Below are 57,023 nucleotides of genomic sequence, written 5' to 3'. Positions count from 1 at the left end.
ATTGAGCGCCAGCAGGTTGGTCTGCTGCGACACGGACTTGATCACATCCAGCACGCTGCCGATCTTCTGGCTTTCCCGTTGCAGCGCAATCATGGCCTGGCTTGAGCGGGCCATCTCATGGGCCAGGTGTTCGATCTGCGCCACGGCATCCATCACCACCTGATCGCCCAGTTCGGTCTGTTGATTGGCCTCGCCGGCGGCAATCGACGCCTGCTCGGCATGGCGCGCCACTTCCTGGGCGGTGGCCAGCATCTGGTTCATGGCGGTCGCCACCTGCTCGGTTTCGTCGCGCTGATGATTGACCCCGGCGCGGGTTTGTACGGTGACGGCGGAAAGCTCCTCGGCGGCGCTGGCGATCTGCCTTGCGTTGTCGCTGATGCTGCCGATCAGCTCGCGCAGGTTCAGGGTCATTTGGGTCATGCTGCGTTGCAATTGGCCCAACTCGTCTTTGCGCCGCGTCTGCACATCGTGGCTCAGGTCGCCCTCGGCAATGCGATTGGCCACACTCAGCGCCTTGCGCAGCGGTTTCACGATTTGCCCGGCAATCACCCAGGCGGCGAGGATGCCGAGGAGCAAGGCGGCGGCGGTAATGCCCAGGGTTTGGGTGCGGGCTTGCTCGGCTTCGCGGTCGCGTCGTTGGGTCTGGTCCTGGCTCAGCAGGTCACTTTGCCCGAGCAATTGATCCAACTGCTGCTCCAACTGGTTTTGCGCGTTTTCGGTGTTGAGCTGGGTGTCCTTGAGGCGTGCCAGGTGGGTGCGGATGTCGAGTATGGCGGTTTTCAGCGCGCCACTGTCGACGGGCAGTTTCGCCACGGCCGCCTGGGCCAGCTCAAGGTTGCGTTCGGCATCGCTGACTGCCTTAGCGTAGGCGTCCAGTGAACTGGCAGCCCAGGCCGGGCTCTGGGCGCTGTCCTCGGCCTGTTCGATGGCCTGACGCAGATTTTCCACGGCATCCAGGGCTTTCTCATCCTCTTGATCGGGCAGGTCGCTGGCCAATTGCGCGAGGACGTCGCCGGTGTGCACGGAACTCTTTTTCAGTTGTTCGCGGGCACTCTCGCGTTTTTCAACCCGTGCGGGCACGTCCTTGAGCGTGGTTTTGAACATCGCACTGATACGTGCCATTTCGTGCAGGTACTCCATGGCTTTCGGCGCTGTGAGTCGGTTGGAAAGCTGCGTCAGGCTGCTGTCGATTTTCTCCGCGCTCGTGCTCAATCGGCTGAAGCTGTTGGCATCGTCCAGGGTGCGGTACACGATTCTGTCGGCGCGCAGCTCTTCGCCGGCCACGGCCAGTTGCGCGAGTACCGTCAGGGTTTGCGAGCGGTAAAGCGACGCCGCCAGGGCCTGCCAGCCGGTTGCAGCAATCACGAGGCTCAGGGCCAGTACCAGGGAAAAGCCCAGGGCCAGTTTGAGGGTGACACTGGCGTCACCTAACAGCTGAGAGATTCGGCGAAGCATGATTAACCCTCCAGCAAGTGAACAACGGACGTTCTTGACGGTACGCAAGCACCTTGAACTGAGTTGAACGCTAGTTGCCTTGAGGGTGAGCTGGGGCTGATAAGTGCGTAGGAAATTTCACAGATTGCTGGCGGCGACCCAGGACAGGCCGCCGCGCAGGCGCAAGTCAGACCTGGAAGCGGCCGACCAGTGTTTGCAGATGGATGCCCAGGCGCGCCAGTTCGGTACTCGAGGTGGCGGTCTCTTCACTGGCTGCCGCGGTCTGCTCCGAGATATCGCGCACGTTCAGCACGCTGCGGTTGACCTCTTCGGCCACCGCGCTTTGCTGCTCGGCGGCGGTGGCGATCTGGGCGTTCATCGCCTGGATGGTCGAGACGGTGCGGGTGATGTTCGCCAGGGCGCTGCCGGCGCTGCGGGTCAACTCGACGCTGCTGTCGGTGAGGCCGCGGCTGTTGTCCATGATGGTCGCCACCTGCTGGGTGCCGCTTTGCAGGCTGACGATCAGCTCTTCGATCTCTTCGGTGGATTTCTGGGTGCGCTGGGCCAGGCTGCGCACTTCATCGGCCACTACCGCGAAACCACGCCCGGCTTCACCGGCGCGTGCGGCTTCGATCGCGGCGTTGAGGGCCAGCAAGTTGGTTTGTTGGGCCACGGACTTGATCACGTCGAGCACGCTGCCGATCTTGTCGCTTTCACGCTTGAGGTGGCCCATGGCCTCGGTGGAGTGGCCCACTTCGGTGGCCAGGCGTTCGATCTGGGCGATGGCTTGCCCCACTACCTTATCGCCCTCGCGCGCCTGTTGGTCGGCAGCCACGGCTGCTTCGGAGGCTTCCTCGGCGTTGCGCGCCACTTCCAGCACGGTGGCCGCCATTTCATTCATGGCGGTGGCCACCTGGTCGGTTTCGATCTTCTGGCTGTTGACCCCGGCGCTGGTCTGTTCGGTCACGGCCGACAGTTGCTCGGCGGCGCGGGCGATCTGGGTCACGCCGTCGCTGATGCCGCCGATCAACTCGCGCAGGCCGACGCTCATGCTTTGCATGGCTCGTTGCAACTGGCCGAGTTCGTCCTGGCGTGCGGAGTTCAGGTTGTGGCTCAAGTCGCCCGAGGCCACGCGCTCGGCGACCTGCAAGGTCTGGTTCAGCGGAATGATGATCTGACGGGTGATGGCCCAGGCCGCGACCAGGCCGAAGATCAGCGCCAGTGCGGTTGCCAGCAGCAGGAAGTACTTGGCCTGCGCGGCATCGGTGTCACGCACCACGGTCTGGGAGACGGTGAGTTTATCGCTATGACTGAGCAGCAGATCGCCCTGTGCACTCATGGTCTTGAGCGCCACTGCGGTGGCAACCTGGGAGTCACGGTACTGGCTGACCGCCGCACGGTAGGCTTGCAGCGAGACGCTGGCCTGTTGCAGGTTGGCCTGGTACTCGGCAGGCAGTTGGCCTTCCAGTTCGGTGATTTTCTTGAGGGCGTTGTCGATGGCATCGAGGGCCGGTTGCTCGGCGTCGACCTTGCCGCTGTAGGTGTAGCCGCGCACTTGGAAGCGCGCCTGCTGGATCAGCTTGCTCAGTTCGACCACGCGATTGAACGGGCTCACGCTGTCGCCTTGCAGCAGCGACTTCTCGACTTCGCTGACCTTGAGCACGGCATTGTCGGCGGTATTGCCCAGTTTGCTACGGGCGTTTTCGCGATTGTCGCCGGCTTGCGCCATGTCCTTGAAGGCGCGCTTGTATTGCTCCACGGCGGCCAGTTGCTCATCAATCAGGACGATGTCGGCAGGTTGTTCGATCAGGGTGCGGGCGGTCTTCATGCCGCTGTCCAGGCGGTTCAGCAGGTCGCTGACGGCCGCCGTGCCTTGTTCGCCGTGGCGCATCTCATAGTCCAGGCGGGCCAGGCGCAGGTCCTTGGTCAAGACATTGAGGCTGGAGATATACCCCAGTTTGTCACCGCGGCTGGCCACATCGCTCAGGCCGGTCCAGCCGGTGACGGTGATCATCAGTGTCAACAGCAATACCAGACCAAAGCCGACGCCCAGCTTGGTTCTGACGCTGACATTCCCCAGCTTTTCGGCTAACCAACGATACATGCTGCGAACTCCTTGGACTTATTCGAAGAGTATCGGCAGCGCCCGCGCATTCTGTAGGCGCGAGCTCGCTCGCGAAAATCGTCAACGATAACGCCGCGCCATCAGGCAACCCACGTTGCCGATGGTTTTTTCGCGAGCACAGGAATTTAAAAGAGGCGGGAGAGCAGGGCGGTGACGGCAGTTTCCACCCGCAGGATCCGTGCGCCGAGCTGCACCGGCTGCAAGCCGGCCTTGGTCAGCAGGTCGACTTCGTAGGGAATCCAGCCGCCTTCCGGGCCGATGGCCAGGGTCACCGGCTCATCCAGCCCGCGCGGGCACGCCGGGTAATCGCCTGGATGGCCGATCAGGCCAAGGGTGCCGTCGGTCATCGCCGGCAGGCGGTCTTCGACGAAGGGCTTAAAGCGCTTTTCGATCACGATCTCGGGCAGCACCGTGTCCCGCGCCTGTTCCAGGCCGAGGATCAGTTGTTCGCGAATCGCCTCGGGTTCCAGGAACGGGGTTTGCCAGAAGCTCTTCTCGACCCGGTAACTGTTGAGCAGCACCACCTTCGGCACACCCATGGCGGCCACGGTTTGCAGGACCCGGCGCAGCATCTTCGGACGCGGCAGGGCCAGCAGCAGGGTCAGGGGCAGTTTGGCCGGGGGCGGCAGGTCGAAGCTGACGTGCAGCTCGGCTTCGCTCGGTTCAAGGCGCAGCAGTTGCGCATTGCCCATCAGCCCGCCGAGGCGACCGACCCGCAGGTTGTCGCCCACCGCCGCGCGGTGGACGTCCTGCATATGCACCAGACGCCGATCCCGCAGGATCACCCGGTCGGCCGCGATAAAGTCGGCGTCTTCCAGCAACAGCAGGTTCACGGCTGGGTCGCTGGCGGCTGGTCGTCGTCGACGGGCTGGTCATCCGGGTGTTCGCCCCGTTTGGTGATCAGGCTGCTGAACAGGATGCCGATCTCGAACAGCATCCACATCGGCACGGCCAGCAGGGTCTGGGAGAAGATGTCCGGCGGGGTGAGGATCATGCCGACCACGAAGCAGCCGATGATCACGTAGGGGCGGATCTTCTTCAGGTATTTGACGTTGACCACGCCGATCCACACCAGCAGCACCACGGCCACCGGGATTTCGAAGGCCACGCCGAAGGCGAAGAACAGCGTCATCACGAAGTCGAGGTAGCTGGTGATGTCAGTCATCATCTCCACGCCGGCCGGGGTGGCGGCGGCGAAGAACTTGAAGATCAGCGGGAACACCAGGAAGTAGGCGAACGCCATGCCGGTGTAGAACAGCAGGATGCTCGACACCAAAAGCGGCACTGCGATGCGCTTCTCATGCTTGTACAGGCCCGGCGCGATAAAGCCCCAGATCTGATGCAGGATCACCGGGATCGCCAGGAACAGCGAAACCATCATCGTCAGCTTCAGCGGCGTGAGGAACGGCGATGACACGTCGGTGGCGATCATCGTCGCGCCGGCCGGCAGGTACTGGCGCAGCGGCGTGGAAACGAAGGTGTAGATCTGCTGGGTAAAGGCGAACAGCCCGGCGAAGATCACGAAGATCGCCGCTACACAACGCAGCAGGCGGGTACGCAGCTCGGTGAGGTGCGAGACCAGCGGCATATGCTGGTCGTTTTCCGGTTTATCAGCGCTCATGGGGCTCGCGGCGGCAATGTAGGGTCATGGGGCGCGGGCGGCGTGACGGGTGCCGGCGCGGGCTCGGTTGGCGCGGTGTGGATCGGCTCGGCAGGCGTGGCGTCCACCGCCGGCGCGATGCTGTGTTCGGCCACAGGCTCCACCGGTTTGGCGGGTTCCTGCACCGGCGACAGGATCTTGCGTGCCTCTTGCTCCAACGACAGGATGTGTTCGTTGTGCAATTGGCGGCGGATTTCGTCAGCGCCGATTTCCCGTTCAACTTCCTGTTTGATGGCGTTGAAACTGCGTTTCAGGCGCCCGATCCACAAGCCGGCCGTGCGCGCGGCACCGGGCAGGCGTTCCGGCCCCAATACCAGCAGGGCCACAAGGCCGACGAGCAGCAGTTCAGAGAAGCTGATACCAAACATTAGTCAGTGCTCACGAGTCTTTGCGGGTCGGCTCTTCGACTTTTTCAGCCTGCACGTCGAAGGTACGACGCTCGGTGATCGGCTGGGTGGCCTGCGGGTGCACAGGCTGGGCCGGCGGCACTGGGTTGACGACAGGGTCGGCGGGTTTTTCATCGTCGTTCATGGCCTTGCGAAAGCCCTTGATCGACTCGCCAACGTCGGTGCCGAGGTTTTTCAGTTTCTTGGTGCCGAACACCAGAACAACCACCACCAGAATGACGATCCAGTGTTTCCAGTCAAAAATGCCCATGCTGCAATTCCTCTGTAAAAGTTATTCAGGCGGACGGGCGCGAGGCCTTTTCGACGTGCCCGGACAAGCCGAAGCGACGGTCCAGTTCATCCAGCACGGCCTGCGGATGCTGCCCCAGGTGGGCGAGCATGACCAGGCTGTGGAACCACAGGTCGGCGGTTTCATAGATCACATCGCTGCAGTTGCCGCTGACTTCGGCATCCTTGGCGGCAATGATGGTCTCGATGGATTCTTCGCCGAGTTTTTCCAGGATCTTGTTCAGGCCCTTGTGGTACAGGCTGGCGACGTAGGAGCTTTCGGCATCTGCGCCTTTGCGCTCTTCCAGCACCTGGGCCACACGGTTGAGGGTATCGCTCATGTCTAGTGTCCTGCCGAGTAAATGGCGTGTGGGTCTTTGAGCACGGGTTCGACAACTTTCCATTCGCCGTTCTCGAACACGCGATAGAAGCAGCTGTGACGCCCGGTGTGGCAGGCGATGCCGCCGATCTGCTCGACCATGAGGATCACCACGTCGGCGTCGCAGTCCAGGCGCATCTCGTGCAGGGTTTGCACGTGCCCGGACTCTTCGCCCTTGCGCCACAGTTTGCCACGCGAGCGTGACCAGTAAATGGCGCGCTGCTCAGCGGCAGTCAGGCTCAGGGCCTCGCGGTTCATCCAGGCCATCATCAGCACGCGCCCGGTCTTGTAGTCCTGGGCAATGGCCGGCACCAGGCCGTCACTGTCCCACTTGATTTCGTCCAGCCAGTCTTTCATGTTCGGCTCCGGCAATTTGCGACAGTGTATAACCGGATTGGCTACCGACGCACGATCAGATAAACACCCACGGCGACCATGATCCCGGCCGGCCAGTGGCCCAGTTGATTCAGCGGCCCGCCGATGGCGAGCATCACCCCGCCGACCAGATGCGCGGCGCCCAGCAGGCGCAGGAACCAGTCGTCCTTGCGCGTGTGCCACGGCGGCGCCGGGTCCTTGGCGTGGGGCTGGGACATGCGCTCCAGCAGGTCGCGGGTCATGTTGGCCAGGTGCGGCAGTTGCTCCACCTGGCTCTGCAGGTTGCCCAGCAGGGTTTTCGGGCTGACCCGCTCGCGCATCCAGCGTTCCAGGAACGGCTGCGCGGTGTTCCACAGGTCGAGGTCCGGGTACAACTGGCGGCCCAGGCCTTCAATGTTCAGCAGGGTTTTCTGCAGCAGCACCAATTGCGGCTGCACTTCCATATTGAAGCGCCGCGCGGTCTGGAACAGGCGCATCAGCACCTGGCCGAATGAAATATCTTTTAATGGCTTTTCGAAGATCGGCTCGCACACGGTGCGGATCGCCGCCTCGAATTCGTTGAGCTTGGTTTCCGCCGGCACCCAGCCCGAATCAATGTGCAACTGCGCCACGCGGCGGTAGTCACGCTTGAAGAAGGCGAACAGGTTGCGTGCCAGGTAGTCCTGGTCTTCCGGGGTCAGGCTGCCGACGATGCCGCAGTCGATCGCGATGTACTGCGGGCTCCACGGGTTGATGGTGCTGACGAAGATATTGCCGGGGTGCATGTCGGCGTGGAAAAAACTGTCGCGGAACACCTGGGTGAAGAAGATCTCCACGCCGCGCTCGGCGAGCATCTTCATGTCGGTGCGCTGGTCGGCCAGGGTCGCGAGGTCGGTGACCTGCACGCCGTAGATGCGCTCCATCACCAGCACTTTTGGCCGGCACCAGTCCCAATACACTTGGGGTACATATAACAGCGGCGAGCCTTCGAAATTGCGCTTGAGCTGGCTGGCGTTGGCCGCTTCGCGCAGCAGGTCAAGTTCGTCGTAGATGGTTTTTTCGTAGTCGGCGACCACGTCCACCGGGTGCAGCAGGCGCGCATCGGCGGAGAAACGCTCGGCGGCGCGGGCCAGGATGAACAGCCACGCCAGGTCCTGGCCGATGATCGGCTTGAGGCCCGGGCGGATCACCTTGACCACCACTTCTTCGCCGGTCTTGAGCTGCGCCGCGTGCACTTGCGCCACCGAGGCCGAGGCCAGGGGCTCGACGTCGAAGCGGCTGAACACCTCGCTGATCTTCTTGCCCAGCTGTTCTTCGATCAGCCGCATCGACTGCTGCGAATCGAACGGCTGCACGCGGTCCTGCAGCAGCATCAACTCGTCGGCGATGTCTTCGGGCAACAGGTCGCGGCGGGTCGAGAGGATCTGCCCGAACTTGATGAAGATCGGTCCCAGGTCCTGCAACGCCAGGCGCAGGCGCGCGCCACGGCTCAGGTCCAGCGGCTTGCGCGGGAACCAGCGCCACGGCAGCACATAGCGCACGGCGAGCAGGAACCACGGCAAGGGCAGGGCGAACAGCAGGTCATCGAGACGGTAGCGGATTACGACGCGCTGGATACGGAACAGACGGCGGACGGCGAGCAGCTTCATGCGTTATCGCTTGGATCAAGGGAACGGCTCAGGCGCTCGAAGCGGGCCTCGAGGCGTTCCAGGTCGATTTTGGCCTTGTCGAGTTCACGAAAGCGCGCTTGCGCTTCCCGTTGTCCGACCAGGGTGCGCGATTCTTCGCTCAGGTATTCGGCGAGGTTCTGGTTGAGGCTGGCGAATCCCTGCTGGTACCAGCGCGTGCGACTGCGCAGGTGCCCGCTGATCAACTGGGTGGCCACGGGGCCGATCCAGCGCGACAGTTCGTATTCCCAGTCCAGTTCCAGGTCCTGCAGCACGGCGGCCAGGTCCATCAGCACCGCGCTGTCGCCTTCCAGTTCGACGTCGGGGCCGTGGAGGATGGCGGTCTTGTTACGGCTCAGCGCCAGGTGCAACAGGCTTGAGGCCGGCGCACGCAAGGTGCAGTCGGCCTCGGCGGCCCATTGGCTCGCGAGCAACAGGCCTTCATCGCTGGGCAGGATAAACAGCTGCAGGGCCGGGCTGGTGCAGTCGACGGCAATTACCTTGCCGTTCAAGTGCGCCAGCCGCGCCAGGGCGGTGCTGTCCAGGCGCAGCACACGGTTGAGGCCGTGTTCGACGCTGGCGAGAAGGCCTTGGAACAGCATCAGGGTTTGATGCCGCGGTGCAGGGCGACGATGCCCGAGGTCATGTTGTGATAGGTCACGCGGTCGAAACCGGCTTCCACCATCATCGACTTCAGGGTTTCCTGGTCGGGGTGCATGCGGATCGATTCGGCCAGGTAGCGGTAGCTCTCGGCGTCGTTGGTGATCAGCTTGCCCATCAGCGGCATGAAGGCGAACGAGTAGGTGTCGTAGACCTTGGACATCAGCGCGTTGGTGGGCTTGGAGAACTCCAGCACCAACAGGCGGCCGCCGGGCTTGAGCACGCGCAGCATGGAACGCAGCGCGTCTTCCTTGTGGGTCACGTTGCGCAGGCCGAAGGCGATGGTCACGCAGTCGAAATGGTTGTCCGGGAACGGCAGTTTTTCCGCATCGGCCTGGACGAACTCGATATTGCCGGCCACGCCTTTGTCGAGCAGGCGATCGCGACCGACCTTGAGCATCGAACCGTTGATGTCTGCCAGCACCACCTGGCCGGTCGGGCCGACCAACTTGGAGAACTTGGCCGCCAGGTCGCCCGTGCCGCCGGCGATGTCCAGCACGCGGTTGCCGGTCCGCACGCCCGACAGCTCGATGGTGAACCGCTTCCACAGGCGGTGCATGCCGCCGGAGAGCACGTCGTTCATCAGGTCGTACTTGGCGGCTACGGAGTGGAACACCTCAGCGACTTTTTCCGCTTTCTGGCTTTCCGGAACGTTCTTGAAGCCGAAGTGAGTGGTGGGTTCGGCATCGCTGCCTTTGCGCTGATCAGTCATATCGCTGTCACCAAAAGAGAATGCGGCACATGATAATCCCCAAGGCTTGCTTTGTCTTGGCAAGGCTGCAGGTAAGATAGGGGGGCACCGAGACCTTTTGCCGCATGGCAGGTATTCACGTCTCTATTCTTCAAGTCTTTAAAGAGGAGCCATTGCAATGGCCCGTATAACCGTTGAGCGCGCTCATTCCCTGGGTAAAGAACAAGCACGGGCAAAGACCGATAAGTTGGCGCAAAAACTCCAGGCGCAATATGGCCTGGAGCCGTCGTGGTCCGGCGATACCCTGAACCTCAAGCGTTCCGGGGTCAAAGGCACGGTGCAGGTGGCCGATGATTCGCTGCGTATTGATGTGGAACTGGGCCTGTTGATGTCGGCCATGAGTGGCACCATCAAGTCGGAAATCGAGAAAGCCCTGGATAAAGCCTTGTCCTGATCGGCCTGTTCTTAGGGTGCCGATTCTAATTTTTCCTCCTACTTTGTGCCCAAGCCCTCAACTCCTGCGGGCCGTTCCTCCACCCTTTTCTGCGTGAGGTGCACCATGGCCAAAGTTATCCTGAAGAAAAAAATCGACGCCCAGACCACCGCCCTGAGTGACGTTAAAACCTACGCCCGCAAGATCTGGCTGGCGGGCCTGGGTGCTTATGCCAAGGTCGGAAGTGAGGGCAGCGAGTACTTCAAAGAGCTGGTTAAGGCCGGCCAACATGTTGAAAGTAAAGGTAAAAAAGTTGCAGTTGAACAACTTGACGCGGCCAACAGTCAGATTGACCAAGTCAAGAGTAATGTCTCCGCTGTCAAAGGTCGTGTAGACGTTCAACTGGATAAAGTTGAAAAAGCTTTTGATACTCGCATTGCCAGTGCCTTGAATCGAATGGGCATTGCGTCTAAACATGACGTGGAGACACTCTCTGCTAAGCTCGAAGAGCTGACGGCATTGCTCGAACGTGTCGCGCGTAAACACTAAGGAGACATCGGGATGGCTGTTAAAAAGACTACTCAGAAAGAAAGCAGCTCGTGGGTCGGGAAAGTTGAAGAATATTCCCGCAAGATCTGGCTGGCTGGTTTAGGCGTTTACTCGAAGATCGACAGTGACGGCAGCAAACTCTTCGAGACTTTGGTTAAAGATGGCGAGAAGGCTGAGAAAGTTGCCAATAGCGCTGTCGGAAAAAAAGTGACCGCCGCCAAAGCGACTGCTGGTTCGCGCATCAGTGATGCAAAGAAACAGGTCCTGGGCACGTGGAGCGAGCTTGAAGGTGCGCTGGACAAGCGCCTCAACAGTGCCATTTCGCGACTGGGCGTACCAAGCCGGACTGAAGTGAAAGCGCTTCACACCAAGGTCGATACCCTGACCAAGCAAATCGAAAAACTCACTGGCGCCAAAGTGACTCCGGTAAAAACCGCAGCCGCCAAGCCTGCTGCGAAAACCGCAGCCGCTAAACCCGCTGCGAAAGCGCCCGCCAAGGCGCTGGCGAAGGCCGCCGCCAAACCGGCTGCAAAACCGGCTGCAAAACCAGCTGCAAAACCAGCGGCCAAGGCACCCTCCAAGGTCGCCGCTGCCAAACCAGCAGCCAAGCCTGCCGCCAAACCTGTGGCTGCTAAAGCCGCCGCCAAGCCTGCCGCTAAAGCCGCTGCAAAACCTGCAGCCAAGGCCGCCGCCAAACCGGCCGCCAAGCCAGCGGCTAAACCCGTAGCTGCCAAGCCTGCCGCTAAAGCCGCTGCAAAACCTGCCGCGGCGAAAAAGCCAGCCGCAGCGAAAAAACCAGCAGCGCCCAAGCCCGCCGTAGCGGCCAAGCCTGCCACTGCGCCGGCGCCAGCCGTGTCCTCAGCCAACTCGGTCGCCGCGCCGACCCCAGCTGTTGTCACCCCGACTGCAACGCCGGCCACCCCGACGCCATCCAGTCAGTCCTGATTGTTGCGGGACACCCGAATGCCCGGCCTGTGAAGGTCGGGCTTTTTTGTGTGTGCGCACAACGCTGCGACACCTCAGTTGTAAGTGATCGAAACGGTCACGGCGCTGGCCAGGGTTCCGTGGCTGAGCTTCGCGCCGGTTTTGTGGTAGGCCGCCGTCAGTGGCAGCACGGCTTTGCCTTTGCTCGCCGTCGCCTTGCGGCTGCGTTGCGCAGGGGTGCCATTGGCGGGGATCGCGTAAACGGGCGACGCGCGGTGAGCCAGCCACAGCCCCGTGCCTTTTGAGGTGCCGGTATTGGCAAACAGTGCGGGGTTCCCGGCGGAGGGTGTGCCGGTGAACAGGAAGATCACGTTGCGAATATCCGACTCACAATCGGCCGTAATCTCGAAGTCGAAGGTGCCCGCGCTGGGCGTCGCATCGAAGTCCGATAGCTTGATGGTCGGCAAGGTGACGGTGCGGTTCACATCGCCGCCTACCAGGTTGCACGTCCCCGCGTTGATCTGACCGGTAAAGCGCAAGGTGCCGGTGGCGGCTGCCTGCGCGGTATTGGTCGCGAGGGCGGCGGTTGTTGTCAGCAGCAGCGCCAGCATGCGGATGGTCATCGGGTAATCCTCCGAGGTTCAGTCATAGGTGATGTTGACGGTGGCGGTGCTGACGAGGGTGCCTTGGCTGACCACGCCGTTCCTGTGATAAGCCGCGCCCAGCGGCAGGACGGCCCGGTTGCCGGAAACAGGCACCGTGCGGGTATTTTCGGCGCCATTGGGCGTTATGTTCTGGACGCTCCCGTTGAGGCGCGAGTAGAGCCACAGCGCGACGCCGCCGGCAGTGCCCGTATTGGCGAAAAGTCGGTCGTTGCCTGGCGCGGGGGCACCGGAAAAGACAAAGCTGACATTGGCCGCGCCGGTGCAGTTCGCCGTGAGGTCGAAGCTGTGTTCGCCGGCGAAGGTGCTCTGCTGAAGGGTGCTGACGTTGATCGGCGGCAGTGAGATCGCGCGGTTGACGTCGCCAGTCGCCAGGTCGCAGGTGGCTGCGGGTCTGACAAAACGGATGGGGTTGCCGATCAGCAGGGTAAGCGTCTGATGGGTCGTGTCCATGTGGTGCACCCGGATAGTCCCGGCAGGCACGGCCCCGTCGGTGACCGGCCCGGTTTTGTAGAAGGTCAACTGCGCGCCGGTAACGCTGGGGGTCGGTCCTACGAATCGGGTCTGTTGATTGTGCATGCCATAGCCGACGTTGACGCCATTGGCGTCTGTGAGGCGCAGGCGTACGCCCACACCGGCCACCTCGGTGCGATAGGCGGGGAAGTAGCCGGGATCTTTTGTCTGGTATCGCCCGGTGATGGTCAACAGCGTCCAGGTAGGGCAGTTCATGATGAAACTCTGCGCGGTACCGCTGAAGGCACCGCTGATGATTTCCCCGCCCACCGGGAGGCTGTCGGGTACGGTGATCGTGGCGGGCAGGTTGAGGGTCAACGTGTCGTTCTGATACCGCTCGCACGCCGCTTGCGCCGCGATGGGCAGGCCGAAAACCAGCAGTGTCGAAATGAGTGTGATGGCGCGTTTCATCGTCAGTCCCGCGATAAGAAATAGGGCGTTGTACTGGCTGGATCGACCGCGCAGGTGCCGACGTTCAGATGCAGCAACCGCTGGGCGCCGGCCGCACTCGATGGCGCGCCCACGTTGTAATGCAACCGGCAGGCGGCCCCGGCATCCGCCCCCCACCTGACCGTCAACTGCCCCTGTGCGCGTGCCACGCGGACAAAGGCTTTGCCGCCTTGGCCGATGACCCCGACACTGGCGCCGTCCGCATCGAACACATCCGCGCCGAATGGCAATGGGCTGCCGTCCTGACGCTGTGCGGTCATCAAGACCGCCTGGCCGCTGACAGTCTCGAAGTGCAGCTTCACCACGGCGCCGGCACGGGGCGCGACGTTTTGCGCGGCGGTCTTGAGTTCGACGTTGACGGACAGATCCTTCGGGTCCAGTTCGACGACGTTCTGGCGATAGGGGGTGAGGTAGGGCACCACCGCAAAACCGCGGTTGCCGACCTGGGCACTGTGGTTGCCGTTGATGCACGCGCCCTGGGCATCGGGCGCCTGCACGAGGCCGACGGTATCGCCCAGTTCCGGGGCGAAGGTCAGCCCGCCGGCATGGACGACGATGCCGCCGGTCATGCCCAGCGAGGTCGAGCGGTACGCGTTGCTCTGGCCGTGACCGGCGGACAGCACACCATGGGGTGTCTGGTACTTCACGTCGACACTGCTGGCATTGCCGCTGCCCTCGGCCCGGCTGCCGCTCACCCCGTAGCTGAACGCGCTGCGCTCGCCAAGGCTGCCACCCAGGCTGATGCGCTCGCCGCCGCTCCGATCGCCGCGGTAGGCCGTCGTGGTCAAGGTGGGCGAGTGCGCGCCGCTGCCCAGGGGCAGGCTCAGGGTGAGGTCCACTTGCTTATCGATGCTGTCGCTCAGCACATCGCGGCTGCGTTGCGCGCTGAGGGTGTAGTGCAGGCCTTTCCACGTGCCGCTGTACCCGGCGGTGAAAGTCAGGTTGCCGTTGGCACGGTTCCAATAGGTTTGCGAAGAGGCGGTCAGGTACACCGAACCGCTGTCCAGGCTCTGGTTGAGGCTGACGTCCATGCGGTCGCGCAGGCGTGAGACGTTGTCCAGGCGCAGCCCGTCGATGGCCAGGTCGCGCACGCGCGCGGCATCGCCCACGTTCAGGAAGCCGGCCGTGGAGTAACGGTACGCACCGAGGGCGAAGTGGGTGCCGGTGGCCGTGAAGTTCTTGCTGTAGCGCAGTTGCACGCTTTGCCCTGCACGCGGGCCGTGGCCCGGCAGATGGGCGTTCGAATGGGTCAGGTCGAACGACAGCGCGCCCAATGATGTGTTGAACGCCGCCCCCAGCAACTGCGACTGGTAGTCGTCACCGATCACGGCGCCGGTGTACCCGGTCAGCAGGTTGCTCAGGCCGCGCTCATAAGTGGCCTGCAGCAGCCTGGGCGGATGATGCAGGCCGATTTCATCCAGTTGGCCTGCGCTAAGGGCGTAGCGGCTGTAGCCGGGGCGCAGCAGGTTGGCGTTGGCGGCGAACGGCACGATGAACGTGCGCTGGCGGCCATCGGCCTCGGTGACGGTGACGCTCAGGTCGCCCCCATAGCCGGTGGGAAACAGGTCGTTGAGGACAAAGGGGCCGGGCGCGACGGACACCTCGTCCAACAACACGCCGCGCTGGCGCACGCTGACCCGCGCGTTGGTCTCGGCGACGCCGCGCACTACCGGGGCAAAGCCGGTCAGCGAGTCAGGCAGCATCCGATCGTCGCTGAACAGGCTGGCACCGCGCAGGCGCACGCTGTCGAACAGTTCGCCCGGCGTATAGATCTCGCCCACCATCAGTTGCGATTGCAAGCGGCTCCATTCGCGCTGCACATAGGTGGCGCTGCGTTGATAACCCGAGGCGAGTGCCGAACGGCTGTAGCTGCCCGTGTGGCGCCAGTGCCAATCGCCGAGGTTAAGCCCGCTGGACAGGCCCAGGTAGCTGGAACCGGCGGCGCGTCCATTGGCCTGGGTGGCGAATGTATTGGCGTTGTAGCGCACAAAGGCCGCATCAATTCCGCTGTCCCAGTGTTGCGGGTCCACGTAGCCGCGCGCCTGGTGTGCCAGGTACACCTGCGGGACCTGCAGATCCAGGCGGCTTTCGCCGGTGTCGAATTGGCTGCTGGCGCCCGGCAGGTAGGTGCCGATCTCGGCGCAGCGGGCAAACCGGCCGCTGGAGGGTTCATCGACGCTGTGCAGGTCGATGCCCAACCGTTGCAGGGCTTCGCGCTCCAGGCACAGTTGCGCGGTCTTCTGGCCGTCGAGGGCGACGAAGGTCAAGGTTTCGCGTCCGATCCACCGGCCGTTGAGGTGAACGTCGGTGCGGTAGCTGCCGGGCAGCACGACATTGCCATGGTTGAATTTGGCAATGTCCACGTGCATACCGGCCGCTCCGCCGGCAAAGAAGGCCGGGTTGAACTCGACCTGTTCTGCACTGTAGGCGCCGATTCCATGGGCACCGCCCACCAGCAGCAGGCCGCACAGCATAGGTTTCAAACGGGACCGGCTTATGGCGCGGGCTGGCCTGTACACACTCATTTTTACGTTTTCCAAAACAGAGGCTGGCCGAAAGACGGCAAGGAGAGCCCCTGCCCCATTGAATGGGCATTGACCGGAGGGGTTCGAGACAGCGAAGGCGGGACGCTAAGGCGCGCGGCTCAGCCTGGGCAGACGTTGGCGCGGTGGCGGTTCTTCATGCCCACGTCGTCGAGGGTCTGGAACTCGACGGTGGCCGCAGCGCCCAGGGGGGTGTTCGCGCTGGGTAACGCGAAGCGGTTGCGCCCGCCGGGAATCACCATGTTCCCGGCACCGGAGGCCGCGGGTTCGCGCACATGGCGTTGGCCTGCCGCCAGCACTTCGATGCGGTCGAAGGTCACGTGGTAAGGCGTGGGGTTGAAGACTTCCAGTGCCTGGCCTTGGGCGGTCTGGGCGTGGCACCACTGCAACTTGTCGGGCGCCGCCTCGACGCCGTAAGGCAGGTTCGGCGGACGAAAAAACACTTTGATCCGTGAACGGAAGGCGAACTGCAACTGGTCGGCGCGCTGGGCGCCTTGTGCCTGCGAAGGCACTTCCAGCAGGTTGAACCAGAACAGGCTTTCCCGGTTCGACGGCAAGGCTTCGCCCGTATACGCCAGGCGCAGGACCTGTTGCTTGCCCGGCTCCATGCGAAAGATCGGCGGGGTGATGACGAACGGGGCTGTCGCCTGGGCCGGCGTCGTCTGCTCATCGCCGCTGTCCAGCCACGCCTGGATCAGCACCGGTGCGTGGTTCTTGCTTTCCAGCCTGAGCGTCACCTCCTTGTCGTTCTGCGGGTAGACGATGCGGGTGCTGTCGATCACTACGCTCGCCTGCGCGGTGACGCTGGCGAACAGCACAAGCAGCAGCGCCAGGCGCTGGGAAAGGGCGGTCGTATGCATATGAACGGTCATTTTGCGCAGGTGGAGGGAAGTGCGGCCGAGTGACGTATGCGTGCACCAAAGTCGCTGACGCTGGTGAACTCCACTGTGGCTGGGCCGCTGGGACAGTTGCGCAACCGGGGCAGCACAAACTGCTTCATGTCGCCGGTCGGCATCAGCAGGCTGTCATCGGCGGCGGTGTTCGCCGCTTTGCTGAACCGTTTGCCGTCGCTGAGCAACTCGATCGACGCCAGGGAAACGTGGTACGGCGTCGGGTTGGTGGCTTGCAGGGCCCAGCCCTGTGCATGGGTCACCAGTTGCCACTGCAGTTTTGCCGGCGCCTGGTCGACCAGATAGGGCAGTGCCTGTGGCCGGAAAAACACGCGCAAGCGGGTGCGGAACGACAGCTCGATCTGGTTGCGTTGCGCGGCATCGGCGGACAGCGGCGGTATTTCCAGAACGTTGAGCCAGAACAGACTTTCGCGGTCGCTGGGCAACGGCTCGCCGGCATAGCGCAGGCGCAGGGCCTGCTGCTGGTGGGGCTCGATGCGGAAGATCGGCGGCGATACGTTGAACGGCGCATGTGCCGTTACCGGCGACGAGTGACGGTCGCCCGCATCCAGCCAGGTTTGCACCAACGCGGGACGGGGGCCTCGGTTTTCCAGGCGCACGATCACTTCCTGCCGTGCGGCAGGGTAGATCACCCGTGTGCCATGCACGATGACGCCGGCATCGGCTGGCAGCGCCAGCAGCGATAACCAGGCGCAGGCCAGGGTGGCGAACATCAGGCGGGTCATGTTTTTCATCATCTGTATTTTCGCGTCGGTAAGCGTTGGCCCTGACGTGCAAGGCCTGTCGCTCCCTTACTCGGCGTACTCGATCAAGAAGCCAACACGGGTGTTGACCGTGCCTTCGGTGACGGCGCCGCTGGCATACAGTTGCGCGGCCAGCGGGATAACGGCCTGGTTGTCGACGATCACCACGCCTTTGGATTTCCCGCTGTAGAGGTGGATCGGCGAGCCGTCGCGGTTAAGCACTTCCACCTGGACGTTCTTGGCGGCGGTGGTGTTGGCGGGGTCGTCGTGGCCATCGGTGTTCAAACGGCCCGTCGCCACGTCGATGGCCGGGCTGGTGGGATCGAAGGCCACCATGGCCGTGCGCCCGTTGGTGCAGCTGCCTTCGCCTGGCGCACCGATGCGCAGGGTGAAACCGGTCAGGTTGGCGCGATTACCTGCGCTTGCCAGCCGGGCCGCCGAAACGCCGCCGAGGTTGACGTCCTTGACCACGGCGCCGCTGCCGGCGGCTGCACCTTCAACCGTGCAGGTCAGGTCCGTCACCAGACCGCTGAAATTGAGGGTGCCATCGGTGGCGTACGCTGAGACTGCTGTGGTCAAGGCCAAGGCAGCAGCGACGGTGGATAAAGTGTGACCTTTCATGGTGGTTCCAGTGGTGATTCATCGGTGTTGCCCGCCATTAATCAAAGGCTGTTGCCTCATGTAGCGGGGGAGCCGTAATTTGCCGATTAACCGGTTGGGTATCTATAGAAAAGTATCGAGTTGCCTATCGTGATTATTTGAAAAGTAATGTTTTAAATTTAGGACTTTTCTGTAGTACCAAGATTTGCCTGTAAGACGTTGCTGTAGGGATGACTCTAATTGTCGTGTTGTATTGATCCTTGCATGTAGCTGGGTATACCGTGCGCATAACAGTCGGTTTGTTGATGTGATGCGGTATTCACTTATGCGAGGCGCTTTATGCCTACTTCAACTTCCAATATGTACACCGTCATGCTGTTAGATGATCACGAGATGGTTCGGCAGGGCATCGAGTTGGGGCTGAGCAAAGAGGCGGATCTCACGGTGATCGGTACTTTCGGCACCGGCAGGGAATTACTCGACGCGCTCGCGCGGCGGCCGGCGGACGTCGTGGTGATGGACTTTATCCTGGCGCCGTCGGACAACGACGGCCTCAGTCTGATCCAGGCACTGAATCGACGGTTCAGCCGCTGCCGGCCGTTGATTGTCTGTTCGCACTACACGCCGGCCACGGTTTCGCTGTCGTTGAAGGCCGGATGTTGGGGAATACTCGGGAAAACCCAGAACCTGACCGAATTGATCACGGCCATTCGAACGGTCGCCCAGGGGCGTATCTACTTGCAGCCGTGTATGGTGCCGGCACTGCAGGGCATACAGTCAGTGCTTGATGTCGCGACGATGAAATCGAAAATGGACGTTTCAACCTCGATGCAGTTGAACGCCTGTCTTACGCCTAAAGAACAGGAAGTGTTGCGCTGTTTTCTGGATGGCATGTCGGTGAACTCGATTGCCGCAAAGTTCTCGCGCAGTGCAAGTACGATCAGCACGCAAAAACAATCGGCTTATCGGAAGTTGGGTATCCGCAGCGACAGCGAACTGTTCAAGTTCACCCATCAGTTCAGGGGCGCGGGATGACGAACACGCACTAACCCTCATCGTCCAGATAACGCAGCGCCAACCGTTCGATGGCCTGGCGTGCCGGCATCATCAAATGGGGCGCCACCAGCATCATGATCTGGTAGACCACCACGCGCACCTCGCCTTCGCGATCGAGAATCCGCTGGTAGTCCAGGGAGAACAGCAGGGTCAGGGTGATCTGCTCCACCAATTGCCCTAGCGCCTGGGTATCGCTGACCAGTTGCCCCGCCGCCTGCAAGCGTGCCAGCAATGACGCCAGGGTGCGCTTGAGGGCCGTCAGCAAATGACGCATGCCCTTGGCCAGCTTCGGCAGGCGCCCCGCCAGGTTCGACAGGTCCTGGAACAGAAACCGGTAATGGGCCATGCGCTCGACGATCAGGTGCAGGAACAGCCAGTAGTCGTGGGCTTCCAGCTGCGCTTCCGCCGGTGGGTCGAGCAGCGGCGACAGCTCATGTTGAAAGCGCTCGAACAAGCCGAGCACCAGCGGTTCCTTGCCATGGAAGTGGTAGTAGAGGTTGCCGGGGCTGATCCCCATTTCATTGGCCACCTCCATGGTCGATACGTTCGGTTCGCCCTTTTGGTTGAACAACTGCAGGGCACATTCAAGGATACGATCGCGGGTTTTCATCCAGTCTTCTTAAGGTGATCGTTGAGCTCAGCGCACCCGCACGTAAGTGCCGGGCGCTGCTTCCATCGGTGGGTAATTCTGGTTGCCCAGGGCGGTGAGGGTTTCACGCTGTACGCCCGAGCGCGCTTGAATCCAGGCCAGCCACTGCGGCCACCAACTGCCTTCGACGTGGCTGGCGTCGTAGTACCAGGCGCGCGGGTCGCTGCTCAGCTTGGGGTTTTCGACGTAGTTGGCCTTGGGGTTGCCCGGCGGGTTGAGGATGCTCTGGATATGCCCGCTGTTGGACAGCACGAAGCGTCGCTCGCCACCGAGCAATTGCGTGGAACGGTACACCGCGTCCCACGGGGTGATGTGGTCGTTGATCCCGGCCACGCTGAAGCTGTCCACCGTGACCTTCTGCAGATCGATGGGCGTACCGCACACCTCCAGGCCGCCGGGATGGCTCAGGGGGTTGTGCTTGAAGAAGTCCAGCAGGTCGCCATGCAGCGCGGCGGGCAGGCGCGTGTTGTCGTTGTTCCAGTACAGGATGTCGAACGCCGGCGGTTCCTTGCCCAGCAGGTAGTTGTTGATCCAGTAGTTCCAGATCAGGTCATTGGGGCGCATCCAGGCAAACACCTTGGCCATGTCGCGGCCGTCCAGCACGCCTTGCTGGTAGGAGCGGCGCTTGGCGGCTTCCAGGGTTTGCTCATCGGCGAACAGCGTGGCGGGGCTGTCGATCTGGCTGTCCAGCAGGCTCACCAGGTAGCTGGCGCTGGCGACGCGGCGCAACTGGCGCTTGGCTTGCAGATGGCCTTGCAGCGCGGCGATGGTCAGGCCGCCGGCGCAGGCGCCCATCAGGTTGACCTCGCGGGCGCCGGTGATCGCCCGGCAGACGTTGAGCGCTTCCTCCAGCGCCGCCACATAAGTGGACAAGCCCCATTCACGGTGGCGCACATCCGGGTTGCGCCAACTGACGATAAAGGTCTGCAGCCCGTTCTTCAGGGCGTACTGCACAAAGCTGTTGGCCGGGCTGAGGTCGAAGATGTAGTACTTGTTGATTTGCGGCGGCACGATCAACAGCGGCTTGGCGTACTGTTTTTCGCTCATGGGCTTGTACTGGATCAGCTCCAGCAGCTCATTGCGAAACACCACCGAGCCCGGGGTGGTGGCCACGGTCTTGCCGACTTCGAATGCCTGCTTGCTCACCTGGCGGGGCAGGCCGTTGTTGTGCAGCAGGTCGTCGAACAGGTTGCTCACGCCGCGCACCACGCTGTTGCCGCCGGAGTTGAGCAGCTCCTTGACGGCCAGCGGGTTGAGCAGGGTGTTGGATGGGGAGACGGCGTCGTTGAGCAGCGAGAAGGCAAAGTGCGCACGGGCGCGGTCGTCGTCGCTCAGGGTGCTGTCGTCGATCCAGTGGCGGACCTCTTTCTGCCAGCTCAGATAGGCTTGCAGGCTGCGCCGGTAGAACGGGTTGAGGGCCCAGGTCGGGTCGACAAAGCGGCTGTCGCGAGGATTGGGTTCATGCACGGTTTCACCCAACAGCACGCGTCCCATCTGACCGCCCAGGGCCAGGACGTGACGGGCGGTATGTACCGGGTTGCGCAAACTGTGGGCGGCGACGCTGCGCAGGGTCGACAGCAGGTCGCGACCACGCAGGCCGGTGATCGCATTCTGCGCATTGATGAACGCAGCGGGGGTGGGCGCCGGGTTCGTCACGGGTCTTTCTCGCATGAGCCAACACTCCTTCGTCAAGTCATCAACAGGCACGCCAATTCAGAACCATAGTCGGTTCCTGGCAAGTTGCGCGGCGGTGTGGTCCTTACACCGCCGGTCGGGGATGAATCACCGCCCGCAGGCGCTCCTCCTCGAGAAACTTCATGATGATCGGCGCCACGGCTTCGGCCCGGGTAATCAGGAACAGGTGGCCGTCATCGATGATGTGCAACTGCGCGTTGGGAATGCGCCAGGCGAGCATGCGCATGTTGATCAGCGGGATCAGCGGGTCGTCGTCCCCGGCCAGCACCAGGGTCGGCTGCCGGATCTTGTGCAGCCAGTGGATGCTGGTCCAGCCCATCCCGGCGAACAGTTGCCAGTAGTAACCCATCTTGCCCGCCGAGCGCACTTTGCTCGCGTGCTCGGCGGCCAGTTTCGAGTCGCGGCGGAACGAGCCGCCATAAATCATCGGCGCAATGCGCACCACGTGGGACGGCTGGATATAGCGCCGGGGGCTTGCCATCAGCCACAGCACTTTCGGCTTGCCCGGCACCATGACCGCGCCGGCGGCGGTCGCGGCGAGAATCAGCTTCTTGCAGCGTTCGGGGTAGTCATAGGCAAACTGCTGCGCCAACGCCCCGCCCCAGGACACCCCCACCGCATTCACCTGGCCATAGTCCAGGTAGTCGAGCATGCGCGCGGTGAGTTTGGCCAGGCCGGGAAAGCGATAGGGCAGCCTGGGCGTGGACGAACCGCCCACGCCCGGCACATCGAAGGCGATCACTTCCAGGTCCGGGTCCAGGGCCTGGACGAACGGAAATACCAGCTCAAGGTTGGCGCCGATGCCGTTGAAAATCAGCAGCGGCGTCAAGTGAGGCTTGCCCGGACGCACCGCGGTGCGGATGGTCTGGCCATCCAGGTCGATGGTGCGGAAGATGAACGGTTGCGGCATGGGTCAAACCCTGTGAAGTGTTACAGCGCGAATGCAGTCAGTGTGGGAGGGGGCTTGCTCCCGATAGCATCACTGCGGTGTAACAGATACACCGCGCCGCCTGCATCGGAAGCAAGCCCCCTCCCACATTTGATTCCATTTCAATCCAAAAAAAGTGTGCTCTAGCGTTCATGCACATAGGTACCGGGTGCCGCTTCGGCTGCGGCGTAGGTTTTATTGCCTAATGTCGTCGGTGCCTTCTTCAACTTGCCCGCCCGCTCCGCCTGCCAGGCCTGCCAATGCAGCCACCAGGAATCGGTGTGCTTGGTCGCGTTTTCCTGCCACTCCAGTGGCTTGCCCGCCAGGCTGTCGCTGGTCTGGTAGCGCGCTTTTGGGTTGCCCGGTGGGTTGAGGATGCTCTGGATATGCCCGCTGCTGGACAACACGAACTCCACCTTGCCGCCAAACAGCTGCGCCGACTTGTAGCAGGATTGCCACGGCGTGATGTGGTCGTTGGTGCCGGCCAGTGAGTAGATATCGGCGGTGATCTGCTTGAGGTCGATGGGCGTGCCGCACACCTCCAGAGCATTGGCGCGCACCAGCGGGTTGTTCTTGAACAGCTCGATCAGGTCGCCGTGGAAGGCGGCCGGCAAGCGCGTGGTGTCGTTGTTCCAGAACAGGATGTCGAACACCGGCGGCTCGTTGCCCAGCAGGTAGTTATTGACCCAGTAGTTCCAGATCAGGTCGTTGGGGCGCATCCATGCAAACACCTTGGCCATGTCGCGACCTTCCAGCACGCCGGCCTGGTAGGAATGGCGCTTGGCCGCTTCGAGGGTCTGCTCGTCGACGAACAGCGCGACCTGGGTGTCCAGGGTGGTGTCCAGCACGCTCACCAGCAGGGTCAGGGCGTTGACCTTCTTCTCCCCCAGCGCCGCGTAGTGGCCCAGCAGCGCAGTGCAGGTGATGCCGCCGGAGCAGGCGCCGAGCATGTTGATGTCCTTGCTGCCGGTAATCGCCGTGACCACATCGACCGCTTCCTTGAGCGCTTCGATATAGGTCGACAGGCCCCACTCGCGCTGTTCCTTGGTGGGGTTGCGCCAACTGACGATAAAGGTCTGCTGGCCGTTGCGCAGGCAGAAGCGCGCCAGGCTCTTATCCGGGCTCAGGTCGAAGACATAGAATTTGTTGATCTGCGGCGGGACCACCAGCAGCGGGCGTTCGTGCACCTGCTCGGTGATCGGCGCGTACTGGATCAGCTCCAGCACGTCGTTGCGAAACACCACCGCGCCTTCGGTGGTGCCCAGGGTCTTGCCCACCTCGAACGCTTTCATATTGACCTGGCTCGGCATGCCGCCGTTATGCACCATGTCCTTGGCCAGGTGGGACAGGCCATCGAGCAGGCTTTTGCCGCCGGTTTCAAAGAAGCGCTTGACCGCTGCCGGGTTGGCCGCGCTGTTGGTGGGGGCCATGGCTTCGGTCATCAGGTTGATCACGAAGTGGGCGCGGCTGATGTCCTGTTCCGACAGGTTGCTGTCGCCGATCCACTCGTGCAGTTCCTTGCGCCACGCCAGGTAGGTTTGCAGGTAGCGCTTGTAGAGCGGGTTCTGGCTCCAGGCCGGGTCATGGAAGCGACGGTCGTCGCTTTCGGGTTGTAGCTGCGATTTGCCGAACATCACGTTCTTCAATTCGACCCCGAAGTGGGCGACGTGCTTGACGCTGTGCAACGGTTGCTTGATGGCTTGGGTCAGCACCATCTTTGCCGAGGCCAGTAAATCCTTTTTACGTAACGCGATGATCGGGTTGAGCCCCAGGGTGTTTTCCGAGGCCTGGCGTTTCAAGTCATCGTTATTCTTGTTACTCATCTACGACGCTCCATTGTCCGAAAGACGAGTACCGGGTACCGCTGCGCACCAGGTTTCGATACACAGCACAAGCCAGGTACTGCGACTCGGGTGACCGTTGATCCCGCATTACCGAATGCAGAGAACTTGCCAGTTCCATTGGTTACCCGAGTTTAATTTTTTTCGCAAGCAGGCCAATCGTTGGCCGCGCGACAGGGCATTCAAGCAGATGAAATTAGAAAATGCCCTCTAAACAGCAAGAAGCCTGGGCTAGAGCATCAGCCGCACGACCGATTCGTTCGGGTCGCGGGTTTTGCCGGCCGCGGTGAGCTCGGCGAGATAATCGGCCCACAGCGCATCCTGACGCACGGCCAATTGGTAGAGGTAGTCCCAGGTGAACAATCCGCTGTCGTGTCCGTCGTCGAAGATCAATTTCAGTGCGTACTGACCGGCCGGTTCGATCTGGATCAAGCGGACGTTGAGCTTGCCGAATTGCAGGATGGGTTTGCCGTGGCCCTGGACCTCGGCGGACGGCGAATGCACCCGCAGGAATTCGGCGGGCAACTGGTAGGCCTCGTCGGGACCGTAGGTGAGGCCGAGGGTGTTGGAGGTTTTGTGCAGGTTTATAGCGGTGGGAAATTTGGACATTGATGACGATCCTGAATAAACCGGCTTGAAAATGTAGGAGGGAGCAAGCCCCCTCCCACACAGAATCAAAGCAGTTCTGTGTATGACTTACAGGATATAGCGAGACAGATCTTCGTTCTGCGCCAATTCGCCCAAGTGGCTGTTGACGTAGTCGGCGTCGATCTTGATTGCTTCACCGTTCTGCGCGCCGGCCAGGTCGCCGGCGCTGAAGGACACTTCCTCAAGCAGTCGCTCCAGCAGGGTGTGCAGGCGACGGGCACCGATGTTCTCGGTCTTCTCGTTGACCTGCCAGGCGATCTCCGCCAGGCGCTTGATACCGTCCGGCAGGAACTCGATGCCCAGGCCTTCGGTTTTCAGCAGCTCACGGTACTGCTCGGTGAGCGAGGCGTGCGGCTCGCTGAGGATGCGCTCGAAGTCGCCTGGGGTCAGCGCCTTGAGCTCCACGCGAATCGGCAGGCGGCCTTGCAGTTCCGGCACCAGGTCGCTTGGCTTGCTCAGGTGGAATGCGCCGGAAGCGATAAACAGGATGTGGTCGGTCTTGACCATGCCCAGCTTGGTGTTGACGGTGCAGCCTTCGATCAGCGGCAGCAGGTCGCGCTGCACGCCTTCGCGGGACACATCGACGCCACCGGAGTTGCCGCGCTTGGCCACTTTGTCGATCTCGTCGATAAACACGATGCCGTGCTGCTCGACCGCTTCCAGGGCCTTGGCCTTGAGTTCTTCCTCATTGACCAGGCGCCCGGCTTCTTCGTCGCGCACCAGTTTCAGCGCTTCCTTCACCTTGAGCTTGCGGTTTTTCTTTTTGCCCTTGCCCATGTTGGCGAACAGGTTCTGCAACTGGCTGGTCATTTCTTCCATGCCAGGTGGCGCGGAAATGTCGACGCCGGAGACTTCGGCGATTTCGATCTCGATTTCCTTGTCGTCCAACTGGCCTTCACGCAGGCGCTTGCGGAATAGCTGGCGGGTGTTGGAGTCCGAGGCCGGTGCGGCGTCTTCGTTGAAACCCATGCGTGCCGGTGGCAGCAGGGCGTCGAGGATGCGTTCTTCGGCGGCGTCTTCGGCGCGCAGGCTGACCTTGGTCATTTCCTGTTCGCGCAGCAGCTTGAGGGCGGCGTCGGCCAGGTCGCGGATGATCGATTCGACATCGCGACCGACATACCCGACTTCGGTGAATTTGGTCGCTTCGACCTTGATGAACGGGGCATTGGCCAGCTTGGCCAGGCGCCGGGCGATCTCGGTTTTACCGACGCCGGTCGGGCCGATCATCAGGATGTTCTTGGGCGTTACTTCAACGCGCAGTTCTTCGGGCAGTTGCATCCGGCGCCAGCGGTTACGCAGCGCGATGGCAACGGCGCGCTTGGCATCGTCCTGGCCGATGATATGGCGATTGAGTTCATGGACGATTTCGCGGGGAGTCATGGACATAATGTTTGGCGGTCCTCAAGCGGTAATAAGCCTGCGGCTTACTCGGCGAGGTCCTGCTCCTCAATGGTGAAGTTGTGGTTGGTGAACACGCAGATATCGCCGGCGATACCCAGGGCGGTCTCGACGATTTCCCGGGCCGACAGGTCGGTTTTCTTCAACAGTGCGCTGGCCGCCGCTTGGGCAAAGCCACCGCCGGAGCCCATGGCGATCAGGCCATGCTCAGGCTCAACCACATCGCCGTTACCGGTGATGATCAGGGACGCATCCTTGTTGGCCACGGCCAGCATGGCTTCGAGGCGGCTGAGGGAGCGGTCGGTGCGCCATTCTTTGGCGAGTTCGACGGCGGCGCGAACCAAGTGGCCCTGGTGTTTTTCCAACTGGCCTTCGAAACGCTCGAACAGGGTGAAGGCATCGGCAGTCGCGCCGGCGAAACCAGCCAGTACCTGGCCGTGGTAGAGGAGACGCACTTTCTTGGCGTTGCCTTTCATCACGGTATTACCCAGGGAAACCTGGCCGTCGCCGCCCATGACGACTTTGCCGTGGCGACGTACTGAAACGATGGTGGTCAAGGGGAGAGTCTCCACGCAGCGGGGCGAAAATGCCCTGGTGGGAACTCATATGGGGGTGGTGGGGGGGATTTCAACCTTGAGAGGTTGGTACGGACGAATGGTGGCTATTGGTCTTACACCCTTTCAGGAACACTCCAAAACCCATGTGGGAGGGGGATCGCTCCCGATAGCGGTGTATCAGTCGCCGACAATGTTGACTGACCTACTGCCATCGGGAGCAAGCCCCCTCCCACATTTTGATCGGCGTTGAGCCCGAGTCAGCGGCTCTGGCGCTGTTGTAACAACAGGTTGCTAAAACCTGCGCCGGCCAATTGCTTCTGTGCCACGGTCAGTTGTTCGCGGTTGCTGAACGGGCCCACCAACACGCGATACCAGGTCGCATCCTTCACCGTGCCGGATTCCACCGTGACCGCCTGGCCCAGCAGAATGATCTGCGCGCGCACGCGATCCGCATCCGCCTGTTTCGGGAACGAGCCCGCCTGCAGGAAAAACCGGGTCACCGGCGCCGCCTTGGTGGTTGCAACCGGTGGTGGCGGTGGCGGGGTAATCCCGGCCAACGCGGCCTGGGCGCGTGCGGTGTCGATTTTCGCGGCTTCCGCCGGGGTTACCGGGGTAGTCGGTACCTGCGGCGTCGGCAGGGTTTTCTCCGGCACGGCGTCCGGCGGCACGATCACTTCCGATTCCGGCAGCAGCGTGTAGAAGTCGTATTTCGGCTTCACCGGCGCCGTCGGGCTTGGCGTGGTCTTGTTGGCTTCGGCCATTTTGGTGGCCTTCTGCTGTTCCTGTTTGACCCGTTTGACATCATCGCCCTGGCCGGGGTCCAGCTTCATCAGGAACACAATAAACGCGCCGACCGTGAGGCCGATGGCCATCCACAACCAGCCCGGGATCGGCTTCTTTGCCGGGGCCTGGTAGCGGCTCGCGCCGCGCTTGGGTGCAGGTTTTTTCTTGGCAGCCAACTTACATACGCTCCAGGGTTTCCAGGCCCAACAGTTCCAGGCCTTGCTTGAGGGTCCGTCCAGCCAGTGCGGCGAGGCGCAGGCGACTTTGCTTCTGGGCTTCGTCGTCGGCGGTGAGGATCGGGCAGTTCTCGTAGAAGCTGGAGAACAACCCGGCGACTTCGTACAGGTAGGTGCAGAGGATATGCGGTGTGCCTTTCTCGCCGACGCTGTTCAGCACTTCACCGAATTGCGCCAGCTTGGCGGCCAACTCCTGTTCGTGCGGTGCCTCCAGGTTGATCTGCCCCTGGACTTCGCTGAAGTCCTTGCCCAGCTTGCGGAACACCCCGGCCACGCGGGTGTAGGCGTACAGCAGGTACGGCGCGGTGTTGCCTTCAAAGTTGAGCATCAATTCGAAGTTGAAGCTGTAGTCGCTGGTGCGGTGCTTGGACAGGTCGGCGTATTTCACCGCGCCAATGCCCACCACGCGGGCGATGTTGCGCAGGTCGGCTTCGGCCAGTTCCGGGTTCTTTTCCTTCACCAGGGTGTAGGCACGTTCCTGGGCTTCGTTGAGCAGGTCGATCAGCTTCACGGTGCCGCCGTCGCGGGTCTTGAACGGGCGGCCATCGGCGCCGTTCATGGTGCCGAACCCCATGTGTTCCATGTGCATCGGATGGGTGACGAAACCGGCGCGGCGCGCCACTTCGAACACCTGCTGGAAGTGCAGGGCCTGGCGCTGGTCGACGAAGTACAGCGCGCGATCGGCCTTGAGCACGCCGCTGCGGTAGCGCACGGCGGCCAGGTCGGTGGTGGCATACAGGTAGCCGCCATCGGCCTTGACGATGATCACCGGCAGCGGCTCGCCGTCGGCGGTCTTGAATTCTTCGAGGAACACGCACTGCGCGCCGTTGCTCTCGACCAGCAGGCCCTTGGCCTTGAGGTCGTTGACCACATTGATCAGGTCATCGTTGTAGGCGCTTTCGCCCATCACGTCGGCCATGGTCAGTTTGACGTTGAGCAGTTCGTAGATTTTCTGGCAGTGGGCCAGCGAGATATCGCGGAAGCGGCTCCACAATTCCAGGCATTCGGTGTCGCCGGCTTGCAACTTGACCACCAGGCCACGGGCGCGGTCGGCGAATTCTGCGGATTCGTCGAAGCGCTTCTTGGCGGCGCGGTAGAAGTTCTCCAGGTCCGACAGCTCGTTGCTGGTGATCGGGTTTTCCTGCAGGTAGGCCATCAGCATGCCGAACTGGGTACCCCAGTCGCCCACGTGGTTCTGACGGATCACGGTGTCGCCGAGGAACTCCAGCACCCGCGCCACGCCGTCGCCGATGATGGTGGAACGCAGGTGGCCGACATGCATCTCTTTGGCCAGGTTCGGCGCTGACAGGTCGATGACCACGCGCTGGCTGGCGCCGGCCTTGCGCACACCGATTTTGGCGTCGGCCAGGGCGACGTCCAGGCGCGTAGCCAGGGCCTGGGTGTTCTGGAAGACGTTGATGAAGCCAGGGCCGGCGATTTCGGCCTTGCTCACCTGCGGGTCGGCCGGCAGCGCGGCGATGATTTTCTCCGCCAGGTCGCGCGGCTTCATGCCGGCCGGCTTGGCCAGCATCATCGCGATGTTGCTGGCGAAGTCGCCGTGGGTCTTGTCGCGGGTGTTTTCCACCTGGATCGCCGGCGTCAGGCCTTCAGGCAACACACCTTCGTTGACGAGTTGGGTGAGGGCTTGTTGGATCAACTGGCGAATGGTGTCTTTCATGGTGTTCTCTTTCGACCGCAAGCGGCGGCGCGCGATGCGCAGGTGGAAAAACTCGGCATTATCCGTGGCGAGGGCGGGCTTGCCAACCGTTCCAGACCTGCGGGGCTCTTTAAGGGCATCCTGCCCACTGTGGGAGCGAGCAAGCTCGTTCCTACAGGGCTAGTACAGGTCGACCGGGTCCACATCCAATGACCATCGCACCTGGCGACCGCTGGGCATTTGCTCCAGGGCAAGCAACCAGCTACTTAACAGCCGATGCAGTGGCGCACGGGAGGTGGCTTGCAAGAGTAGCTGAGCACGATAACGCCCGGCGCGGCGTTCCATGGGCGCCGGCACCGGGCCGAGCAATTCGATGCCGCTCAGACCCAGCTCACCGAGCAAACGTTCAGCGGCGCTGCAGGCTTCATCGAGAAACCCTTCGGCCTGCCCCGGCTTGTGAGCCTCGGCGCGCAGCAGCGCCAGGTGCGCAAAGGGCGGCAGGCCGGCGGCGCGGCGCTCGCTCAAGGCCTGTTCGGCGAAGGCAAAGTAGCCTTGTTCTGTCAGTTGAATCAGCAGCGGGTGATCGGCCAGGTGCGTCTGGATAATCACCTTGCCCGGCTCCTCGGCACGCCCGGCGCGCCCGGCGACCTGCACGATCAACTGCGCCATGCGCTCGCTGGCGCGGAAGTCGCCGGAGAACAGGCCGCCGTCGGCATCCAGGATCGACACCAGGGTGACCCGTGGAAAGTGATGGCCTTTGGCAAGCATCTGCGTGCCCACCAGAATGCACGGCTGGCCCTTCTGGATGGTGGTGAACAACTGGTTCATTGCGTCTTTGCGCGAGGTGCTGTCGCGGTCGACCCGCAGCACCGGGTAGTCCGGGAACAGAATCCCCAGGCGCTCTTCGGCGCGCTCGGTGCCCGCGCCGACCGGGCGCAGGTCGACCTTGCCGCATTGCGGGCAGTGGCGCGGTATGCGCTCCACATGGCCGCAATGGTGGCAGCGCAATTCGCCGTGGCGCTGGTGCACGGTCATGCGCGCATCGCAGCGCTCGCACTCGGACATCCAGCCGCAGTCATGGCACAGCAAAGTCGGTGCGAAGCCGCGGCGGTTGAGAAACACCAATACCTGCTGGCCGGCGGCAAGGGTCTGGCCGATGGCTTGCTGCATCGGCCCGGAAATGCCGCTGTCCAGCGGGCGGCTTTTGACGTCCAGGCGCAGGAAGCGCGGCTGTTTGGCGCCGCCGGCGCGCTCGTTCAGGCGTAGGAGCCCATAACGCCCGGTGTAGGCGTTGTGCAGGCTTTCCAGGGACGGCGTGGCCGAGCCCAGCACGATCGGAATGTCTTCCTGGCGTGCGCGCACCAGCGCCAGGTCGCGGGCGTGGTAGCGCAGGCCTTCCTGCTGTTTATAGGAGCCGTCGTGCTCCTCGTCGACGATGATCAGGCCGGGGTTTTTCATCGGCGTGAACAGCGCCGAACGGGTGCCGATGATGATGTCGGCCTCGCCATCCCGCGCCGCCAGCCACGACTCCAGGCGTTCACGGTCGTTGACCGCCGAGTGCACCAGGGCGATGCGTGCGTTGAAGCGTTGTTCGAAACGCGCCAGGGTCTGCGGTCCCAGGTTGATCTCGGGGATCAGCACCAGCGCCTGTTTGCCGGCCTGCAGGGTTTCGCGGATCAGTTGCAAATAGACTTCGGTCTTGCCGCTGCCGGTGACGCCGGCCAGCAGGAACGCATGGAAACTGTCGAAGCCGGCGCGGATCGCTTCATAAGCGGCGCGTTGTTCGGGGTTCAGCGGCAATTCCGGTTGGGCCAGCCAGTGTTCATGGCGCGGGTCCGGGGCGTGCTTGCGGACCTCGACTTGCACCAGGCCTTTGGCCAGCAGCAGGTCAAGGCTGTCTTTGTTCAGCATCAGCTTGCTCAATAGCTGATGGGCCACGCCATGGGGATGTTGGGCCAGGGTCGCCAAGGCTTCACGCTGGCGCGGCGCGCGGGCGATGCGCGGGTCGTCGAGGTGCGCGCCGGGCACCATCGACCAGAAACGCTCCTGGCGCGCTTCGGCCAGCTCGCCCTGGCGCAGCAACACCGGCAGCGCCCAGCTCAGGGTGTCGCCCAGGCTGTGCTGGTAATACTGGGCGGTCCACAGGCACAGCTTGAACAGTGCCGGCGGCAGCGGTGGCGTGGCATCGAGGATGGCCACCGCCGGTTTGAGTTTTTCCGCTGGCACTTCGCTGTGGTCGGTGACTTCCACCAGGATGCCGATCATTTCCCGCCGGCCAAAGGGCACGCGCACGCGCATGCCCGGCAGCAACTGCGCGCGCAGCACGCCGGCCGGCGCCCGGTAATCGAACAGGCGGCGCAGGGGCGAGGGCAGGGCGAGGCGCAGGATGGCGTCGGGCACGCGGGGGTCTCATCTATAAAGGTAGGCGGTGGCGCAGGGGCGGGAGCCTAGCAGACAGGCGGAGCCTTGGGTATGCCGGGGATTTCTGATGAAAGGCGCGCTTATGTGGGCAAGCGATCGATGCCACCGCTTGCGCGTTTAAAAAGGTCTGGTAGAATCCGCGGCCTAATTACGTGCGGTATTCGACAATAGTGTCGAGTGGCGGCACGCTAGCCCGAGGAAGTCACCATGAAAGCCGATATCCATCCAGCGTACGAAACCATCGAAGTAACCTGCAGCTGCGGCAACAAGTTCGAAACTCGTTCGAACCTGTGCAAGCCACTGGGTACTGACGTATGCAACGAGTGCCACCCGTTCTACACCGGTAAGCAGAAAACTCTGGACACCGGCGGCCGTGTACAGCGCTTCGCAGATCGCTTTGGTGCTTTCGGCAAGAAGCCTGCTGCTACTCCAGCAGAGTAAGGCTCAAAAGCCTTATGGGCTTTTGCCAGCTGTTGAAAAAGGCGTCCCTGGCGGGCGCCTTTTTTGTGCCCGCGATTTGGCTGTCGACCGCCCAGGGCGAGGTATTTTGCCCCGCACCGGCGACCCTGGCCCGCGTGGAGGTGCAGCGTGTGGTGGATGGCGACACGGTGCGCCTCAAGGATGGCCGTAGCGTGCGGATGATCGGCATCAATGCGCCGGAAACCGCCAGGAAAGGCCGCGCCGACGAGCCGTTCGCGGTTGCCGCCCGCCAGCGCCTGCAGGCACTGGTGGCGGCCAGCGATGGGCGAGTGGGTCTGGTGCCGGGGCGTGAGTCTCAAGATCGCTACGGTCGCACCCTGGCCCATCTCTATGGCGCCAATGGCGAGAACCTTGAGGCGCGGCTCCTGGCCGAAGGCCTGGGGTTCCAGGTGGGGGTGGCGCCGAACGTCGATCTCGTCACCTGCCAGCAGGCCGCGGAAAACGCCGCTCGCCAGGCGCGTCTCGGCGTGTGGCGCCAATCGCCGGTGCAAACCGTGGCGCAGCTCAAGCGTTCCGGGTTCGCCGTGGTCAGTGGGCAGGTCAGTAAGATCGAACGCAATCGCGGCGGTATCTGGATCGAATTGCAGGGGGCACTGGTATTACGCATTGCATCCGATCAGGTCAGCCAATTCGACGCGGCCATGCTTAATGGTCTGCAAGGGCGTGTAATCGAGGCGCGTGGTTGGGTGCTGGATCGCTCGCGGCACGGTGGCCGGAAAAACGCTCAGGCTCGCTGGCTTCTGCCGCTGACCGATCCTGGCATGCTGAAAGCGGCGCCTTGAGAAAAAACTGTAGACATTTTTTTAATCGATTGTGAACAGTTTAGCCCTTGTATCCCGTGACTCTTGGCCGAAAGTCGTAGTGTTGGGCGCTTGACACCGGTGGCGGCACAGTCTTGTAGGGGCTTTACGACACGAGTATCCTCGGCGGTCCGTCGACCAACAGTAAAAGCGGAATGCCGATATGTCTGATTTGAAAACTGCCGCTCTCGAATATCATGCCCATCCTCGTCCAGGAAAGCTGAGTGTAGAGCTCACCAAAGCCACCGCCACCGCCCGCGACCTGTCGCTGGCCTACAGCCCTGGCGTTGCCGAGCCCGTACGTGAAATCGCCCGTGACCCTGAGCTGGCGTACAAGTACACCGGCAAAGGCAACCTGGTTGCAGTGATTTCCGATGGCACCGCGATTCTCGGCCTGGGCAACCTCGGCCCATTGGCATCTAAGCCCGTCATGGAAGGTAAGGGCGTGCTGTTCAAGCGCTTTGCCGGTATTGACGTTTTCGACATCGAAGTCGATTCCGAGAGCCCTCAGGCTTTCATCGACACCGTGAAGCGCATTTCCATCACCTTCGGTGGCATCAACCTGGAAGACATCAAGGCACCTGAGTGCTTCGAGATCGAAAAGGCCCTGATCGAGCAGTGCGACATTCCGGTCTTCCACGATGACCAGCACGGTACTGCAATCGTCACCGCCGCCGGCATGATCAACGCCCTGGAAATCGTTGGAAAAACCCTGGCTGACGCCAAGATCGTCTGCCTGGGCGCCGGCGCTGCGGCCATCTCCTGCATGAAGTTGATCATCAGCATGGGTGCCAAGCTGGAGAACGTCTACATGGTCGACAGCAAGGGCGTGATCCAGTCCGAGCGTACCGACCTGAACCAGTACAAGGCGATGTTTGCCCACCCATCCTCCAAGCGCACCCTGGCTGAAGCCCTGGACGGTGCCGACGTGTTCGTCGGTCTGTCCGGCCCGAACCTGCTGAGCGCCGAAGGCCTGAAAGCCATGGCGCCCAACCCGATCGTGTTCGCCTGCTCCAACCCGGACCCAGAAATCGCGCCAGAGCTGGCACACGCCACCCGTAGCGACGTGATCATGGCCACCGGCCGTTCGGACTACCCGAACCAGGTCAACAACGTGCTGGGCTTCCCGTTCATCTTCCGTGGTGCCCTGGACGTTCGCGCCAAGCGCATCAACGAAGAAATGAAAGTGGCGGCCGCCAACGCCCTGCGTGAACTGGCCAAGCTGCCGGTGCCTCAGGAGGTGTGCGACGCCTACGGTGGCGCCAAGCTGGAATTCGGTCGTGAGTACATCATTCCGAAGCCAATGGACAAGCGCCTGATCACCGTGATCTCCGACGCCGTGGCCAAAGCCGCGATCGAGACCGGTGTGGCCACCCTGCCGTACCCGAAAAACTACCCGCTGCAAAGCGTGGATGATGTGTTCAACGGCTAAGCCGTTGTAGCGCACCAACAAAAAGCCCCGGCTCTTGCGAGTCGGGGCTTTTTGCTGTGTGGCGATTGACTCAAGCCTTGTGCAGATCCGCATCGGTTTAGAACAGGTCGATCGGCGCCGCCTCATCCGCCGGCAGCGGGCTGCCCGGTGCTACGCCATTGCCCAGCTCGTTGATCGACGGCGGCGTGTCTTCGCTCTTGAACAGTTCGAAGTAGGCGTTCGGCGTGCTCGGCGACGCTGCGCGACCGCTGACCGGGTCGATCCGCAGGCTGAGAATGCCTTCCGGTTCCGGCTGGGTGTGCAGCGGCTTGTCCTTCAAGGCCGCGCCCATGTAACTCATCCAGATCGGCAGCGCGACGGTGCCGCCGAACTCGCGGCGACCGAGGCTTTCCGGCTGGTCGTAGCCGGTCCACACGGTGGTCACGTAGTCGGCGTTATAGCCGGAGAACCAGGCATCCTTGGATTCGTTGGTGGTACCGGTCTTGCCCGCGATGTCCGCACGGCCCAGGGCCATGGCACGTCGGCCGGTGCCCTTCTTGATCACGTCCTCGAGGATGCTGTTGAGGATATAGGTGGTACGGCCATCCACGATGCGCTCGGCGACCGCAGGCGCTTGTGGCTCGGTCGGTGCGGCGCTATTAGTGGCTGGAACTGCGCCTGGGGTCGGCTCGATGGTGATGCCGCCATTGCTCGGCGCCGCCAGGCCATCAGTGGCTACTATGCCGTTGACCACATCCCCCGGCACGCGAGGCGGATTGGCGGTGAACAGGGTGTCGCCATTGCGGCTTTCGATCTTGTCGATCAGGTACGGCGTGATCTTATAGCCGCCGTTGGCAAACGTGCTCCAGCCGGTGGCGATTTCCATCGGCGTGAGGGTCGCGGTGCCCAGGGCCAGGGACAGGTTCGGCGGCAGGTCCGCCTTGTTGAAACCAAAGCGCGTGATGTAGTCGATGGTCTTGCCCACGCCCATCGCTTGCAGCAGGCGGATCGACACCAGGTTGCGCGACTTGTACAGCGCCTCGCGGATGCGGATCGGGCCGAGGAAGGTGTTGGTGTCGTTCTTCGGGCGCCAGACTTTGTCCAGGTATTCGTCGACGAACACGATCGGCGCGTCGTTGACCAGGCTGGCGGCGGTGTAGCCGTTATCCAGGGCGGCGCTGTAGATGAACGGCTTGAAGCTCGAACCCGGCTGACGTTTGGCCTGGGTCGCGCGGTTGTAGTTGCTCTGCTCGAAGGCAAAGCCGCCGACCAGGGCGCGGATCGCGCCGTTCTGCGGGTCCAGCGACACCAGGGCGCCCTGGGCCAGTGGCACCTGGCTGAATTTGAGGCTGTCGTCCTTCTGGCGCTGCACGCGGATCAGGTCGCCCACTTGAGCGACATCCGACGGCTGCTTGGGCATCGGGCCCATGCTGTTGGTGTTCAGGAATGGGCGTGCCCACTTCATGCTGTCCCATGACACATGGGCTTCGCCGGTGCGGGTCAGCACCTGCACACCATCCTTCTTCACTTGGGTGACGATGGCCGGCTCCAGGCCACTGATCGCGCGCTGTTTGCCCAGTTCGGTGGTCCAGGCGCTGAGGGTCTTGCCCGGCAGGCGCGACTCGGGGCCGCGATAGCCGTGGCGCTGATCGTAGGTGATCAGGCCGGAATGCACCGCGTCATTGGCGATTTCCTGCAAGTCGCTCGGAACGGTGGTGGTCACGCGAAAACCTTCGGTGTAGGCGTCGCTACCGTAACGGCCGACCATCTCGGCACGCGCCATTTCAGCGATGTACGGTGCATTCACTTCCGGCGTCGGCACGTGGTAGCTGGCGTTCAGCGGCTCGGCCACGGCACTTTCGTAAGCCGCCTGGTCGATTTTGCCCAGCTTGTACATGCGCCCCAGGATCCAGTCGCGACGCTCTTTGCTGCGCGCCGGGTTGGCCAGGGGGTTGAAGCGCGACGGCGCCTTGGGCAGGCCGGCGATCATTGCCATCTGCGCCAGGCTGGCGTCACGGATCGACTTGCCGTAGTACACCTGGGAGGCCGCCTCGATCCCGTAGGCGCGATTGCCCAGGTAGATCTTGTTGACGTACAGCTCAAGGATCTCGTCCTTGGTCAGTTGGCGTTCGATCTGCAGGGCCAGGAGGATCTCGGTGGCTTTACGCGAAAAGCTGCGCTCGCTGGTGAGGAAGAAGTTCTTCGCCACCTGCATCGTGATGGTGCTGCCGCCGGATTGAATGTGTCCGCTTTTTACCAATTGCGTGGCCGCGCGCACCAGGCTGCTGGGGTCGACGCCATAGTGGTTGGCGAAATTATCGTCTTCGGCCGACAGCAGGGCGCTGATGAAATTGGGTGGAATGTCGGCAAAACGGATCGGTGTGCGGCGCATTTCGCCGAACTCCGCGATCAGTTTTTCGTCGCTGCTGTAGACCCGTAAAGGAATCTGCAACTGGATACTTCTGAGGGCCTCTACGGAGGGCAAACCCGGACTAAGGTAGAGGTAGGCCCCGCTGAGTACGAGCAGCAGCCCGCAGACGATCGCGACAATGGAGTACCCGAAAAACTTCAGCAGACGAATCAAGGCTTTTGGATTTCCAGAGAAAAGAATGGGTTAGGCGTCGGGGCATGCATGGCAAACGATGGATCAACCCGAGCTGCAGATAAAAAGCGGGAAAAAACGCTGGGCATTAAAGCATTTTCGGCTTGGGGCGTCATTCGCGGCTCTTCGACAAGTCGACCGAATGCAGGCTGCTCAACGGTAACCAGGCGGTATGACAGGCAAAGTTTTGGGGAGTTTTATGGGAAAAGGATTTTTCCGGAGAAAAGTCGACAGCCTGCTGGGCGTCGATATCAATGACACGGCCATCCGGTTGGTGGAACTGGGCCGTTCGGCCACCGGTTACAGCATTCAGGGCTATATCACGCAAGCGCTGCCCGCCCACGCGGTGGTCGACGGTGCAGTGCTGGATATCGAGGGCGTGGGGCGAGCCTTGCAGACCGCGTTATCGCGGCTGCGCACCTCGGCCCGGGGCGCTGCGGTTGCGGTGGCCGGGCCATCGGTGATCACGCACGTCATCGAGATGGAGGCCGGGCTCACGGAGGACGAGATGGCCTGGATGATCCAGATGGAAGCGGACCAGTACATTCCGTATCCACTGGACGACGTGGCCATCGATTTTCAGGTTCAGGGCCCGTCGGCCCAGGAACCGGCGCGGGTACAGGTGTTACTGGCGGCTTGCCTGAATGAGCAGGTGGAAGCCCGCGAAGCGGTGTTAGCCTTGGCCGGGTTGGTGGCGAAGGTAGTGGACATCGAAGCATTTGCATTAGCGCGCGCTTGCGGTCAGGATTTCGCCAGCTTCACGCCGGGCTTTCGAGTCGATGGCGCACAATGGGCCGTGGATGCCCCGGGGATGGGAATTGCTTGCGGGTTGGCCCTGAGGAGTTTCGCTTGAAGACACGAATCAATCTGTTGCCTTGGCGCCAGGCGCTGGTGGAGCGGCGGCGCAAGTATTTTCTTGCGCTGTTGCTGGCATTTGCCGCTGTGGCGCTTGCGACCGTGTGGCTGGCGGACCAGGTGATCGATCAGGCGATTGACCGGCAAGTGACGCGCAACGACTACTTGGGCAAGGACGTCGAGGTTCTGGATGCGCGCATCAAGACCATCGACGACCTGCAGGAGCAAAGCCAGCAATTGGCCCAGCGCATGAAGGTCATGCAGGACCTGCACGATGGCCGCTCGTCCGGGGCGCAGTTGTTGGACCAATTGGCACGTGCGATGCCCGAGGGTGTGCACCTGCATGAAGTGGTGGCCAAGGGCGATACGGTGAGTATCCGCGGCACTGCTGAATCCAGCCAGGACATCGCCCGGTTGATGCGCAGCCTGGAGGCATCCGAGGGCTCCCACAGCGCTCGGCTGCAACAGGTGCGGACTGACGGCGCAAACGGTCAGAATGAATTCCAACTGATGGTGCATCAGGCGGAGTCCTCCGAGGCCCAGCCATGAGCCTGCCCAGGCTCGACCTTTCCGCCCTCGCTCACAACGCTGCAAATTGGCCTCTGCCTGGCAAGGCGCTGTTGGGCTGTGCGCTGGCCGCCGTGGTGCTGGTGGTGGGTAATCTTGCGTACCTGAACCCATCGCGTGAGCAGTTGCGCCAGGCCGAGGCACAGGAAGCGGCGCTGCGAGTGCAACTGGCGCAAAAGACAGCGTTGGCTGCCAGCCTTGAGGAGCGAACACACCGGCTTCAGCTTGACCAGGCCAAGGCTGACGAGCTTATGCGGCAGTTGCCGAGGGCGTCGGAAATGCCCCGCTTGCTGGAGGACATTGCCCGGTTGGCGCAGGCCAATGGTTTGCTGGTCGAGAGCGTTGTCCCGATGGACGAGCAATCTGGTCCTTTCCATAGTGAGCGGTCGGTGCAAATCGGCGTGGCGGGGGCTTATCACGACCTGGCGACGTTCGTGAGCGGCCTGGGTGGCCTGTCGCGAATCGCCACGGTGCACGATATCTCCTTGCGCCGTGATGGCAAGCTGGTGTGCCTTGATCTGCTGGTCAAGACGTACTGGCATGCACAGCAAGGCGGGCGGCTTGCCGTTCAGGGGTCGCCTTTCGTCTACGACGCCTCCGGGCTGCGCGATCCCTTTCAGCCGTTCGCTGCTCAGGTCGATCACCCATCGGGGCGACTGGCCCAGGCGCCGGATCTCACCCGGCCGCGTGGAATGCTGGAACGCCTGGCGGTGGATCGGTTTGAAATGGTCGGCACGCTGTCTCGCGGTCTGCGCACTTTTGCCCTGTTGCGCGTGGCATCGCAAGTGCACCGGCTGGCGGTCGGCGACTACCTGGGGCCGGACCACGGTCGGGTCACGGCCATCCATGATGGGCATATTGAACTGGTGGAGCTGTTCCCCGATGAACAGGGCGCCTGGCTGGAGCGCTCGCGAACCCTGGTGTTAAACGTCAACTCATAACGGAATCAACTCAATGAAAAGGACTTTCCTGTCCTTCGGTGTGGCGCTATGGATAGCGTTCACAGCACCGATGGCTACCGCTGTGCCCAATCGTGTGGATCTTATCCAGTTGCCGCCTCCCGGCGGCGTGGCATCAGGTACCTATACCGGCGACACGCTGAACCTCAACTTCCAGAACATCGAGTTGCGCACTGCGTTGCAGCAGATCGCCGACGTGGCGGGCCTCAACCTGGTGGCCAGCGACGATGTGCAGGGCGCGATCACCCTGCGCCTCAAGGATGTGCCCTGGGACCAGGCGCTGGACCTGGTGCTGCAAGCCAAAGGCCTGGATAAGCGGGTCAAGGCTGGCGTATTGCTGGTGGCGCCGGCCGAGGAGTTGGCCGCCCGCGAACTGTTGACCCTGGAGTCGCGCAAGCAAATGGCTGAACTGGCGCCCTTGCGCCGGGAGCTGTTGCAGGTCAATTACGCCAAGGCAGCAGACCTGGCCGAGCTGTTCCAGTCGGTGACCGGCCTTGAGGGCAGCACCGACGAGCGGGGCTCGGTGGCAGTGGACGACCGCACCAATAACATCCTTGCCTACCAGACCGGCGAACGGCTGGAGGAGCTGCGGCGGATCGTGGCGCAATTGGACGTGCCGGTGCGCCAGGTGATGATCGAGGCGCGGATTGTCGAGGCTAATGTCGACTACGACAAAAGTCTGGGGGTGCGCTGGGGTGGGCGGATCAATCGCGGGAACTGGGGCGCCGGCGGCCTGCAGAAACCCCTGGCCGACGGCGCGGAACCACCGCAAAACCCACCCAGTTCGCCCTTTGTCGACGTGGGGGCGCTCGGCGGCACTTCCGGCCTGGGCATTGCCTTTATCACCGACAACCTGCTGTTGGACCTTGAACTGAACGCCATGGAGAAAACCGGTAACGGCGAAATCGTCTCGCAGCCCAAGGTGGTTACCTCCGACAAGGAAACCGCGCGCATCCTCAAGGGCACTGAGATTCCCTATCAGGAGTCCAGCTCCAGTGGCGCCACTTCCGTGTCGTTCAAGGAGGCCTCGCTGTCGCTGGAAGTCACCCCGCAGATCACCCCCGACGACCGGGTGATCATGGAGGTCAAGGTCACCAAGGATGAGCCCGACTACCTCAACAAACTCAACGACATACCGCCCATCAAGAAAAACGAGGTCAACGCCAAGGTGCTGGTCAAGGATGGCGAGACCATCGTCATCGGCGGCGTTTTCTCCAATACCCAAAGCAAAGTGGTAGATAAAGTGCCATTTTTTGGCGATGTGCCGTATCTTGGCCGCCTTTTCCGGCGCGATGTGCTGGCGGAGAAAAAATCCGAGCTGCTGGTATTCCTGACTCCGCGTATTATGAATAACCAGGCGATTGCTGTGAGTCGTTGATTCTGTGCGAAATTTGATTCTTGTAGGACCGATGGGCGCTGGAAAAAGCACCATCGGCCGTTTGCTGGCCAAAGAGCTGCGCCTGCCATTCAAAGATTCCGACAAGGAAATTGAATTGCGCACGGGTGCCAATATCCCATGGATCTTCGATAAGGAAGGCGAACTGGGCTTTCGCGATCGCGAGCAGGCAATGATTGCCGAGCTGTGCGACTGCGATGGCGTGGTATTGGCAACCGGCGGTGGCGCGGTGATGCGCGATGAAAACCGACGGGCGCTGCGTGCCGGTGGTCGCGTGGTTTATTTGCATGCTTCGGTGGAGCAGCAAGTGGGCCGTACTGCCCGCGATCGCAATCGCCCCCTGCTGCGCACCGCAGACCCCGCCAAGACCCTGCGGGATCTGCTGGCGCTGCGCGATCCGTTGTATCGGGAGATCGCCGATCTGGTGGTGGAAACCGATGAGCGGCCACCCCGGATGGTGGTGCTCGACATTCTCGAGCGCCTGCAACGGCTGCCACCCCGTTAAAGCCAGGGCCGAAATGCGCTATTCTCGGCGGCGCGCCATCACCCTCCAGGATGTGGCGTAGAGCCATCAGGCAGCGTCTGATCTCGACGTTGCCGGTCGTCAATACATCTCTAACGCGGGGACACATGCAGACACTTAAGGTCGATCTAGGCGAGCGCAGCTACCCGATCCATATTGGCGAAGGTCTGTTGGACCAGCCCGAGTTGCTCGCGCCGCATATTGCCGGGCGGCAAGTGGCGATCATCTCCAACGAAACGGTCGCGCCGCTGTATCTTGAGCGTCTGAGCCGCAGCCTGGCGGCGTACTCGGTGATCTCCGTGATCTTGCCGGACGGCGAGGCCCACAAGAACTGGGAAACCCTGCAACTGATCTTCGATGGCCTGCTCACAGCACGCCATGACCGCCGTACCACCGTGGTTGCCCTGGGCGGCGGCGTAATCGGCGACATGGCCGGCTTTGCAGCCGCCTGTTACCAGCGCGGCGTGGATTTCATCCAGGTACCGACAACCCTGTTGTCCCAGGTCGACTCGTCGGTGGGCGGCAAGACCGGCATCAATCATCCGCTGGGCAAGAACATGGTGGGCGCGTTCTACCAGCCCCAGGCTGTACTGATCGACACCGCGACCCTCAACACCTTGCCGCCGCGCGAGCTGTCGGCGGGCCTGGCGGAAGTCATCAAGTACGGGCTGATCTGCGACGAGCCGTTCCTGACCTGGCTGGAAGAACATGTGGACGCACTGCGCGCCCTCGACCAGGTGGCGTTGACCGAAGCGATTTCCCGCTCCTGCGCCGCCAAGGCGTTGGTGGTCAATGCCGACGAACGGGAGTCCGGCGTACGGGCTACCTTGAACCTGGGCCACACCTTCGGCCATGCGATCGAAACCCACATGGGCTATGGTGTGTGGTTGCATGGGGAAGCGGTAGCGGCTGGCACAGTGATGGCCTTGGAGATGTCGCACCGCCTGGGCTGGATCAGCGCCCAGGAGCGTGATCGCGGTATCCGCCTGTTCCAGCGCGCCGGTTTGCCGGTGATCCCGCCCCAGGAGATGACCGAGGCGGATTTCCTCGAACACATGGCGATAGACAAGAAAGTGATCGACGGTCGACTGCGACTGGTGCTGCTGCGCCGCATGGGCGAAGCGGTGGTGACCGACGATTATCCGAAAGAGATTCTACAGGCCACGCTGGGAGCGGATTACCGCGCCCTGGCCCAGCTTAAAGGTTAATAAGAGCCCGATGACTAGTTTGCATGCCGACGAGGCGTTCCTCGGCCATTACCAGTTAAGCCACGACCCCTTTGCCCCACGGGTGCCTGGTTTCAAATTTTTCCCCGCGCAGCGCAAGTCGGTGCTCGGGCAGTTGCACCACCTCGCGCGCTACAGTCAACTGTTGCTGGTCGTCACCGGCCCGCTGGGCAGCGGCAAGACCCTGCTGCGCCAGGCTCTGGTCGCCAGTACCAACAAGCAGTCGGTTCAAAGCGTGGTGGTGTCGGCCCGTGGCGCCGGGGATGCAGCGGGCGTGCTGCGTCAGGTTGCCCAGGCACTGGACGTCTCCACCGCCGAGCCGAATGCGATCCTCAAGCAGATTGTGCAACTGGGCCTGACCGGCCAGGAAGTCTACCTGCTGGTGGATGATGCCGAGCAGCTCGACGAATCCGCCCTGGAAGCGTTGTTGGCGCTGGCGGCAGGTACGCCGGAAGGTCGTCCGCATGTATTCCTGTTCGGTGAATCGTCGTTGATCGCCGAACTCGAGCAGATCAGTGGTGATCAGGAGCTGTTCCACGTTATCGAGTTGCAGCCCTACGAAGAGGAAGAAACCCGCGAATACCTGGCGCAACGCCTCGAAGGCGCGGGGCAGGGTATCGAACTTTTTTCCGCCCAGCAGATCTCTGATATTCACGAAAGCTCGGACGGCTGGCCTGGCACCATCAATCAGGTCGCCCGCGATGCCATGATCGAAGCCATGATTGCTAGCCGCTCTGCGGTCAAGCGTCCAAAGATGGGGTTCACTATGCCTAAGAAGCACGTATTGGCTATTTCCGCCGTTGTCGTGGTTGCCGTTGCCGCCGCCTGGTTGATCCCGGGTCGCAGCAAGGCGCCGACCACGGCCGGTGCGCCAACCGAACAGGCGCAGTTGCCACTGGGCAAGCCCACGCCAAACGTCGAATTCGCCAACTCCGGTCAACCGACCAACCTGCCGATGGTCGGCCAGCCGGTGATGCGCGGTCCGCTCGCCGAAGAAGCCGGTGGCATCTCCGAAGGTGACGACGGCGTGCCGGTGGAAGGCTCCAGCGCCACCCCGCCGACCGTGACTACCACCTCGCCACCTGCCGGCGTGCCAGCGGGTCAGCCGGCGGCAAAACCTACCCCGGCACCGACGGTCGCTACTGCCAAGCCTGCGCCGGTGACCAAGCCGGTCGCGCCAGCGCCAGCCGCCAAGCCTGCTCCGGCTCCGGCCGCCAAACCGGTTGAAAAACCGGCGACCACCGTCGCCAAGGCCGGCGCCACCGGCAGCAGTTGGTATACCAGCCAGCCGAGCGGTAACTTCGTGGTGCAGATCCTCGGCACCAGCTCCGAAGCCAATGCCCAGGCGTTCGTGAAAGAGCAGGGCGGCGAATACCGTTACTTCAAGAAAGTGCTCAACGGCAAGCCGCTCTACGTGATCACTTACGGCAGCTTCTCCAGCCGTGCAGCAGCCGATACCGCTATCAAGGCCTTGCCAGCGAAGGTCCAGGCTGGTAAACCTTGGCCTCGCACTGTTGCCAGCGTTCAACAAGAACTGGCAACAACTCGCTGAAGATCCGGCGGCCTTACCCAGGCCGCCCCTCCCGGCACCTCAAAAAAATCCGCAAGTGCGTGCTGCCCTCAAGGCCGCGCGCTTTGTGGTGTCTGCGTCACAGTAGCTTTTGAGTCGTAGCGGTCGAAATTAAAAAAAGTTTTGACTAGCACAGCATATCGTTTTAAACCTTTCATAAATGCGACATAGATTTGCGACATCTCGTCGCTAAATTTGTGAGCGTCTGTGTCGGTGTGTACAATGACCTCCCTTTTGCCCCTGCAAAGCCGGCGTACGTTCGGTGTGGAAGGTAACTGGTTGAATTGAAAAGAAATTTGCCTCCGTACAAGAGGCAGCCTGGTGAGAAAGTGTCTATGAAAGCAGGTCTGTACCAACCCGATGAATTCAAGGATAACTGCGGTTTCGGCCTGATTGCCCATATGCAGGGCGAGCCCAGTCATACCCTTTTGCAAACGGCCATCGAGGCCCTGACCTGCATGACCCACCGCGGTGGGATCAACGCCGACGGCAAGACCGGTGACGGTTGTGGCTTGCTCATTCAAAAGCCCGACCTGTTCCTGCGCGCCATCGCCAAAGAACATTTCGCGGTGGAACTGCCCAAGCAGTACGCCGTGGGCATGGTGTTCTTCAACCAGGACCCGGTCAAAGCCGAAGCCGCCCGCGAGCACATGAACCGCGAAATCCTCGCCGCCGGCCTGCAGCTCGTCGGCTGGCGCAAAGTGCCGATCGACACCAGCGTGCTCGGCCGCCTGGCCTTGGAGCGCCTGCCGCAGATCGAACAAGTGTTCATCGCGGGCGACGGCCTGAGCGACCAGGACATGGCGATCAAGCTGTTCACCTCGCGTCGTCGCTCGTCCGTGTCCAATGCCGCCGACACCGACCACTACATCTGCAGCTTTTCCCACAAGACCATCATTTATAAAGGCCTGATGATGCCGGCGGACTTGACCGCCTTCTATCCAGACCTGAGCGATGAGCGCCTGCAAACCGCGATCTGCGTGTTCCACCAGCGCTTCTCCACCAACACCCTGCCGAAATGGCCGCTGGCCCAGCCATTCCGCTTCCTCGCCCACAACGGCGAGATCAACACCATCACCGGCAACCGCAACTGGGCCGTGGCCCGTCGCACCAAGTTCGCCAACGATTTGATGGACCTGGAAGAACTCGGCCCGCTGGTCAACCGCGTCGGCTCCGACTCCTCCAGCATGGACAACATGCTCGAACTGATGGTCACCGGCGGCATCGACCTGTTCCGTGGCGTGCGCATGATCATTCCGCCAGCGTGGCAGAACGTCGAGACCATGGACCCCGATCTGCGGGCGTTCTATGAGTACAACTCGATGCACATGGAACCGTGGGACGGCCCGGCCGGCGTGGTTATGACCGACGGCCGCTACGCGGTGTGCCTGCTCGACCGTAACGGTCTGCGTCCGGCGCGTTGGGTGACCACCACCAACGGTTTCATCACCCTGGCGTCGGAAATCGGCGTGTGGAACTACCAGCCGGAAGACGTGATTGCCAAAGGCCGCGTCGGCCCTGGCCAGATCCTCGCCGTGGACACCGAAACCGGGCAGATCCTCGACACCGACGCGATCGACAACCGCTTGAAGTCCCGTCACCCGTACAAGCAATGGCTGCGCAAGAACGCCCTGCGCATCCAGGCGACCATGGAAGACAACGACCACGGTTCGGCGTTCTATGACGTCGACCAGCTCAAGCAGTACATGAAGATGTATCAGGTCACGTTCGAAGAGCGCGACCAGGTGCTGCGTCCGCTCGGCGAGCAAGGCTACGAGGCGGTCGGCTCCATGGGCGACGACACGCCGATGGCCGTGCTGTCCCAGCGCGTGCGCACGCCGTACGACTATTTCCGCCAGCAGTTCGCCCAGGTGACCAACCCACCGATCGACCCGCTGCGCGAAGCTATCGTGATGTCCCTGGAAGTGTGCCTCGGTGCCGAGCGCAACATCTTCCAGGAATCGCCTGATCACGCTTCCCGCGTGATCCTCAGCTCGCCGGTCATTTCCCCGGCCAAGTGGCGCTCGTTGATGACCCTGGACCGCCCAGGCTTCGACCGCCAGATCATCGACCTGAACTACGACGAGAGCCTCGGCCTTGAAGCCGCGGTGCGCAACGTCGCCGACCAGGCCGAAGAAGCCGTGCGTGCCGGTCGTACCCAGATCGTGCTGACCGACCGTCACATCGCACCGGGCAAGCTGCCGATCCACGCCTCGCTGGCCACCGGCGCGGTGCACCACCGCCTGACCGAAAAAGGCCTGCGCTGCGACTCCAACATCCTCGTCGAAACTGCGACCGCCCGCGACCCGCATCACTTCGCGGTGCTGATCGGTTTCGGCGCCTCGGCGGTGTACCCGTTCCTGGCGTACGAAGTGCTGGGCGACCTGATCCGTACCGGTGAAGTGCTGGGCGACCTCTATGAGGTGTTCAAGAACTACCGCAAAGGCATCACCAAGGGCCTGCTCAAGATCCTGTCGAAGATGGGCATCTCCACCGTCACTTCGTACCGTGGCGCGCAGTTGTTCGAGGCCATCGGCCTGTCGGAAGAAGTCTGCGAATTGAGCTTCCGTGGCGTGCCGAGCCGCATCAAGGGTGCGCGTTTCGTCGACATCGAAGCCGAACAGAAAGCCCTGGCGGCCGAAGCCTGGAGCGCGCGCAAGCCGATCCAGCAAGGCGGCCTGCTCAAGTTCGTCCACGGTGGCGAGTACCACGCCTACAACCCGGACGTGGTCAGCACCCTGCAAGCCGCCGTGCAGCAGGGCGACTACGCCAAGTTCAAGGAATACACCGCGCTGGTGGATAACCGTCCGGTGTCGATGATCCGCGACCTGTTCAAGGTGAAAACCCTGGACACACCGCTGGCCATCAGCGAAATCGAACCGCTGGAATCGGTCCTCAAGCGCTTCGACTCCGCCGGTATTTCCCTGGGCGCCTTGTCGCCCGAGGCCCACGAAGCCCTGGCCGAAGCCATGAACCGCCTGGGGGCGCGTTCCAACTCCGGCGAAGGCGGCGAAGACCCGGCGCGCTACGGCACCATCAAGAGTTCGAAAATCAAGCAAGTCGCCACTGGCCGTTTCGGTGTGACCCCGGAATACCTGGTCAACGCTGAAGTGCTGCAGATCAAAGTCGCCCAGGGCGCCAAGCCCGGCGAAGGCGGCCAACTGCCGGGCGGCAAGGTCAACGGTCTGATCGCCAAGCTGCGTTATGCGGTGCCGGGCGTGACCCTGATCTCGCCACCGCCGCACCATGACATCTACTCGATCGAAGACTTGTCGCAGCTGATTTTCGACCTTAAACAAGTCAACCCGCAGGCCCTGGTCTCGGTGAAACTGGTGGCGGAAGCCGGCGTGGGCACCATCGCCGCCGGTGTGGCCAAGGCCTATGCCGACCTGATCACCATTTCCGGCTACGACGGCGGCACCGGCGCTTCGCCGCTGACCTCCATCAAGTACGCCGGCGCACCCTGGGAACTGGGCCTGGCCGAGACCCACCAGACCCTGCGCGGCAACGACCTGCGCGGCAAAGTCCGGGTGCAGACCGACGGCGGCCTGAAAACCGGCCTTGACGTGATCAAGGCCGCGATCCTCGGCGCCGAAAGCTTCGGCTTCGGCACCGCGCCGATGATCGCCCTGGGCTGCAAATACCTGCGCATCTGCCACCTGAACAACTGCGCCACCGGCGTCGCCACTCAGAACGAGAAGCTGCGCAAGGATCACTACATCGGCACCGTCGACATGGTGGTGAATTTCTTCACCTACGTCGCCGAAGAAACCCGTGAGTGGCTGGCCAAGCTGGGCGTGCGCTCCCTCGAAGAGCTGATCGGCCGCACCGATCTGCTGGACATCCTCGAAGGCCAGACCGCCAAGCAACAACACCTGGACCTGACGCCGCTGTTGGGCAGCGATCACATCCCGGCAGACAAGCCACAATTCTGCCAGGTGGACCGCAACCCACCGTTCGACAAAGGCCTGCTGGCCGAGAAGATGGTCGAGATGGCCGCTTCGTCGATCAACGACGCCAGCGGTGGCGAATTCAGCCTGGACATTTGCAACTGCGACCGCTCCATCGGCGCACGCATCTCCGGCGAAATCGCGCGCAAGCACGGCAACCAGGGCATGGCCAAGGCGCCGATCACCTTCCGCTTCAAGGGCACTGCGGGCCAGAGCTTCGGCGTGTGGAACGCCGGCGGCCTGCACATGTACCTGGAAGGTGACGCCAACGACTACGTGGGCAAGGGCATGACCGGCGGCAAGCTGGTGATCGTTCCGCCTAAAGGCAGCGTCTACAAGACCCAGGACAGTGCCATCATCGGCAACACCTGCTTGTACGGCGCCACCGGCGGCAAGCTGTTCGCCGCCGGTACTGCCGGTGAGCGTTTCGCCGTGCGTAACTCCGGTGCCCACACCGTGGTGGAAGGCACTGGCGATCACTGCTGCGAGTACATGACCGGGGGCTTTGTCGCGGTACTGGGCAAGACCGGCTACAACTTCGGTTCGGGCATGACCGGCGGTTTCGCCTACGTGCTCGACCAGGACAACACCTTCGTCGACCGCGTCAACCACGAGTTGGTCGAGATCCAGCGGATCAGCGGCGAAGCGATGGAATCCCACCGTAACCACTTGCAGCACGTGCTGGATGAGTACGTCGAGGAAACCGGCAGCGAATGGGGTCGTAACCTCGCCGAGAACCTTGATGATTACCTGCGTCGTTTCTGGCTGGTCAAGCCCAAGGCTGCCAACCTGAAATCGTTGCTTTCCAGCATCCGTGCCAACCCGCAGTGATATGCGCCTGAAGAGTTTGATGAGGTTTTAACATGGCTGAACGTCTGAATAACGACTTCCAGTTCATCGATGTCGGGCGCAAAGATCCGAAGAAGAAACTGTTGCGTCAACGCAAGAAAGAGTTCGTGGAAATCTACGAACCCTTCAAACCCCAGCAGTCGGCCGATCAGGCCCACCGCTGCCTGGGGTGCGGTAACCCGTATTGCGAATGGAAGTGCCCGGTGCACAACTTCATTCCCAACTGGCTCAAATTGGTGGCCGAGGGCAACATCCTTGCTGCCGCCGAACTGTCGCACCAGACCAACACCCTGCCGGAAGTCTGCGGCCGGGTGTGCCCGCAGGACCGTCTGTGCGAGGGTGCCTGCACCCTCAACGACGGCTTCGGCGCGGTGACCATCGGTTCGGTGGAGAAGTACATCACCGACACCGCGTTCGCCATGGGCTGGCGTCCGGACATGTCCAAGGTCAAGCCGAACGGCAAGCGCGTGGCTATCATCGGCGCGGGTCCGGCGGGCCTGGGCTGCGCTGACGTGCTGGTGCGTGGCGGCGTGACCCCGGTGGTGTTCGACAAGAACCCGGAAATCGGTGGCCTGCTGACTTTCGGCATTCCCGAGTTCAAGCTGGAAAAAACCGTGCTGAGCAATCGTCGCGAAGTGTTCACCGGCATGGGCATCGAGTTCCGCCTGAACACCGAAGTCGGCAAAGACGTGACCATGGAACAACTGCTCGCCGAATACGATGCGGTGTTCATGGGCATGGGCACCTACACCTACATGAAGGGCGGTTTTGCCGGTGAGGACCTGCCGGGCGTGTATGACGCGCTCGACTTCCTGATCGCCAACGTCAACCGCAACCTGGGCTTTGAAAAGTCGCCGGAAGACTTCGTCGACATGAAAGGCAAGAAGGTCGTGGTACTGGGCGGTGGCGACACCGCGATGGACTGCAACCGTACCTCGATCCGCCAGGGCGCCAAGTCGGTGACCTGTGCCTATCGTCGTGACGAAGCCAACATGCCCGGCTCGCGCAAAGAGGTGAAGAACGCCAAGGAAGAAGGCGTGAAATTCCTCTACAACCGCCAGCCGATCGCGATTGTCGGTGAAGACCGCGTCGAAGGCGTGAAGGTGGTCGAGACCCGTCTCGGCGAACCGGACGCCCGTGGCCGTCGCAGCCCCGAGCCGATCCCGGGCTCCGAAGAGATCATCCCGGCCGACGCCGTGGTCATCGCCTTCGGCTTCCGTCCAAGCCCGGCACCGTGGTTCGAGCAGTTCGACATCCAGACCGACAGCCAGGGCCGCGTCGTCGCCCCGGAACAGGGCCAGTACAAGCACCAGACCAGCAACCCGAAAATCTTCGCCGGTGGCGACATGGTGCGCGGCTCTGACCTGGTGGTAACCGCGATCTTCGAAGGTCGCAACGCCGCCGAAGGCATCCTGGACTACCTGCAGGTCTGACCCATTTCATCTTTGAAATGTGGCCAAAATGTGGGAGGGGGCTTGCTCCCGATAGCGGTAGTCCAGTTAAAGATACTGAGACTGACACACTGCAATCGGGGGCAAGCCCCCTCCCACTTTTGGTTTTGATGTGCCCAAGAGATTGTCGTAAATCAACCCGATAGATAAAAGGCACGGCTCATTCCGTGCCTTTTGCGTCGCGCTCTGAGAAAATGCCCGCACTTTTTTTGCGGATGCCGACATGACTGCCCTCAAGAACGACCGTTTCCTTCGTGCCCTGCTCAAGCAACCCGTAGACGTCACCCCTGTGTGGATGATGCGTCAAGCCGGTCGCTACCTGCCGGAGTACCGCGCCAGCCGCGCCCAGGCCGGCGACTTCATGAGCCTGTGCATGAACCCGGAGTTCGCCTGCGAAGTCACCCTGCAGCCGCTGGACCGCTATCCAGAGCTGGACGCGGCCATCCTGTTCTCCGACATCCTCACCATTCCTGACGCCATGGGCCAAGGCCTGTACTTCGAGACCGGCGAAGGCCCGCGTTTCAAGAAGGTCATCAGCACCCTGGCTGACATCGAAGCGCTGCCGATCCCCGACCCGCACAAAGACCTCGGCTACGTGATGGACGCCGTCAGCACCATCCGTCGCGAGCTCAACGGCCGCGTGCCGCTGATCGGCTTCTCCGGCAGCCCCTGGACCCTGGCCACCTACATGGTCGAAGGCGGCTCGTCGAAAGACTTCCGCAAGACCAAGGCCATGCTCTACGACAACCCGCAGGCCATGCACCTGCTGCTGGACAAGCTGGCGCAGTCGGTCATTTCCTACCTCAACGGCCAGATCATGGCCGGCGCGCAAGCGGTGCAGATCTTCGACACCTGGGGCGGCAACCTGTCGGCGGCGGCATACCAGGAGTTCTCCCTGGCCTACATGCGCAAGATCGTCAGCGGCCTGATCCGCGAACACGAAGGCCGTAAAGTGCCGGTGATCCTGTTCACCAAGGGCGGCGGCCTGTGGCTGGAAAGCATCGCTGATGCCGGCGCCGATGCCCTGGGCCTGGACTGGACCTGCGACATCGGCGACGCCCGTCGTCGTGTCGGCGATAAAGTCGCGCTGCAAGGCAACATGGACCCGACCGTGCTCTACGCCAAACCGGAAGCGATCTGCACCGAAGTCGGGCGCATCCTGGCCAGCTACGGCAAAGGCAGCGGGCATGTGTTCAACCTGGGTCACGGCATTACGCCGGAAGTGAACCCGGAGCATGCCGGCGCGTTCCTGCGCGCGGTTCATGAGTTGTCGGCGCAGTATCACGAGTAACAGCGCCCCTGCTTGAATCGAGCCCCCGTCTGCCCGGCAGACGGGGGCTCGTTGCGCTTCAGCTCTGGTTAAGTCCTGCCTTGGTACTCTGTGGTCTTTAGGACTTCTCCTACGGCTGCCGTTATCCGCCCAAGAAAAATCCTGCCCGACTTTTCCACTCGCCAGTCATTGGCGTTCGTTGTCAGGTGATCGCTGGATGAATACCGCTGACTATTCAACGTGCCAGAAACTGCTGCATTGGGTTTCGGCCGTCATCATCGTGTGGGCGCTATTGTCAGGTTTTGTGGTGGCGACATTCGCCGTGCCGGCCTCGGTCAAAGCGTGGGTGGGGTTTTTCAATGTGTCATTGACCGCCCTGTACATCCCGGTGTTTGTCGTGCGGGTTTGTTGCTCTTTTACTCACGGCCTGGATTTTTCCGTCAGGCGTTCGCCACGGGAATACCTGGCGCTATGGGTGCATAAGGCCATGTATGTGGTGTTGGCAATGGTGCTGGCAACCGGGGTGCTGATGATGGATCGTCCGATCAACGTCTTTAACCTGACCGCCTTCGCCCCGTTTCACAGTGCCCCGGCCAGCCTCGCCTGGTACTTCCGCGTGCATGTGCTGTCCTGCGTGGCTTTGTTGCTGCTGCTGGTGATGCACATCGGCGCTGTGGTCATGCACGAGCGCCGGGGCAAGCGGGTGATGGCGCGGATGTCTTTTAAGAAGACTCCCCTTGCCATGAGCGGGGATCAGGATGTCAGGATTTGCTCAGCAAATCGTGCGACAACATGATCGAAGGCCTGCTGATTAACGAGGTCTGTCGAGCGTAATAAAGTTGTAATGGTTCTGAAGTCTTCGTCGGTGGCCTGGGTAACAAATTCTGGGTCGAAGACGCGTTCTAAGGCATCCCGGCGACGGTTGTTCAGGTAGGCGATATCCAAGGCCAGAACTTTTATCATTTTTTTTGCTGGCGAGTCATTGGTATCTGTCGCCTGGATTTGCCCCGTCAATAGATATCGGAAGCGAAGTTCACAACCGTCGTCGGTGGGCGAGATATGTTCGGCTTCATCAAACCAATTGTCTTTGACGTGCCCGCAATGCAAAGGCGAGTCGGGCTTAGTTTCCCTGATACAGGAGGCGTGAAGGTTTTGGTATTCAAGTGCCAGATCTTTGAAATGCTCTTGGGGACGGAAGTGTTCGATATGGCTTGATGCAGCATCAATCTCTCGGCCGCAGTAACAACAAAAGCCTCCTTGCTCCAGCAATAAGCTGGCGTGCAGTTCACGTTTTTCAGGATTCTGCAGCGTCGTGTAAGTGGGTACCCATTCTTCGTTGATTGAAGCTTTCCACTGGCTAAAAGAAGCAGGTTCAGCTCCCTTGAACACTTGTTTCATTTTCCGAGTATCTCCTTGCGGCGAATCAGCGCTTGGGCGCCAGCGAATTCGGGGAGGTCTGGTGCCAGCTCTTTGAGTGCCAGGAGCAGGGTTTTGGCTTTTTCCAGTTCGTTGTCTTCGATGGTGCTGAATAGTTCGCTTAGAAGCACTTCTACTTCTGGGGCGCGCTCAGGGACGCCCATGACTTCTTCAAGAACTCGGCTAGAGTCAAGTCCGTAAGTAACACGGGGATGTGAGGGCGCTTCACTCGTTAATAGAATGACCTCTCCTGGCTTGAGGCTACCAATAATTTGGGGAGAGTGACTAGCCGCGATGAATTGAATTTTAGGGAATATTTTTTTCAGAGTTGAAGCTATTGTGCGCTGCCATCCAGGGTGCAGGTGGATGTCTAATTCATCGATTATGACAATTCCTGTTGTCTCTTCTAATACTTTATTCTTTAAGTGTGGATTGAGCAGGCACATTCGCCTGGCTATGTCTGAGACCATTGCAACCATACCGCGTTGCCCATCACTCAAACTGTTAAAAGTTAAGCTCCTGCTGTTCTCAAAATGGACCAGCAAGCTGCGAATTCCTAGGTCGTACTCAATCCCTTTTGCGTCGGGCAGAGCATGAGTTAGCGCAGAGTTTATCAATTGGAGTTCGTCATTGAACTTGGTAGAAGCTGCGGAACGAGACATCTTTTGAAGACGTTCTAATGTTTTTCCAATAAGCCAGCTCTCAAATGTTTTTAGATTCGCAGAAGCATCAAGCCAGTCTTTGTACGCGTCTAGTCTTGATGGTTGTTGGAGCGCGGCGAATTCGACAGATACATCAGGCGAGTTCCATCTGCGGTCAGCTCGATAAAAAGCCATGAGTGGAAGATCAACATTTTTTTCTGATAAGGGATTGAGAATATCAGTTGAACTGTTGATCACCGGTATATCGAAGACGTTGAGTTGACCTCCACGTACCATTGATTCATCCCAAACGGTACGGCCGAAAGCTGAGCCGACAGCATTCAGTCTCACGGGATAGATACTTTCAAATCTATAGCGGCCTTCAAACTCTTGGATTTCGAATCTTACATCTTGGTCTGATATTTGAAGAATCGCTCCTCCCAATGACGATGAAAACGAATATAGGCTTGCCGCCACCGCTTGCAACAACGAAGTTTTGCCACTCCCATTAACCCCCACCACCAAATTAAAACCCGGCTGAAAGTCAAAAGTGGCATCTTCGTAGCAACGAAAATTTTGAATATGAAGCTGGTCCAGGCGCATTCTGGCTTTCCTTTACCAAGACTGACGAATGCCGTCAGTGTACCTTGGCCCGTCAGAACCGCCAGAGGCGCAGGTGTTACGCGCTTTTTGCGGCTTCCAACGGCGGCAACTTCGCCAGTTTCAACGCCACCAGCAACGCGCCGATCAACAGCGCGACGATAAACCCGCCGATCCCGTTCCACCCGGCCAAATGCCAGAAGAAGCCCCCCGTGGTGCCGGCGACGCTTGACCCCGCGTAGTAGCAGAACAGGTACAGCGACGACGCCTGGCCCTTGGCTTTGACCGCGCGGCGGCCGATCCAGCTACTGGCCACCGAGTGCGCGCCGAAGAAGCCGAAGGTGAAGATCAGCATGCCCGGCACCACCAGCCACAGCGGGGTGAACAGGGTCAGGGCTATGCCGCCGAGCATCGACACGATGGTGGCCCACAGCACGCGGCGGCGGCCGAGGCGGTCGGCCAGGGAGCCGATTTTCGCCGAGCTGTAGATACCCGACAGGTACACCAGCGACAACAGGCCGACCACGGCCTGGCTGAGATCGTACGGGTCGGCCAGCAGGCGGTAACCGATGTAGTTGAACATCGTCACGAACGCGCCCATCAGCAAGAAGGCTTCGAGGAACAGCCACGGCAGGCCGGCGTCCTTGAAGTGCATGACGAAGCCATCCACCAGGCTGCGCGGCTTGAGGCTGCTGGCGCGGAAGTTGCGCGATTCGGGGAGGATTTTCCAGAACACCGTGGCCGCGATCAGCGCCAGGGCGCCGATGATCAGCATCGCGGTGTGCCAACTGACGAAGTCGATCAATACGCCGATGATCAGCCGCCCACTCATGCCGCCAATCGCGTTGCCGCCGATGTACAGGCCCATGGCCAGGCCGATGTGCTGCGGGTGGATCTCTTCGCTCAGGTAGGTCATCGCCACGGCGGCCAGGCCGCTCAACGACAGCCCCACCAGCGCGCGCATCAGCAGAATCCCTTCCCAGGTCGGCATCAGCCCGCTGGCGATGGTGGCCAGGGCCGCGCAGAACAGCGCCGCGACCATCACCGGCTTGCGCCCCAGGGTGTCGGAAATCGGTCCGGTGATCAGCAGGCCCAGGGCGAGCATCGCCGTGGACACCGACAGGATCAGGCTGCTCTGCGCCGCATTGATGGCAAATTCATGGGACAGCGCCGGCATCATCGGCTGCACGCAATACAGCAGAGCAAAGGTGGCGAAGCCGCCGGAGAACAGCGCCAGCACCGTGCGCATGAACATCGGCGTGCCTTTTTCGATATACGCGTCGTTGAGCTGGGCCACCACCTCATCCAGGGCGGTCGGCGGGACTTCTTGAGCGTAGGGAGCGACAGCAGATTTCACGGGGACCTCGGCGGGGAAGCGCGTGCCAGGGGTGGCAACGCAAAAAAGAATATAGCTGCCTAATGATTCTTTCCAATATATTGTTCGACCTGTTTGATAGCTTTAACGACCTAATGAGGCTGATATGGAATTACGTCACCTGCGCTACTTCATCGCCGTCGCCGAAGAACTGCATTTCGGCCGCGCCGCGCAGGTGCTGGGCATCTCGCAACCGCCGCTGAGCCAGCAGATCCAGGCGCTGGAACAGGAGGTGGGCGCACGGTTGTTCGAGCGCACCAATCGTCGGGTCGAACTGAGCGAAGCCGGGCGCTTGTTCCTGCACGAAGCGCGACTGGTGCTGGCGCAAGTCGATAAAGCCGCGGATGTGGCGCGCCGCGCGCAGTTGGGCGAGCTGGGGGAATTGAAGATCGGCTTCACCTCTTCGGCGCCGTTCAATTCCAGCATCCCCCAAGCGATCTTTGCGTTTCGCCAGGCCTTCCCGGCGGTGCACCTGCACCTGCAGGAAATGAGCAGCACCCAGGTGGCCGAGTCGTTGGTGGACGAGTCGATCCAGGTCGGCCTGATGCGCCCGCTGCCGTTGCCGGATTCGCTGAGCATGGTGGAATTGATGCGCGAACCCCTGGTGGCGGTGCTCAACGCCGATCATCCGTTGGTACACGGCAGCGAGCGGGGCTTGCACCTGGCGCAGTTGGCCCAGGAACCGTTCGTGTTTTTCCCGCGCAGCTACGGCAGCGGCCTCTACGCGCAATTGCTCAACCTCGCCCGCGACGCTGGCTTCAGCCCGCACTTCGCCCAGGAAGCGGGCGAGGCGATGACCATCATCGGTCTGGTGGCGGCGGGGTTGGGGGTGTCGGTGCTGCCGGCGTCTTACCAGCGCATCCGCATCGATGGCGTGGTGTATCGCACCTTGCTCGATCAGGAGGCGGTGACAGCGGTGTGGCTGGTGCAACGCAAGGGTGTGCAGACGCCGATGGCAGAGGCGTTTGTGGAGTTGTTGACGCGTAAGGCTGTGGTGTAGGCACGGTCATATCTCAGGCTAAAGTGCCTTGCACGATTCGATCACCGAAAGTCTGTCAAGCAGTCACTATCTGAAACTAATTGTTGGTTTTCAGAATGTTCCTACTCAATGGAGGCGGCCGTCCGACACGTCTTTTTCCTCCCCCCATGCTCAAATTCCCGCCTCTAGGCGAACCTGAATCCCTTCAAAGTCCGCCGCCCTCCGCAACAAGAGGCCAGCATGCCCATCGATCCCGCATCAG

Annotated in this window: 50 protein-coding genes and 2 pseudogenes (2 of these 52 cut by a window edge); 20 read left to right on the top strand and 32 right to left on the bottom strand. The window is 61.8% G+C overall.

Going from position 1 to position 57,023, the window contains the following annotated elements; genetic code table 11:
* From ACLH0J_RS01720 to ubiE, 12 genes and pseudogenes are all read right to left on the bottom strand, one after another.
* Positions 1 to 1,455, bottom strand: the 5' portion of a protein-coding gene (locus ACLH0J_RS01720; protein ID WP_411390631.1) for a methyl-accepting chemotaxis protein. 453 nt of this gene lie to the left of the window's left edge; only the first 1,455 of its 1,908 coding nucleotides appear in the window; it begins with the start codon at positions 1,453 to 1,455; the stop codon falls past the left edge of the window.
* A 166-nt stretch (positions 1,456 to 1,621) separates the two neighbouring features.
* Positions 1,622 to 2,335 (bottom strand): methyl-accepting chemotaxis protein, encoded by a 714-nt coding sequence (locus ACLH0J_RS01715; protein WP_411392762.1) that lies wholly within the window; start codon positions 2,333 to 2,335, stop codon positions 1,622 to 1,624.
* Between the two features lie 144 nt (positions 2,336 to 2,479).
* A pseudogene (locus ACLH0J_RS01710) lies at positions 2,480 to 3,448 on the bottom strand (methyl-accepting chemotaxis protein); the annotation flags it as partial.
* Positions 3,449 to 3,684: 236 nt separating this feature from the next.
* The gene (locus ACLH0J_RS01705; protein WP_411390630.1) at positions 3,685 to 4,392 is read right to left on the bottom strand and encodes a 16S rRNA (uracil(1498)-N(3))-methyltransferase; all 708 of its coding nucleotides are present in this window, start codon (positions 4,390 to 4,392) and stop codon (positions 3,685 to 3,687) included.
* Complete coding sequence (gene tatC / locus ACLH0J_RS01700) at positions 4,389 to 5,180, bottom strand: twin-arginine translocase subunit TatC (RefSeq protein ID WP_411390629.1); 792 nt, start codon at positions 5,178 to 5,180, stop codon at positions 4,389 to 4,391. The genes ACLH0J_RS01705 and tatC overlap by 4 nt, the downstream gene beginning before the upstream one ends.
* Complete coding sequence (tatB, locus tag ACLH0J_RS01695; RefSeq protein WP_411390628.1) at positions 5,177 to 5,587, bottom strand: Sec-independent protein translocase protein TatB; 411 nt, start codon at positions 5,585 to 5,587, stop codon at positions 5,177 to 5,179. Before tatB ends, tatC begins: the two co-directional genes overlap by 4 nt.
* A gap of 10 nt (positions 5,588 to 5,597) precedes the next feature.
* The gene (locus ACLH0J_RS01690) at positions 5,598 to 5,876 is read right to left on the bottom strand and encodes a twin-arginine translocase TatA/TatE family subunit (protein WP_012721795.1); all 279 of its coding nucleotides are present in this window, start codon (positions 5,874 to 5,876) and stop codon (positions 5,598 to 5,600) included.
* 25 nt (positions 5,877 to 5,901) lie between these two features.
* The gene (locus ACLH0J_RS01685; protein ID WP_411390627.1) at positions 5,902 to 6,234 is read right to left on the bottom strand and encodes a phosphoribosyl-ATP diphosphatase; all 333 of its coding nucleotides are present in this window, start codon (positions 6,232 to 6,234) and stop codon (positions 5,902 to 5,904) included.
* Between the two features lie 2 nt (positions 6,235 to 6,236).
* Positions 6,237 to 6,629, bottom strand: coding sequence for a phosphoribosyl-AMP cyclohydrolase (hisI, locus tag ACLH0J_RS01680; protein WP_010563181.1), 393 nt, complete (start codon positions 6,627 to 6,629; stop codon positions 6,237 to 6,239).
* A 41-nt stretch (positions 6,630 to 6,670) separates the two neighbouring features.
* On the bottom strand, positions 6,671 to 8,275 hold the full coding sequence (gene ubiB, locus ACLH0J_RS01675; protein ID WP_411390626.1) for a ubiquinone biosynthesis regulatory protein kinase UbiB: 1,605 nt from the start codon (positions 8,273 to 8,275) through the stop codon (positions 6,671 to 6,673).
* Positions 8,272 to 8,895, bottom strand: a complete 624-nt coding sequence (locus tag ACLH0J_RS01670) for an SCP2 domain-containing protein (RefSeq protein WP_010563183.1) — start codon at positions 8,893 to 8,895, stop codon at positions 8,272 to 8,274. Before ACLH0J_RS01670 ends, ubiB begins: the two co-directional genes overlap by 4 nt.
* Positions 8,895 to 9,665, bottom strand: a complete 771-nt coding sequence (gene ubiE / locus ACLH0J_RS01665; protein ID WP_010563184.1) for a bifunctional demethylmenaquinone methyltransferase/2-methoxy-6-polyprenyl-1,4-benzoquinol methylase UbiE — start codon at positions 9,663 to 9,665, stop codon at positions 8,895 to 8,897. The genes ACLH0J_RS01670 and ubiE overlap by 1 nt, the downstream gene beginning before the upstream one ends.
* Before the next feature lie 157 nt (positions 9,666 to 9,822).
* Between ubiE and ACLH0J_RS01660 the strand changes: the two genes are divergently transcribed.
* The 3 genes from ACLH0J_RS01660 to ACLH0J_RS01650 all read left to right on the top strand — a co-directional run bounded on the left by ACLH0J_RS01660 (position 9,823) and on the right by ACLH0J_RS01650 (position 11,571).
* The gene (locus ACLH0J_RS01660; RefSeq protein WP_411390625.1) at positions 9,823 to 10,098 is read left to right on the top strand and encodes a polyhydroxyalkanoic acid system family protein; all 276 of its coding nucleotides are present in this window, start codon (positions 9,823 to 9,825) and stop codon (positions 10,096 to 10,098) included.
* A 105-nt stretch (positions 10,099 to 10,203) separates the two neighbouring features.
* Positions 10,204 to 10,626 carry a phasin family protein gene (locus ACLH0J_RS01655; protein WP_411390624.1) on the top strand — a complete coding sequence of 141 codons (423 nt, stop codon included), beginning with the start codon at positions 10,204 to 10,206 and terminating at the stop codon, positions 10,624 to 10,626.
* 12 nt (positions 10,627 to 10,638) lie between these two features.
* Complete coding sequence (locus tag ACLH0J_RS01650; RefSeq protein ID WP_411390623.1) at positions 10,639 to 11,571, top strand: phasin family protein; 933 nt, start codon at positions 10,639 to 10,641, stop codon at positions 11,569 to 11,571.
* 74 nt (positions 11,572 to 11,645) lie between these two features.
* On the opposite strand, the gene ACLH0J_RS01645 is transcribed toward ACLH0J_RS01650, so the two are convergent.
* The 6 genes from ACLH0J_RS01645 to ACLH0J_RS01620 all read right to left on the bottom strand — a co-directional run bounded on the left by ACLH0J_RS01645 (position 11,646) and on the right by ACLH0J_RS01620 (position 17,993).
* Complete coding sequence (locus ACLH0J_RS01645) at positions 11,646 to 12,173, bottom strand: fimbrial protein (protein ID WP_411390622.1); 528 nt, start codon at positions 12,171 to 12,173, stop codon at positions 11,646 to 11,648.
* Positions 12,174 to 12,191: 18 nt separating this feature from the next.
* Positions 12,192 to 13,136 (bottom strand): fimbrial protein, encoded by a 945-nt coding sequence (locus ACLH0J_RS01640; RefSeq protein ID WP_411390621.1) that lies wholly within the window; start codon positions 13,134 to 13,136, stop codon positions 12,192 to 12,194.
* Between the two features lie 2 nt (positions 13,137 to 13,138).
* Entirely contained in the window at positions 13,139 to 15,649 is a 2,511-nt protein-coding gene (locus tag ACLH0J_RS01635) for a fimbria/pilus outer membrane usher protein (protein ID WP_411392761.1), read from the bottom strand.
* A gap of 170 nt (positions 15,650 to 15,819) precedes the next feature.
* Positions 15,820 to 16,578: a molecular chaperone gene (locus ACLH0J_RS01630; protein ID WP_411390620.1), complete on the bottom strand. Its 759-nt coding sequence runs from the start codon at positions 16,576 to 16,578 to the stop codon at positions 15,820 to 15,822.
* Between the two features lie 8 nt (positions 16,579 to 16,586).
* Complete coding sequence (locus tag ACLH0J_RS01625) at positions 16,587 to 17,363, bottom strand: molecular chaperone (protein ID WP_411390619.1); 777 nt, start codon at positions 17,361 to 17,363, stop codon at positions 16,587 to 16,589.
* Positions 17,364 to 17,420: 57 nt separating this feature from the next.
* Positions 17,421 to 17,993 carry a fimbrial protein gene (locus ACLH0J_RS01620; RefSeq protein ID WP_411390618.1) on the bottom strand — a complete coding sequence of 191 codons (573 nt, stop codon included), beginning with the start codon at positions 17,991 to 17,993 and terminating at the stop codon, positions 17,421 to 17,423.
* A 318-nt stretch (positions 17,994 to 18,311) separates the two neighbouring features.
* Between ACLH0J_RS01620 and ACLH0J_RS01615 the strand changes: the two genes are divergently transcribed.
* A complete protein-coding gene (locus ACLH0J_RS01615; protein WP_411390617.1) occupies positions 18,312 to 19,007 on the top strand; it encodes a response regulator in 696 nt (231 codons plus the stop codon).
* Between the two features lie 10 nt (positions 19,008 to 19,017).
* Here ACLH0J_RS01615 and ACLH0J_RS01610 read toward each other — a convergent pair whose 3' ends face one another.
* From ACLH0J_RS01610 to ACLH0J_RS01565, 10 genes are all read right to left on the bottom strand, one after another.
* On the bottom strand, positions 19,018 to 19,638 hold the full coding sequence (locus tag ACLH0J_RS01610) for a TetR/AcrR family transcriptional regulator (RefSeq protein WP_411390616.1): 621 nt from the start codon (positions 19,636 to 19,638) through the stop codon (positions 19,018 to 19,020).
* A gap of 27 nt (positions 19,639 to 19,665) precedes the next feature.
* Positions 19,666 to 21,348, bottom strand: a complete 1,683-nt coding sequence (gene phaC / locus ACLH0J_RS01605; protein WP_411390615.1) for a class II poly(R)-hydroxyalkanoic acid synthase — start codon at positions 21,346 to 21,348, stop codon at positions 19,666 to 19,668.
* Between the two features lie 88 nt (positions 21,349 to 21,436).
* Positions 21,437 to 22,282 carry a poly(3-hydroxyalkanoate) depolymerase gene (phaZ, locus tag ACLH0J_RS01600; RefSeq protein WP_411390614.1) on the bottom strand — a complete coding sequence of 282 codons (846 nt, stop codon included), beginning with the start codon at positions 22,280 to 22,282 and terminating at the stop codon, positions 21,437 to 21,439.
* 161 nt (positions 22,283 to 22,443) lie between these two features.
* Complete coding sequence (gene phaC / locus ACLH0J_RS01595; protein ID WP_411390613.1) at positions 22,444 to 24,123, bottom strand: class II poly(R)-hydroxyalkanoic acid synthase; 1,680 nt, start codon at positions 24,121 to 24,123, stop codon at positions 22,444 to 22,446.
* Positions 24,124 to 24,372: 249 nt separating this feature from the next.
* Positions 24,373 to 24,750, bottom strand: a complete 378-nt coding sequence (locus ACLH0J_RS01590; protein ID WP_411390612.1) for a gamma-butyrobetaine hydroxylase-like domain-containing protein — start codon at positions 24,748 to 24,750, stop codon at positions 24,373 to 24,375.
* Positions 24,751 to 24,837: 87 nt separating this feature from the next.
* Positions 24,838 to 26,175 carry an ATP-dependent protease ATPase subunit HslU gene (hslU, locus tag ACLH0J_RS01585; RefSeq protein ID WP_411390611.1) on the bottom strand — a complete coding sequence of 446 codons (1,338 nt, stop codon included), beginning with the start codon at positions 26,173 to 26,175 and terminating at the stop codon, positions 24,838 to 24,840.
* A gap of 38 nt (positions 26,176 to 26,213) precedes the next feature.
* Positions 26,214 to 26,744, bottom strand: coding sequence for an ATP-dependent protease subunit HslV (gene hslV, locus ACLH0J_RS01580; RefSeq protein ID WP_247399883.1), 531 nt, complete (start codon positions 26,742 to 26,744; stop codon positions 26,214 to 26,216).
* Between the two features lie 257 nt (positions 26,745 to 27,001).
* Complete coding sequence (locus tag ACLH0J_RS01575; RefSeq protein ID WP_411390610.1) at positions 27,002 to 27,703, bottom strand: SPOR domain-containing protein; 702 nt, start codon at positions 27,701 to 27,703, stop codon at positions 27,002 to 27,004.
* 1 nt (position 27,704) lies between these two features.
* Positions 27,705 to 29,441, bottom strand: coding sequence for an arginine--tRNA ligase (argS, locus tag ACLH0J_RS01570; RefSeq protein WP_411390609.1), 1,737 nt, complete (start codon positions 29,439 to 29,441; stop codon positions 27,705 to 27,707).
* Between the two features lie 159 nt (positions 29,442 to 29,600).
* Positions 29,601 to 31,820, bottom strand: a complete 2,220-nt coding sequence (locus ACLH0J_RS01565) for a primosomal protein N' (RefSeq protein ID WP_411390608.1) — start codon at positions 31,818 to 31,820, stop codon at positions 29,601 to 29,603.
* A gap of 228 nt (positions 31,821 to 32,048) precedes the next feature.
* Between ACLH0J_RS01565 and rpmE the strand changes: the two genes are divergently transcribed.
* From rpmE to ACLH0J_RS01550, 3 genes are all read left to right on the top strand, one after another.
* The gene (rpmE, locus tag ACLH0J_RS01560) at positions 32,049 to 32,282 is read left to right on the top strand and encodes a 50S ribosomal protein L31 (RefSeq protein WP_005784030.1); all 234 of its coding nucleotides are present in this window, start codon (positions 32,049 to 32,051) and stop codon (positions 32,280 to 32,282) included.
* 14 nt (positions 32,283 to 32,296) lie between these two features.
* Entirely contained in the window at positions 32,297 to 33,103 is an 807-nt protein-coding gene (locus ACLH0J_RS01555) for a thermonuclease family protein (RefSeq protein WP_411390607.1), read from the top strand.
* Positions 33,104 to 33,284: 181 nt separating this feature from the next.
* Positions 33,285 to 34,553 (top strand): malic enzyme-like NAD(P)-binding protein, encoded by a 1,269-nt coding sequence (locus tag ACLH0J_RS01550; RefSeq protein WP_411390606.1) that lies wholly within the window; start codon positions 33,285 to 33,287, stop codon positions 34,551 to 34,553.
* 97 nt (positions 34,554 to 34,650) lie between these two features.
* Here the strand turns inward: ACLH0J_RS01550 and ACLH0J_RS01545 are convergent, their stop codons facing one another.
* Positions 34,651 to 37,113, bottom strand: coding sequence for a penicillin-binding protein 1A (locus ACLH0J_RS01545; RefSeq protein ID WP_411392760.1), 2,463 nt, complete (start codon positions 37,111 to 37,113; stop codon positions 34,651 to 34,653).
* A 220-nt stretch (positions 37,114 to 37,333) separates the two neighbouring features.
* On the opposite strand from ACLH0J_RS01545, the gene pilM reads away from it, so the two are divergent.
* From pilM to ACLH0J_RS01490, 11 genes and pseudogenes are all read left to right on the top strand, one after another.
* Entirely contained in the window at positions 37,334 to 37,987 is a 654-nt protein-coding gene (gene pilM, locus ACLH0J_RS01540; RefSeq protein WP_411390605.1) for a type IV pilus biogenesis protein PilM, read from the top strand.
* The gene (locus ACLH0J_RS01535) at positions 37,984 to 38,538 is read left to right on the top strand and encodes a PilN domain-containing protein (RefSeq protein WP_411390604.1); all 555 of its coding nucleotides are present in this window, start codon (positions 37,984 to 37,986) and stop codon (positions 38,536 to 38,538) included. The genes pilM and ACLH0J_RS01535 overlap by 4 nt, the downstream gene beginning before the upstream one ends.
* Positions 38,535 to 39,497 (top strand): pilus assembly protein PilP, encoded by a 963-nt coding sequence (locus tag ACLH0J_RS01530; RefSeq protein WP_411390603.1) that lies wholly within the window; start codon positions 38,535 to 38,537, stop codon positions 39,495 to 39,497. Before ACLH0J_RS01535 ends, ACLH0J_RS01530 begins: the two co-directional genes overlap by 4 nt.
* A 142-nt stretch (positions 39,498 to 39,639) precedes the next feature.
* Positions 39,640 to 40,893 (top strand): annotated as a pseudogene (locus ACLH0J_RS01525) (type IV pilus secretin PilQ); the annotation flags it as partial.
* 4 nt (positions 40,894 to 40,897) lie between these two features.
* On the top strand, positions 40,898 to 41,416 hold the full coding sequence (gene aroK / locus ACLH0J_RS01520; protein ID WP_010563213.1) for a shikimate kinase AroK: 519 nt from the start codon (positions 40,898 to 40,900) through the stop codon (positions 41,414 to 41,416).
* A 125-nt stretch (positions 41,417 to 41,541) separates the two neighbouring features.
* A complete protein-coding gene (gene aroB / locus ACLH0J_RS01515; protein WP_411390602.1) occupies positions 41,542 to 42,642 on the top strand; it encodes a 3-dehydroquinate synthase in 1,101 nt (366 codons plus the stop codon).
* 10 nt (positions 42,643 to 42,652) lie between these two features.
* The gene (locus ACLH0J_RS01510) at positions 42,653 to 44,212 is read left to right on the top strand and encodes an SPOR domain-containing protein (RefSeq protein WP_411390601.1); all 1,560 of its coding nucleotides are present in this window, start codon (positions 42,653 to 42,655) and stop codon (positions 44,210 to 44,212) included.
* Between the two features lie 353 nt (positions 44,213 to 44,565).
* Complete coding sequence (gltB, locus tag ACLH0J_RS01505; protein WP_411390600.1) at positions 44,566 to 49,011, top strand: glutamate synthase large subunit; 4,446 nt, start codon at positions 44,566 to 44,568, stop codon at positions 49,009 to 49,011.
* Positions 49,012 to 49,043: 32 nt separating this feature from the next.
* Positions 49,044 to 50,462 (top strand): FAD-dependent oxidoreductase, encoded by a 1,419-nt coding sequence (locus tag ACLH0J_RS01500; RefSeq protein WP_411390599.1) that lies wholly within the window; start codon positions 49,044 to 49,046, stop codon positions 50,460 to 50,462.
* Between the two features lie 241 nt (positions 50,463 to 50,703).
* Entirely contained in the window at positions 50,704 to 51,771 is a 1,068-nt protein-coding gene (gene hemE / locus ACLH0J_RS01495; protein WP_010563218.1) for a uroporphyrinogen decarboxylase, read from the top strand.
* Positions 51,772 to 51,967: 196 nt separating this feature from the next.
* Complete coding sequence (locus ACLH0J_RS01490; RefSeq protein ID WP_411390598.1) at positions 51,968 to 52,546, top strand: cytochrome b/b6 domain-containing protein; 579 nt, start codon at positions 51,968 to 51,970, stop codon at positions 52,544 to 52,546.
* On the opposite strand, the gene ACLH0J_RS01485 is transcribed toward ACLH0J_RS01490, so the two are convergent.
* The 3 genes from ACLH0J_RS01485 to ACLH0J_RS01475 all read right to left on the bottom strand — a co-directional run bounded on the left by ACLH0J_RS01485 (position 52,504) and on the right by ACLH0J_RS01475 (position 55,716).
* Positions 52,504 to 53,148, bottom strand: a complete 645-nt coding sequence (locus tag ACLH0J_RS01485) for a retron system putative HNH endonuclease (protein ID WP_411390597.1) — start codon at positions 53,146 to 53,148, stop codon at positions 52,504 to 52,506. The two genes, ACLH0J_RS01490 and ACLH0J_RS01485, sit on opposite strands and share 43 nt — an antisense overlap.
* On the bottom strand, positions 53,145 to 54,410 hold the full coding sequence (locus ACLH0J_RS01480; protein WP_411390596.1) for an AAA family ATPase: 1,266 nt from the start codon (positions 54,408 to 54,410) through the stop codon (positions 53,145 to 53,147). The genes ACLH0J_RS01485 and ACLH0J_RS01480 overlap by 4 nt, the downstream gene beginning before the upstream one ends.
* Before the next feature lie 76 nt (positions 54,411 to 54,486).
* Positions 54,487 to 55,716, bottom strand: a complete 1,230-nt coding sequence (locus tag ACLH0J_RS01475) for an MFS transporter (protein WP_411392759.1) — start codon at positions 55,714 to 55,716, stop codon at positions 54,487 to 54,489.
* 172 nt (positions 55,717 to 55,888) lie between these two features.
* On the opposite strand from ACLH0J_RS01475, the gene ACLH0J_RS01470 reads away from it, so the two are divergent.
* Positions 55,889 to 56,782, top strand: coding sequence for a LysR substrate-binding domain-containing protein (locus ACLH0J_RS01470; RefSeq protein ID WP_411390595.1), 894 nt, complete (start codon positions 55,889 to 55,891; stop codon positions 56,780 to 56,782).
* A 219-nt stretch (positions 56,783 to 57,001) separates the two neighbouring features.
* Positions 57,002 to 57,023, top strand: partial view of a type VI secretion system Vgr family protein gene (locus ACLH0J_RS01465; protein WP_411390594.1) — the 5' portion only. The gene runs 2,879 nt beyond the window's last position; the window shows 22 of its 2,901 coding nt (coding positions 1–22); its start codon is at positions 57,002 to 57,004; its stop codon lies beyond the right edge, outside the window.

The organism is Pseudomonas sp. MPB23 (genome assembly GCF_046605395.1).
Taxonomy (GTDB): Bacteria; Pseudomonadota; Gammaproteobacteria; order Pseudomonadales; family Pseudomonadaceae; genus Aquipseudomonas.
Note: the sequence above shows the minus strand (reverse complement) of the source record. Positions and strands in the feature narration are given on the sequence as shown.

Excerpts from the sequence above, each read along its gene's own strand:
- ACLH0J_RS01715 (WP_411392762.1), bottom strand. The coding sequence starts at position 2,335 with ATGAATGAAATGGCGGCCACCGTGCTGGAAGTGGCGCGCAACGCCGAG.
- tatC (WP_411390629.1), bottom strand. The coding sequence starts at position 5,180 with ATGAGCGCTGATAAACCGGAAAACGACCAGCATATGCCGCTGGTCTCG.
- tatB (WP_411390628.1), bottom strand. The coding sequence starts at position 5,587 with ATGTTTGGTATCAGCTTCTCTGAACTGCTGCTCGTCGGCCTTGTGGCC.
- ACLH0J_RS01690 (WP_012721795.1), bottom strand. The coding sequence starts at position 5,876 with ATGGGCATTTTTGACTGGAAACACTGGATCGTCATTCTGGTGGTGGTT.
- ACLH0J_RS01685 (WP_411390627.1), bottom strand. The coding sequence starts at position 6,234 with ATGAGCGATACCCTCAACCGTGTGGCCCAGGTGCTGGAAGAGCGCAAA.
- hisI (WP_010563181.1), bottom strand. The coding sequence starts at position 6,629 with ATGAAAGACTGGCTGGACGAAATCAAGTGGGACAGTGACGGCCTGGTG.
- ubiB (WP_411390626.1), bottom strand. The coding sequence starts at position 8,275 with ATGAAGCTGCTCGCCGTCCGCCGTCTGTTCCGTATCCAGCGCGTCGTA.
- ACLH0J_RS01670 (WP_010563183.1), bottom strand. The coding sequence starts at position 8,895 with ATGCTGTTCCAAGGCCTTCTCGCCAGCGTCGAACACGGCCTCAACCGT.
- ubiE (WP_010563184.1), bottom strand. The coding sequence starts at position 9,665 with ATGACTGATCAGCGCAAAGGCAGCGATGCCGAACCCACCACTCACTTC.
- ACLH0J_RS01660 (WP_411390625.1), top strand. The coding sequence starts at position 9,823 with ATGGCCCGTATAACCGTTGAGCGCGCTCATTCCCTGGGTAAAGAACAA.
- ACLH0J_RS01655 (WP_411390624.1), top strand. The coding sequence starts at position 10,204 with ATGGCCAAAGTTATCCTGAAGAAAAAAATCGACGCCCAGACCACCGCC.
- ACLH0J_RS01650 (WP_411390623.1), top strand. The coding sequence starts at position 10,639 with ATGGCTGTTAAAAAGACTACTCAGAAAGAAAGCAGCTCGTGGGTCGGG.
- ACLH0J_RS01645 (WP_411390622.1), bottom strand. The coding sequence starts at position 12,173 with ATGACCATCCGCATGCTGGCGCTGCTGCTGACAACAACCGCCGCCCTC.
- ACLH0J_RS01640 (WP_411390621.1), bottom strand. The coding sequence starts at position 13,136 with ATGAAACGCGCCATCACACTCATTTCGACACTGCTGGTTTTCGGCCTG.
- ACLH0J_RS01635 (WP_411392761.1), bottom strand. The coding sequence starts at position 15,649 with ATGCTGTGCGGCCTGCTGCTGGTGGGCGGTGCCCATGGAATCGGCGCC.
- ACLH0J_RS01630 (WP_411390620.1), bottom strand. The coding sequence starts at position 16,578 with ATGCATACGACCGCCCTTTCCCAGCGCCTGGCGCTGCTGCTTGTGCTG.
- ACLH0J_RS01625 (WP_411390619.1), bottom strand. The coding sequence starts at position 17,363 with ATGAAAAACATGACCCGCCTGATGTTCGCCACCCTGGCCTGCGCCTGG.
- ACLH0J_RS01620 (WP_411390618.1), bottom strand. The coding sequence starts at position 17,993 with ATGAAAGGTCACACTTTATCCACCGTCGCTGCTGCCTTGGCCTTGACC.
- ACLH0J_RS01615 (WP_411390617.1), top strand. The coding sequence starts at position 18,312 with ATGCCTACTTCAACTTCCAATATGTACACCGTCATGCTGTTAGATGAT.
- ACLH0J_RS01610 (WP_411390616.1), bottom strand. The coding sequence starts at position 19,638 with ATGAAAACCCGCGATCGTATCCTTGAATGTGCCCTGCAGTTGTTCAAC.
- phaC (WP_411390615.1), bottom strand. The coding sequence starts at position 21,348 with ATGCGAGAAAGACCCGTGACGAACCCGGCGCCCACCCCCGCTGCGTTC.
- phaZ (WP_411390614.1), bottom strand. The coding sequence starts at position 22,282 with ATGCCGCAACCGTTCATCTTCCGCACCATCGACCTGGATGGCCAGACC.
- phaC (WP_411390613.1), bottom strand. The coding sequence starts at position 24,123 with ATGAGTAACAAGAATAACGATGACTTGAAACGCCAGGCCTCGGAAAAC.
- ACLH0J_RS01590 (WP_411390612.1), bottom strand. The coding sequence starts at position 24,750 with ATGTCCAAATTTCCCACCGCTATAAACCTGCACAAAACCTCCAACACC.
- hslU (WP_411390611.1), bottom strand. The coding sequence starts at position 26,175 with ATGTCCATGACTCCCCGCGAAATCGTCCATGAACTCAATCGCCATATC.
- argS (WP_411390609.1), bottom strand. The coding sequence starts at position 29,441 with ATGAAAGACACCATTCGCCAGTTGATCCAACAAGCCCTCACCCAACTC.
- rpmE (WP_005784030.1), top strand. The coding sequence starts at position 32,049 with ATGAAAGCCGATATCCATCCAGCGTACGAAACCATCGAAGTAACCTGC.
- ACLH0J_RS01555 (WP_411390607.1), top strand. The coding sequence starts at position 32,297 with ATGGGCTTTTGCCAGCTGTTGAAAAAGGCGTCCCTGGCGGGCGCCTTT.
- ACLH0J_RS01550 (WP_411390606.1), top strand. The coding sequence starts at position 33,285 with ATGTCTGATTTGAAAACTGCCGCTCTCGAATATCATGCCCATCCTCGT.
- pilM (WP_411390605.1), top strand. The coding sequence starts at position 37,334 with ATGGGAAAAGGATTTTTCCGGAGAAAAGTCGACAGCCTGCTGGGCGTC.
- ACLH0J_RS01530 (WP_411390603.1), top strand. The coding sequence starts at position 38,535 with ATGAGCCTGCCCAGGCTCGACCTTTCCGCCCTCGCTCACAACGCTGCA.
- aroB (WP_411390602.1), top strand. The coding sequence starts at position 41,542 with ATGCAGACACTTAAGGTCGATCTAGGCGAGCGCAGCTACCCGATCCAT.
- ACLH0J_RS01510 (WP_411390601.1), top strand. The coding sequence starts at position 42,653 with ATGACTAGTTTGCATGCCGACGAGGCGTTCCTCGGCCATTACCAGTTA.
- gltB (WP_411390600.1), top strand. The coding sequence starts at position 44,566 with ATGAAAGCAGGTCTGTACCAACCCGATGAATTCAAGGATAACTGCGGT.
- ACLH0J_RS01500 (WP_411390599.1), top strand. The coding sequence starts at position 49,044 with ATGGCTGAACGTCTGAATAACGACTTCCAGTTCATCGATGTCGGGCGC.
- hemE (WP_010563218.1), top strand. The coding sequence starts at position 50,704 with ATGACTGCCCTCAAGAACGACCGTTTCCTTCGTGCCCTGCTCAAGCAA.
- ACLH0J_RS01490 (WP_411390598.1), top strand. The coding sequence starts at position 51,968 with ATGAATACCGCTGACTATTCAACGTGCCAGAAACTGCTGCATTGGGTT.
- ACLH0J_RS01485 (WP_411390597.1), bottom strand. The coding sequence starts at position 53,148 with ATGAAACAAGTGTTCAAGGGAGCTGAACCTGCTTCTTTTAGCCAGTGG.
- ACLH0J_RS01480 (WP_411390596.1), bottom strand. The coding sequence starts at position 54,410 with ATGCGCCTGGACCAGCTTCATATTCAAAATTTTCGTTGCTACGAAGAT.
- ACLH0J_RS01470 (WP_411390595.1), top strand. The coding sequence starts at position 55,889 with ATGGAATTACGTCACCTGCGCTACTTCATCGCCGTCGCCGAAGAACTG.